This is a genomic window from Mesorhizobium silamurunense (assembly GCF_014843825.1).
GTDB classification, from domain to species: domain Bacteria; phylum Pseudomonadota; class Alphaproteobacteria; order Rhizobiales; family Rhizobiaceae; genus Mesorhizobium; species Mesorhizobium silamurunense.
The window spans coordinates 1-57,671 of the sequence record NZ_JHQR01000075.1 but is presented as its reverse complement, the minus strand read 5'-3'; the positions used below and the strand labels follow the sequence as shown (position 1 = coordinate 57,671).

The 57,671-nt window shown below is 63.5% G+C and carries 52 protein-coding genes and 1 riboswitch (1 of these 53 running past the window's edge); of the genes, 26 read left to right on the top strand and 26 right to left on the bottom strand.

The window, feature by feature from the left end:
• The 4 genes from glmS to DH10_RS09425 form a co-directional block, all read right to left on the bottom strand.
• On the bottom strand, window positions 1–114 hold the 5' end (the start) of the coding sequence (glmS, locus tag DH10_RS09440) for a glutamine--fructose-6-phosphate transaminase (isomerizing) (protein WP_192384627.1). 1,710 nt of this gene lie to the left of the window's left edge; only the first 114 of its 1,824 coding nucleotides appear in the window; its start codon is at window positions 112–114; its stop codon lies off the left edge, out of view.
• A 232-nt stretch (window positions 115–346) separates the two neighbouring features.
• On the bottom strand, window positions 347–1,714 hold the full coding sequence (gene glmU, locus DH10_RS09435) for a bifunctional UDP-N-acetylglucosamine diphosphorylase/glucosamine-1-phosphate N-acetyltransferase GlmU (protein ID WP_192243664.1): 1,368 nt from the start codon (window positions 1,712–1,714) through the stop codon (window positions 347–349).
• 145 nt (window positions 1,715–1,859) lie between these two features.
• Window positions 1,860–2,156, bottom strand: a complete 297-nt coding sequence (locus tag DH10_RS09430) for an SRPBCC family protein (protein ID WP_246505816.1) — start codon at window positions 2,154–2,156, stop codon at window positions 1,860–1,862.
• Between the two features lie 222 nt (window positions 2,157–2,378).
• Window positions 2,379–3,125 carry a cytochrome c biogenesis CcdA family protein gene (locus tag DH10_RS09425; RefSeq protein ID WP_192243667.1) on the bottom strand — a complete coding sequence of 249 codons (747 nt, stop codon included), beginning with the start codon at window positions 3,123–3,125 and terminating at the stop codon, window positions 2,379–2,381.
• Window positions 3,126–3,288: 163 nt separating this feature from the next.
• Here DH10_RS09425 and DH10_RS09420 point away from each other — a divergent pair, with 163 nt between their 5' ends.
• The 9 genes from DH10_RS09420 (at window position 3,289) to DH10_RS09380 (ending at window position 13,276) form a co-directional block, all read left to right on the top strand.
• The gene (locus DH10_RS09420; RefSeq protein WP_192243669.1) at window positions 3,289–3,666 is read left to right on the top strand and encodes a COG4315 family predicted lipoprotein; all 378 of its coding nucleotides are present in this window, start codon (window positions 3,289–3,291) and stop codon (window positions 3,664–3,666) included.
• 344 nt (window positions 3,667–4,010) lie between these two features.
• Entirely contained in the window at window positions 4,011–6,578 is a 2,568-nt protein-coding gene (gene topA / locus DH10_RS09415; protein WP_192243671.1) for a type I DNA topoisomerase, read from the top strand.
• A gap of 6 nt (window positions 6,579–6,584) precedes the next feature.
• On the top strand, window positions 6,585–8,891 hold the full coding sequence (gene rnr / locus DH10_RS09410; protein ID WP_192243673.1) for a ribonuclease R: 2,307 nt from the start codon (window positions 6,585–6,587) through the stop codon (window positions 8,889–8,891).
• A 17-nt stretch (window positions 8,892–8,908) separates the two neighbouring features.
• Window positions 8,909–9,355: a DUF983 domain-containing protein gene (locus tag DH10_RS09405; protein ID WP_192243842.1), complete on the top strand. Its 447-nt coding sequence runs from the start codon at window positions 8,909–8,911 to the stop codon at window positions 9,353–9,355.
• 192 nt (window positions 9,356–9,547) lie between these two features.
• Window positions 9,548–10,288 carry an NUDIX hydrolase gene (locus DH10_RS09400; RefSeq protein WP_192243675.1) on the top strand — a complete coding sequence of 247 codons (741 nt, stop codon included), beginning with the start codon at window positions 9,548–9,550 and terminating at the stop codon, window positions 10,286–10,288.
• Between the two features lie 20 nt (window positions 10,289–10,308).
• A complete protein-coding gene (locus tag DH10_RS09395; protein WP_192243677.1) occupies window positions 10,309–11,484 on the top strand; it encodes an MFS transporter in 1,176 nt (391 codons plus the stop codon).
• A 98-nt stretch (window positions 11,485–11,582) separates the two neighbouring features.
• The gene (locus tag DH10_RS09390; RefSeq protein WP_192243679.1) at window positions 11,583–12,041 is read left to right on the top strand and encodes a YqfO family protein; all 459 of its coding nucleotides are present in this window, start codon (window positions 11,583–11,585) and stop codon (window positions 12,039–12,041) included.
• A 153-nt stretch (window positions 12,042–12,194) separates the two neighbouring features.
• Window positions 12,195–12,362 (top strand): 50S ribosomal protein L33, encoded by a 168-nt coding sequence (rpmG, locus tag DH10_RS09385; RefSeq protein WP_006201775.1) that lies wholly within the window; start codon window positions 12,195–12,197, stop codon window positions 12,360–12,362.
• 263 nt (window positions 12,363–12,625) lie between these two features.
• The gene (locus DH10_RS09380) at window positions 12,626–13,276 is read left to right on the top strand and encodes an outer membrane protein (protein WP_192243681.1); all 651 of its coding nucleotides are present in this window, start codon (window positions 12,626–12,628) and stop codon (window positions 13,274–13,276) included.
• Window positions 13,277–13,797: 521 nt separating this feature from the next.
• On the opposite strand, the gene DH10_RS09375 is transcribed toward DH10_RS09380, so the two are convergent.
• Window positions 13,798–15,171 (bottom strand): PleD family two-component system response regulator, encoded by a 1,374-nt coding sequence (locus DH10_RS09375; RefSeq protein ID WP_192243683.1) that lies wholly within the window; start codon window positions 15,169–15,171, stop codon window positions 13,798–13,800.
• 21 nt (window positions 15,172–15,192) lie between these two features.
• Entirely contained in the window at window positions 15,193–15,549 is a 357-nt protein-coding gene (locus DH10_RS09370; protein WP_281396661.1) for a response regulator, read from the bottom strand.
• Window positions 15,550–15,801: 252 nt separating this feature from the next.
• Here DH10_RS09370 and DH10_RS09365 point away from each other — a divergent pair, with 252 nt between their 5' ends.
• Complete coding sequence (locus tag DH10_RS09365) at window positions 15,802–16,101, top strand: DUF3572 domain-containing protein (protein ID WP_192243687.1); 300 nt, start codon at window positions 15,802–15,804, stop codon at window positions 16,099–16,101.
• Window positions 16,098–16,751 (top strand): hypothetical protein, encoded by a 654-nt coding sequence (locus tag DH10_RS09360; protein ID WP_192243689.1) that lies wholly within the window; start codon window positions 16,098–16,100, stop codon window positions 16,749–16,751. Before DH10_RS09365 ends, DH10_RS09360 begins: the two co-directional genes overlap by 4 nt.
• Window positions 16,752–16,854: 103 nt before the next feature.
• Here DH10_RS09360 and DH10_RS09355 read toward each other — a convergent pair whose 3' ends face one another.
• The gene (locus DH10_RS09355; protein ID WP_210324963.1) at window positions 16,855–18,423 is read right to left on the bottom strand and encodes a hypothetical protein; all 1,569 of its coding nucleotides are present in this window, start codon (window positions 18,421–18,423) and stop codon (window positions 16,855–16,857) included.
• Window positions 18,424–18,442: 19 nt separating this feature from the next.
• Window positions 18,443–19,018 (bottom strand): GNAT family N-acetyltransferase, encoded by a 576-nt coding sequence (locus DH10_RS09350; RefSeq protein ID WP_192243691.1) that lies wholly within the window; start codon window positions 19,016–19,018, stop codon window positions 18,443–18,445.
• A gap of 65 nt (window positions 19,019–19,083) precedes the next feature.
• Between DH10_RS09350 and DH10_RS09345 the strand changes: the two genes are divergently transcribed.
• Window positions 19,084–20,412: a DNA polymerase IV gene (locus DH10_RS09345; protein WP_192243693.1), complete on the top strand. Its 1,329-nt coding sequence runs from the start codon at window positions 19,084–19,086 to the stop codon at window positions 20,410–20,412.
• A gap of 28 nt (window positions 20,413–20,440) precedes the next feature.
• Here DH10_RS09345 and DH10_RS09340 read toward each other — a convergent pair whose 3' ends face one another.
• Window positions 20,441–20,944, bottom strand: coding sequence for a hypothetical protein (locus DH10_RS09340; protein WP_192243695.1), 504 nt, complete (start codon window positions 20,942–20,944; stop codon window positions 20,441–20,443).
• Between the two features lie 181 nt (window positions 20,945–21,125).
• Between DH10_RS09340 and DH10_RS09335 the strand changes: the two genes are divergently transcribed.
• The gene (locus DH10_RS09335) at window positions 21,126–22,007 is read left to right on the top strand and encodes a DMT family transporter (RefSeq protein ID WP_192243697.1); all 882 of its coding nucleotides are present in this window, start codon (window positions 21,126–21,128) and stop codon (window positions 22,005–22,007) included.
• Window positions 22,008–22,085: 78 nt separating this feature from the next.
• Here DH10_RS09335 and DH10_RS09330 read toward each other — a convergent pair whose 3' ends face one another.
• From DH10_RS09330 to DH10_RS09300, 7 genes are all read right to left on the bottom strand, one after another.
• Entirely contained in the window at window positions 22,086–23,933 is a 1,848-nt protein-coding gene (locus DH10_RS09330; protein ID WP_192243699.1) for an ArnT family glycosyltransferase, read from the bottom strand.
• A 12-nt stretch (window positions 23,934–23,945) separates the two neighbouring features.
• A complete protein-coding gene (locus tag DH10_RS09325) occupies window positions 23,946–24,569 on the bottom strand; it encodes a class I SAM-dependent methyltransferase (protein ID WP_192243701.1) in 624 nt (207 codons plus the stop codon).
• 2 nt (window positions 24,570–24,571) lie between these two features.
• Entirely contained in the window at window positions 24,572–25,084 is a 513-nt protein-coding gene (locus tag DH10_RS09320) for a GtrA family protein (protein ID WP_192243703.1), read from the bottom strand.
• 5 nt (window positions 25,085–25,089) lie between these two features.
• The gene (locus tag DH10_RS09315; protein ID WP_312891179.1) at window positions 25,090–26,040 is read right to left on the bottom strand and encodes a glycosyltransferase; all 951 of its coding nucleotides are present in this window, start codon (window positions 26,038–26,040) and stop codon (window positions 25,090–25,092) included.
• A 36-nt stretch (window positions 26,041–26,076) separates the two neighbouring features.
• A complete protein-coding gene (locus DH10_RS09310) occupies window positions 26,077–27,297 on the bottom strand; it encodes a glycosyltransferase family 2 protein (RefSeq protein WP_192243705.1) in 1,221 nt (406 codons plus the stop codon).
• 317 nt (window positions 27,298–27,614) lie between these two features.
• Window positions 27,615–31,139 carry a DNA polymerase III subunit alpha gene (gene dnaE / locus DH10_RS09305; protein WP_192243707.1) on the bottom strand — a complete coding sequence of 1,175 codons (3,525 nt, stop codon included), beginning with the start codon at window positions 31,137–31,139 and terminating at the stop codon, window positions 27,615–27,617.
• A 117-nt stretch (window positions 31,140–31,256) separates the two neighbouring features.
• Window positions 31,257–33,269 (bottom strand): acetyl-CoA carboxylase biotin carboxylase subunit, encoded by a 2,013-nt coding sequence (locus tag DH10_RS09300; protein WP_192243709.1) that lies wholly within the window; start codon window positions 33,267–33,269, stop codon window positions 31,257–31,259.
• Between the two features lie 265 nt (window positions 33,270–33,534).
• Between DH10_RS09300 and DH10_RS09295 the strand changes: the two genes are divergently transcribed.
• From DH10_RS09295 to DH10_RS09265, 7 genes are all read left to right on the top strand, one after another.
• Window positions 33,535–34,662, top strand: coding sequence for an S-(hydroxymethyl)glutathione dehydrogenase/class III alcohol dehydrogenase (locus DH10_RS09295; RefSeq protein WP_192243711.1), 1,128 nt, complete (start codon window positions 33,535–33,537; stop codon window positions 34,660–34,662).
• A gap of 68 nt (window positions 34,663–34,730) precedes the next feature.
• Complete coding sequence (gene gfa / locus DH10_RS09290) at window positions 34,731–35,300, top strand: S-(hydroxymethyl)glutathione synthase (RefSeq protein WP_192384626.1); 570 nt, start codon at window positions 34,731–34,733, stop codon at window positions 35,298–35,300.
• A 65-nt stretch (window positions 35,301–35,365) separates the two neighbouring features.
• Entirely contained in the window at window positions 35,366–35,833 is a 468-nt protein-coding gene (locus DH10_RS09285) for a YaiI/YqxD family protein (protein ID WP_192243715.1), read from the top strand.
• Window positions 35,834–35,860: 27 nt separating this feature from the next.
• Complete coding sequence (locus tag DH10_RS09280; protein ID WP_192243717.1) at window positions 35,861–36,538, top strand: DUF1345 domain-containing protein; 678 nt, start codon at window positions 35,861–35,863, stop codon at window positions 36,536–36,538.
• A gap of 101 nt (window positions 36,539–36,639) precedes the next feature.
• Entirely contained in the window at window positions 36,640–37,509 is an 870-nt protein-coding gene (locus DH10_RS09275) for a cytochrome b/b6 domain-containing protein (RefSeq protein ID WP_192243719.1), read from the top strand.
• Between the two features lies 1 nt (window position 37,510).
• Window positions 37,511–38,320 (top strand): molybdopterin-binding protein, encoded by an 810-nt coding sequence (locus DH10_RS09270; RefSeq protein ID WP_192243721.1) that lies wholly within the window; start codon window positions 37,511–37,513, stop codon window positions 38,318–38,320.
• Complete coding sequence (locus DH10_RS09265; protein WP_192243723.1) at window positions 38,320–38,520, top strand: hypothetical protein; 201 nt, start codon at window positions 38,320–38,322, stop codon at window positions 38,518–38,520. The genes DH10_RS09270 and DH10_RS09265 overlap by 1 nt, the downstream gene beginning before the upstream one ends.
• A 259-nt stretch (window positions 38,521–38,779) precedes the next feature.
• On the opposite strand, the gene DH10_RS36265 is transcribed toward DH10_RS09265, so the two are convergent.
• Complete coding sequence (locus DH10_RS36265; RefSeq protein ID WP_210324964.1) at window positions 38,780–39,382, bottom strand: DUF3011 domain-containing protein; 603 nt, start codon at window positions 39,380–39,382, stop codon at window positions 38,780–38,782.
• 89 nt (window positions 39,383–39,471) lie between these two features.
• On the opposite strand from DH10_RS36265, the gene DH10_RS09250 reads away from it, so the two are divergent.
• From DH10_RS09250 to gcvP, 4 genes are all read left to right on the top strand, one after another.
• Window positions 39,472–40,302, top strand: a complete 831-nt coding sequence (locus DH10_RS09250) for a transporter substrate-binding domain-containing protein (protein ID WP_192243725.1) — start codon at window positions 39,472–39,474, stop codon at window positions 40,300–40,302.
• Between the two features lie 93 nt (window positions 40,303–40,395).
• A riboswitch (glycine riboswitch) is annotated at window positions 40,396–40,482 on the top strand.
• Window positions 40,483–40,632: 150 nt separating this feature from the next.
• The gene (gcvT, locus tag DH10_RS09245; RefSeq protein WP_192243727.1) at window positions 40,633–41,733 is read left to right on the top strand and encodes a glycine cleavage system aminomethyltransferase GcvT; all 1,101 of its coding nucleotides are present in this window, start codon (window positions 40,633–40,635) and stop codon (window positions 41,731–41,733) included.
• A gap of 7 nt (window positions 41,734–41,740) precedes the next feature.
• Window positions 41,741–42,109, top strand: coding sequence for a glycine cleavage system protein GcvH (gene gcvH, locus DH10_RS09240; protein ID WP_192243729.1), 369 nt, complete (start codon window positions 41,741–41,743; stop codon window positions 42,107–42,109).
• 16 nt (window positions 42,110–42,125) lie between these two features.
• The gene (gcvP, locus tag DH10_RS09235) at window positions 42,126–44,936 is read left to right on the top strand and encodes an aminomethyl-transferring glycine dehydrogenase (RefSeq protein WP_192243731.1); all 2,811 of its coding nucleotides are present in this window, start codon (window positions 42,126–42,128) and stop codon (window positions 44,934–44,936) included.
• Window positions 44,937–44,948: 12 nt separating this feature from the next.
• Here gcvP and DH10_RS09230 read toward each other — a convergent pair whose 3' ends face one another.
• From DH10_RS09230 to cpaB, 9 genes are all read right to left on the bottom strand, one after another.
• Window positions 44,949–46,121, bottom strand: a complete 1,173-nt coding sequence (locus DH10_RS09230) for a GGDEF domain-containing protein (protein ID WP_192243733.1) — start codon at window positions 46,119–46,121, stop codon at window positions 44,949–44,951.
• 342 nt (window positions 46,122–46,463) lie between these two features.
• The gene (locus tag DH10_RS09225; RefSeq protein WP_192243735.1) at window positions 46,464–46,937 is read right to left on the bottom strand and encodes a tetratricopeptide repeat protein; all 474 of its coding nucleotides are present in this window, start codon (window positions 46,935–46,937) and stop codon (window positions 46,464–46,466) included.
• A 261-nt stretch (window positions 46,938–47,198) separates the two neighbouring features.
• On the bottom strand, window positions 47,199–48,161 hold the full coding sequence (locus DH10_RS09220) for a type II secretion system F family protein (protein ID WP_192243737.1): 963 nt from the start codon (window positions 48,159–48,161) through the stop codon (window positions 47,199–47,201).
• Between the two features lies 1 nt (window position 48,162).
• The gene (locus DH10_RS37835; protein WP_192243739.1) at window positions 48,163–49,128 is read right to left on the bottom strand and encodes a type II secretion system F family protein; all 966 of its coding nucleotides are present in this window, start codon (window positions 49,126–49,128) and stop codon (window positions 48,163–48,165) included.
• 3 nt (window positions 49,129–49,131) lie between these two features.
• Window positions 49,132–50,553, bottom strand: a complete 1,422-nt coding sequence (locus DH10_RS09210; protein WP_192243741.1) for a TadA family conjugal transfer-associated ATPase — start codon at window positions 50,551–50,553, stop codon at window positions 49,132–49,134.
• Window positions 50,550–51,764 (bottom strand): CpaE/TadZ family protein, encoded by a 1,215-nt coding sequence (locus DH10_RS09205; RefSeq protein ID WP_192243743.1) that lies wholly within the window; start codon window positions 51,762–51,764, stop codon window positions 50,550–50,552. Before DH10_RS09205 ends, DH10_RS09210 begins: the two co-directional genes overlap by 4 nt.
• A 12-nt stretch (window positions 51,765–51,776) precedes the next feature.
• On the bottom strand, window positions 51,777–52,052 hold the full coding sequence (locus tag DH10_RS09200; protein ID WP_192243745.1) for a hypothetical protein: 276 nt from the start codon (window positions 52,050–52,052) through the stop codon (window positions 51,777–51,779).
• 4 nt (window positions 52,053–52,056) lie between these two features.
• Window positions 52,057–53,448 (bottom strand): type II and III secretion system protein family protein, encoded by a 1,392-nt coding sequence (locus DH10_RS09195; RefSeq protein ID WP_246505818.1) that lies wholly within the window; start codon window positions 53,446–53,448, stop codon window positions 52,057–52,059.
• 82 nt (window positions 53,449–53,530) lie between these two features.
• Window positions 53,531–54,469, bottom strand: coding sequence for a Flp pilus assembly protein CpaB (gene cpaB / locus DH10_RS09190; protein WP_192243749.1), 939 nt, complete (start codon window positions 54,467–54,469; stop codon window positions 53,531–53,533).
• Between the two features lie 253 nt (window positions 54,470–54,722).
• Here cpaB and parE point away from each other — a divergent pair, with 253 nt between their 5' ends.
• Window positions 54,723–56,777 carry a DNA topoisomerase IV subunit B gene (gene parE, locus DH10_RS09185; protein WP_192384625.1) on the top strand — a complete coding sequence of 685 codons (2,055 nt, stop codon included), beginning with the start codon at window positions 54,723–54,725 and terminating at the stop codon, window positions 56,775–56,777.
• Between the two features lie 42 nt (window positions 56,778–56,819).
• Window positions 56,820–57,671, top strand: an 852-nt coding sequence (locus tag DH10_RS09180; protein WP_192384624.1) for an FUSC family protein, incomplete at its 3' end; no start/stop codon positions are given.

The following is a 57,671-nucleotide window of genomic DNA, read 5'->3' as shown; positions in this document are numbered from 1 at the left end:
CTCAATGGTGGCGACGCCTGCCGAGTCGTAGCCGCGATACTCCAGCCGCTTCAGGGCATCGACGATAAGCGGCGCGACCTGCGAATGGCCGACAATTCCAACGATACCGCACATGCGCTGCCCCCGATTCCCTGCGGAAACCCAGCGCTATCTAGGGATTGCCGGCCTGCCGCGAAAGTCACTTTGCGTTTCGTTCCGTGTCAGCGGAACGGTGTTTGCACCGATGCACCATGACAGGCCGCGCTTGCAATCCGGTTACCGCAATTGGTTGGTTTTTTCGCGGCGCGGTCCTCGATTGTTCATCGTTGGCGCCAGTGGCGCCGGCACGGAAAACGCCCTTTGACGATCATTCCGCTGCATTTTTCTTCGCCGTCGCGGCCGAGGCGAAGCGTTGCCGCAGCTCCTTGCCCTTGCCGGGCAGCGTCTTCTGGCGGGCGCGGCCAAAGGCCAGCGCATCGTCGGGCACGTTTTCGGTGATGACGCTGCCTGAAGCGATGTAGCCGCCCTTGCCGATGGTGACAGGCGCCACCAGCGACGAGTTCGAGCCGACAAAGGCGCCCTCGCCGATGTCGGTGAAGAATTTCGAATAGCCGTCGTAATTGCAGGTGATGGTGCCGGCGCCGATATTGGCGCCGGCGCCGACGCGTGCGTCGCCGATATAGGTCAGGTGGTTGACCTTGGCGCCCTCCTCGATCGTCGCCTGCTTGACCTCGCAGAAATTACCGACCTTGGCCTTTTGCCTGAGATCGGCGCCCGGCCGCAGCCGCGCGAATGGCCCGACATCGCAATTGGAGGCGATGGTGGCGCCCTCAATATGGCTGAAGGCATGGATCTTGGCGCCCGAGGCGACCTTGACGCCCGGCCCGAACCAGACATTCGGCTCGACAATCGTATCGGCGCCGATTTCAGTGTCATGCGAGAAATAGACAGTCTCCGGCGCAATCAGCGTCACGCCCGCAAGCATCGCCTCGCGCCGCCGGCGCGCCTGCCAGATGGCTTCCGCCTCGGCGAGCTCGGCCCGGTTGTTGATGCCGAGCGCGCTCTCAAAGCTCGCCTCCGTGGCCACCACGTCGAGGCCCTCCGCGCCGGCGATCTCGACGATGTCGGTGAGGTAGAACTCGCCCTTGGCGTTGTTGTTGCCGACCTTGTCGAGCAGCCGAAGCGCATGCTTGCCGGCCACCGCCATCATCCCGGCATTGCAGAAGCCGATCTTCTTCTCCGCCTCGGAGCAGTCCTTCTCCTCGCGGATGGCGACCAACTGGCCGTCCTTCTCGATCAGCCGACCGTAGCCGGTCGGATTGGGTGGGCGGAAGCCGATGACCGCGACGGCGGCGCCTTGCGCCAGCTTCTGCCGCGCGGCCACCAGCGCTCCGGCATCGATCAGCGGCGTGTCGCCGAACATGACGAGAATATCGTCGTAACCCTTTGATATCGCTTCGCGCGCGGCAAGCACGGCATGCGCGGTGCCGAGCCGCTTCTCCTGCACGAAGGTCTCCGCTTTCGGCGCGAATTTCCGCGCCGCCTTCCTCATCTCCTCGGCGCCGTGACCGATGACCAGCGACAGGCCCGTCGCCCCGGCCGCCTCGGCGGCCTTCACGACATGAGCCACCATTGGCAGACCGGCGATCGCATGCAGCACCTTGGGCATCGCGCTTTTCATGCGCGTGCCTTCGCCGGCGGCGAGGATGACGGACAGGCAGGATCTCTGGCTCATAAGGGCGACCGTACGAAAAGCGTTTGAATCAATGCATGTTAGCAGTGCAGCTCATGCTGCACCAATGCGGTTAAATTCCGGTGAGATGGTTGAGCCGCCGACTCTTAATCTGCGGTCCATTGGAGGAGAATCCGGCAATCATCCCCTACAACAGGCCGTGCCTCTTGAATTCCGCCTGCTCATCGCCGGCGATCCAGCCAAATACCTTCAAGCGGCCGTCGCGCCGTTCGACGAGATAATCGACCTCGAAATCGATCGTCAGGCGTTCCTTGTTCTTGCGTTCGTATTCGCCCGACCATTGCACCTTGGCTACGCAATGATCCTGATCGATGGGCGTTACCGAGACATCGGCGCATGTCATCGTCTTGCTGCCCATCGCCCGATAGGAGTCAAAACCCTTCTTCATCATGTCCCGCAACTGCTGGCCATTCTCGCCGACCATGACCCTGCCGGCGTCACGGAGACAAAGCCGGTCGAATACATGTTCCCGAGTCTTGCAGGTTGACGTCGCCGGCGATTGCGTCGTTGTAGACCTTCTCATAGCCCTTGAAGAATTTCTGAGCGTCAACCTTGGCTACCATCCTCACCTCGCCGCATTTTAAGGCCGTGCGCCTGCGCACAAACGCCAGGTCTCAGGCATCGTTCCGGATTGACGTCGAATGAGTCAGCCCAACCTTCCCAGCGCCGGAAAATTCTCCAGCAGCCAGTACGACGCGCTTTGCACGCCGCCGGTCAGGAAAAACACGCCGGCGACGACCAGCAACGCGCCGATGGCTTTTTCGACGCGGCCGAGATGGACGCGGAATTTTCCCAGGAAGCGCATGAAGGCGCCGGAAAACAGCGCCGCGATCAGGAACGGAATGCCGAGGCCGAGCGAGTAGGCGGCAAGCAGCAGCGCGCCCTCGCCCACCGTCTCGCGCCCGCCGGCCAGCGTCAGGATCGGTCCCAGCACCGGACCGATGCAGGGCGTCCAGCCGAAGGCGAAGGCCAGTCCCATGACATAGGCGGCGATCATGCTGGCCGGTTTGCCCTGCGACTGGAAGCGCGCCTCGCGCGACAAAAGCGGGATGCGCAGAATGCCGAGGAAATTCAGCCCCATGATGATGATCAGCGCGCCGGCCACCATCGCCAGTTGTTCCTGCCATACCCGCAGCAGGCGGCCAATGGTCGAGGCACCCGCGCCGAGCGCGACGAAGACGGTGGAGAAGCCGAGCACGAAGGCTAGCGAGGCATAGAGCAGTGCGCCGCGCGCGCCTTCGCGCGCCGTCACGCCATGATTTCCGCGGAAATCGTCGACCGAGACGCCTGCCATGTAGCAGAGATAGGGCGGCACCAGCGGCAGTACGCAAGGCGACAGGAACGAGATCGCCCCCGCCCCGACTGCGCTGACATAGCCGATGTCCAATGCCATTTCGACCCCGATTGTGCTGCCGCCGATATAGCGATGCGTGAGCCTCCGTGCCAATCACCATTGTGTGGCACGTGGTCGCCCGGCAGAGGAAGAAACGGCCTCCCTCACGCGTTGATTGCACAGCGCGCGATTGCGGCGTGCTTGTTCTCAGGGAGAGATTGTCATGAAATCGATTGCACTCGGGCTCGCGGCCCTGTTGCTCGGCACTGTTGCATCCCACGCCGCCGAGGCGTGGAAGGAGGCCGAAGTCGGCGGCAAGAAAATCTATACCGATGCCATGGGCATGACCCTTTACACCTATGACAAGGACGAGAAGGGCAAATCCAACTGCTACGACAAATGCGCCGCCAATTGGCCGCCGCTGAAGGCCGAGGCCGGCGCCAAGGCCGACGACGAATGGACGATCGTCGATCGCACCGACGGCACCAAGATGTGGGCCTATGACGGCAAGCCGGTCTACACCTTCGTCAAGGATAAGAAGGCCGGCGACATGGGCGGCGAAGGCGTCGCCGGCGCCTGGCACGTCGTCGCGGCCGACTGAGTTTCCCGGTCTGGCTGCCGGACATCTTTCCGCCGGCAGCCAACCCGGTTGCGTCCCCGGTTGCGTCGTTGACGGCGCTTGCCTCGATATCGGTTCTGTCGCTCAGTCGACTCGCGTCAGCAGTAGCCCGATCATCTTCCCGCGGTCCAAGACACGACCCGCCACGCTCCAAAAATGTGATCTTCGCCATACACTCTAAGAGTGTATCGCTGGCGGCGGGCCGGCAAATTGGGTTCTTCCCCTTGACCGATTGCAAAAGCACGGCCATGTGAGCGGCGAAAAGAGTGGGATTTCGTCGTGCGCCGCGGAGTTCTTCCGCCGCCTCACAGCTGATAAGAGACCTCATGGACGTCGTCGTCGTCGAATCGCCGGCCAAGGCGAAGACAATCAACAAATATCTGGGCAAGAACTATAAGGTCCTGGCCTCGTTCGGCCATGTCCGCGATCTGCCGGCCAAGGACGGCTCGGTGCGCCCGGACGAGGACTTCGCCATGTCCTGGTCGGTCGACACCGCCTCCGGCAAGCGGCTTGCCGACATCGCCAAGGCGGTCAAGGACGCCGACGGGCTCATCCTCGCCACCGACCCGGATCGCGAGGGCGAAGCGATCTCCTGGCATGTGCTGGAAGTGCTGAAGCAGAAGCGCGCGCTGAAGGACAAGCCGGTCAGCCGCGTCGTCTTCAACGCCATCACCAAGGCCTCGGTGCTCGAAGCAATGGCCAATCCGCGCCAGATCGATGCGCCGCTGGTCGATGCCTATCTCGCCCGCCGCGCGCTCGATTATCTCGTCGGCTTCACGCTCTCGCCTGTGCTGTGGCGCAAGCTGCCGGGCGCCCGTTCCGCGGGCCGCGTGCAGTCGGTGGCGCTGCGCCTGGTCAGCGACCGCGAATCCGAGATCGAGCGCTTCATTCGCGAGGAATACTGGCAGATCGCCGCCATCCTCGGCACGCCACGCAACGACAGCTTCGAGGCGCGGTTGACCGCCTATACCGGCAAGAAGCTGCAGAAGCTCGACATCGCCAACAAGGCGCAGGCCGACGACATCAAGGCGATGCTGGAGGGTGCGACCTTCAAGGCGCTGTCGGTCGAAGCCAAGCCCACCAAGCGCAACCCCGGTCCGCCCTTCACCACCTCGACGCTGCAGCAGGCCGCCTCCTCCGGGCTCGGCTTCTCGGCCAACCGCACCATGCAGGTGGCGCAAAAACTCTATGAAGGCATGGATGTCGGTGGCGAGACCGCCGGCCTCATCACCTATATGCGAACCGACGGCGTGCAGATGGCGCCCGAGGCGATCGACGCCGCTCGCGATGCGATCGTCAAGGAATTCGGCGCGAAATACCTGCCCGAAAAGCCGCGTTTCTACACGACCAAAGCCAAGAACGCCCAGGAAGCGCATGAGGCGATCCGCCCGACCGATTTCAAGCGCACGCCGGCCTCGGTGCGGCAATATCTCGATGCCGACCAGGCGCGGCTTTACGAGCTGATCTGGAAGCGCGCTATCGCCAGCCAGATGCAGCCGGCCGAGATCGAGCGCACCACGGTCGAGATCGAGGCGGTCAACGGCGCCCGCACCGCCGAACTGCGCGCGATCGGCTCGGTCATCCGCTTCGACGGCTTCATTGCCGCCTATACCGACCAGAAGGAGGAGGACGCGGAGGACGAAGAAAGCCGTCGCCTGCCCGAGATCCGCGCCGGCGAGCTGCTTGCCCGCCAGGCGATCAACGCCACCCAGCACACGACCGAGCCGCCGCCGCGCTACTCCGAGGCGTCGCTGATCAAGAAGCTGGAGGAGCTCGGTATCGGCCGGCCGTCGACCTACACGGCTATCCTGAAAACGCTTGAAGACCGCGACTACGTTACGATCGACCGGCGCAAGCTGGTGCCGCAGGCCAAGGGCCGGCTGCTGTCGGCGTTCCTCGAAAGCTTCTTCGAGCGCTATGTCGAGTATGACTTCACCGCCTCGCTCGAGGAGAAGCTCGACGAGATCTCCGACGGCAAGCTCGCCTGGAAGGACGTGCTGCGCGATTTCTGGAAGGATTTTTCCGGAGCTGTCGACGACATCAAGGAACTGCGCGTCACCGACGTTCTCGACGCGCTCAATGACGAGCTCGCGCCGCTGGTGTTCCCGGCACGGGAAGACGGCTCGAACCCGCGCATCTGCCCGAAATGCGGCTCAGGCAACCTGTCGCTGAAGCTCGGCAAGTTCGGCGCCTTCGTCGGCTGCTCCAACTATCCCGAATGCTCCTACACCCGCCAGCTCGGCGACGCCGCCAATCCCAATGGCGAGAACGGCAATGGCGAGGACGGCGTCAGGCTGCTCGGCAAGGATCCGTACACGGCCGAGGAAATCACGCTCAGGAGCGGCCGTTTCGGCCCCTATATCCAGCGCGGCGAAGGCAAGGACGCCAAGCGCTCGAGCCTGCCCAGGGGCTGGACCGCCGAGTCGATCGACCATGAAAAGGCGCTGGCCCTGCTGGCATTGCCGCGCGATGTCGGCAAGCACCCGGAGACCGGCAAGATGATCTCGGCCGGCCTCGGACGTTACGGGCCCTTCGTGCTGCATGACGGCACCTATGCCAATCTGGAAAGCATCGAGGACGTGTTCTCGATCGGGCTGAACCGCGCTGTCTCGGTGATCGCCGAGAAGCAGCAGAAGGGCAAGGGCGGCCGCAACGGCAGCACGCCGGCTGCGTTGAAGGAGCTTGGCGACCACCCCGATGGCGGCGGCAAGATCGTTGTGCGCGACGGCAAATACGGCCCCTATGTCAATTACGGCAAGGTCAATGCGACGCTGCCCAAGGGCAAAGACCCGCAATCGGTGACGATGGAGGAGGCGCTCGCTTTGATCGCCGAGAAGGAAGCCAAGGGCGGAGGCGGCAAGAAACCGTTCCGCAGGGCGGCGAAGAAAGGATAGTACGACGTGGCGCGCAGGATCTCCGGAAGAAGCCACGGCGATCCGCGCGGCGCCGACACCCGGGCCAAGGTCAAGGACGACTACCGGCCCTCGCGCGACGAAATCCTGCGCTACATCGCCGAGAATCCCGATCGCTCCGGAAAACGTGAGATCGCCAAGGCCTTCGCGTTGCGCGGCGAGGACCGCATCTGGCTGAAGGACCTGCTGCGCGACTTGCAGGACGAAGGCCTGCTGACAAGGGAGCGCAAACGCCTCACTCGCGCAGGTGCCTTGCCCCATGTCGCCGTGCTCGACATTGTCGGTCGTGACGCCGACGGCGTGCTGCAGGCCAACCCGAGCGAATATACCGGCCCCGGCTCGCCGCCTGTCATTGCCATCCGCATGTCGCGCGGCGCCAGCGGCCCCGTCCCTGGCATCGGCGACCGTGTGCTCGCCAAGACCTTCCCGACCGACGATCCTGCCGGCCCGGCCTATACCGGGCGGGTGATGAAGATCTTCGAGAAACGCAGCGAGGCGGTGCTCGGCGTCTTCCGCGTGCTGAAGGACGGCAGCTTCCGCATCGAGCCGGTGGAACGCCGCCAGCCCGAGCTGATCGTCGACAAGGAATTCCAGAACGGGGCCAAAAACGGCGATCTTGTCGAGGTCGAGCCGGCGCGCGCTTCGCGCTACGGGCTACCGCGCGCCAAGGTGCTGGCAGTGCTGGGCTCGCTGTCCAGCGAGAAGGCGGTCTCGATGATCGCCATCCACGCCCACGATATTCCGCACGTCTTTCCGGCCGATGTGATCGCCGAAGCCGATGCGATGAAACCGGCAACGCTTGCCGACCGCGAGGACTGGCGCGACCTGCCGCTGGTCACCATCGATCCGGCCGACGCCAAGGACCACGACGACGCGGTCTTCGCCATGCCCGATGCCGACGAGAAGAATCCCGGCGGCGTCATCGCCACAGTGGCGATCGCCGACGTCGCGGCCTATATCCGCTACGGCACGCCGCTCGATCGTGAAGCGCTGAAGCGCGGCAATTCGGTCTATTTCCCGGATCGCGTCGTGCCGATGCTGCCCGAGCGCATTTCCAACGATCTCTGTTCGCTGCGCGAAGGCGAGGACCGTCCGGCCATCGCCGTTCGCATGACCTTTTCCGCCGAAGGCCGCAAGCTCAGGCACTCCTTCCACCGCGTCATGATGAAGTCGGCGGCCAAGCTCGCCTATCCGCAGGCGCAGGCGGCGATCGACGGCGCGCCGGACGACAAGACGGGGCCGATCCTTGACACAGTTCTCAAGCCGCTATGGGACGCCTATGCGGTGCTGAAGCGCGGCCGCGACAGCCGCCAGCCGCTCGAACTGGAGCTGCCGGAACGCAAGATCCTGCTCAAGCCGGACGGCACCGTCGACCGTGTCGTCGTGCCGGAGCGCCTCGACGCCCATAAGCTTATCGAGGAGTTCATGATCCAGGCCAATGTCGCGGCCGCGGAGACGCTTGAAGGCAAGAAAGAGCCCCTGGTCTACCGCATCCACGATGCGCCTTCGCTCGCCAAGCAGGAATCGCTGCGCGAATTCCTGCACACACTTGGCCTGTCACTGGCGCGCGGCGCGCAGATGCGGCCGGGGCAGTTCAACGGCATTCTGGAGCGGGTGCGCGGCGCCGACAACGAGGCGCTGGTCAATGAAGTGGTGCTGCGCTCGCAGAGCCAGGCCGAATATTCGCCGAAGAACATCGGCCATTTCGGTCTCAACCTGAGACGCTATGCGCATTTCACCTCGCCGATCCGGCGCTATGCGGATCTCATCGTGCATCGCGGACTGATTGCCGCGCTCGGTCTCGGTGCCGGCGGCCTGACGCAGCAGGAGGCGGATCGGCTGGAAGAGGTCGGCGCGCTGATCTCGGCCACCGAGCGCCGGGCCATGGCCGCCGAACGCGATACGGTCGACCGGTTGATCGCAGCCTACCTTGCAGAGCGCATCAACGACACCTTCGACGCCCGCATCTCCGGCGTCACCAAGGCGGGACTCTTTGTCCAATTGCCGCAGTACGGCGCTGATGGCTTTATTCCGGTGTCAAGCCTCGGCGGCGACTACTATATCTACGACGAAACCGCTCGATCGCTGTTCGGAGAGCGCATCGGCAAGGGCTATCAGCTTGCCGATCGCGTCGAGGTTCGGTTGCTCGAGGTCGCGCCGATGGCCGGCGCGATGCGTTTCGAGATGCTGAGCGACCCGAAGCCGCTGCCCGGCTCGCGACGGTCGTTCCACAAGGCCAAGGGCCGCGCCCGCGCATCGCAGTCGCGTTTCGGGCCCCGCGGCAGGAGAAGATGATGCCAAAAGGACTTGGGGTGCCTAAAGGACTTGGGGTGGAAGAACAGGTTTTCGGCGGCGAGCATCATTCGGGCCGTGTCGCGCGTCCGCTGTGGACGGCGATCAAGCGCGGTCTGCTTGGCCGCTGCCCGCATTGCGGCGAAGGCAAGCTGTTCCACGCCTTCACCAAGCCTGTCGACAAATGCAGCGTCTGCGGCGAGGAGCTTCACCACCACCGCGCCGACGACCTTCCCGCCTATCTGGTGATCGTCATCGTCGGCCACATCGTGGTTGGCGCCTTTATGGGCGTGGAGGCGACCTCGACGCTTACGCTGTGGCAGCACGCGCTGATCTGGGTGCCGCTGACCCTCGTTCTGGCCATCGCGCTGCTGCAGCCGGTCAAAGGTGCCGTCATCGGCCTGCAATGGGCGCTCTATATGCACGGCTTCGGCGGCGAGAAGGACGAGTTTGAACCGCATCCCTAAGCCTGCAGCGGTTCTGCCTTTGATAGAGACAACGACCATCTCCAAGCCTCTGTTTTATGCAATTGCGGACCGAAAGCCGCTGCGCGCTTTTCCTGGAATTGCTCCAGCAGCGACTTTTCGTCCGAGGCTGGTGCAAAGGCCCGAACCCGCAAGCCACTTTCGCATTCGAGAAGTTTCCGCTAGGTCGAGCGCATGGAAGGAATGACCAGGGCGGATGTCGACAAGCTCGATAAAGGCTTGGCAGTGCACGGCGGCCGGCTGCTTCGCCCGCGCGATGCCGCAACCTTGATCCTGCTCGACCGGAGCGGCAGCGACGTTCTGGTGCTGATGGGCCGGCGCCATGCCGGGCATGCCTTCATGCCCGGGAAATTCGTCTTCCCCGGCGGCCGCACCGACCCCGCCGACAGCCGCATTCCAGTGGCCGCCCCGCTGCACGCCAAGGACGAGGCAAGGCTCGCCAGCGGTCCCGGCCGCGCGAGCGCCGCGAGGGCACGCGCCATCGCCTTGTCGGCAATCCGTGAGACTTACGAGGAAGCCGGCCTGCTGATCGGCCGCAAGGGCCCGTTCGCGACCGCCAAGCGCGATTGGCAGGGTTTCGTCGAACACGGCGTGACGCCGTCGCTGGACGCCCTGCGCTTCATCGCCCGCGCCATCACCCCGCCCAACCGCGTGCGCCGTTTCGACACGCGCTTCTTCAGCGCCTGGCGCGAGGATGTCGCCGTGGAATTGCCGGACGGCGGCCCGACCAACGAGCTGGAAGAACTCGTCTGGCTGCCGCTCGCCGAGGCGCGCAAGGCCGACATTCCCGACATTACCCGCATGATCCTGGAAGAACTGGAAAAGCGGCTCACGAACGATCCCTTGCTGAGTCCGGGCGGTGCCGTGCCGTTTTTCCGGCTGATCCGAAACCGCTTCGTCCGCGAAGTCCTTTAGAAGTAGAGCATCCATATTCCATGACGGTCGATACCCAGCAAAAGGGCGACGAACGCGTACACTGGTTGCCGATGATTGCGGCGATCTCCTCGATCAGCGTGGTCGGCATCGCCATCGGCCTCGGCATGCCGCTGCTCAGCGTCATCCTCGAAACGCGCGGCCATTCGGCCTCGATGATCGGCCTCAACACCGCGGTCGCCGGCCTTGCCTCGATCGCCGGAGCGCCGCTCGCCACGCCGCTTGCCATGCGGCTCGGCGTCGCCTGGACCATGCTTTTGATGATCGCCGTTGGCGCGCTTGCCTTTGTCGGCTTCCATTTCGCGCCGGATTTCTGGATGTGGTTTCCGCTGCGCGTCGCGCTGCATATCTCGCTGACGGTGCTCTTCATTCTGTCGGAATTCTGGATCAGCACCTCGGCGCCGCCGCATCGCCGCGGCCTTGTACTCGGCATCTACGCCACGGTGCTTTCCCTGGGCTTCGCCGCCGGGCCGTGGCTGTTCGCTCATCTCGGCTCAGGCGGCTTCCTGCCGTTTGGTGTCACCATTGCGCTGGTGACGCTCGCAGCCATTCCGGTGCTTGCAGCGCGCAACGAGAGTCCGACCATAGTCGCCGACAGTGAGACCAGCCACTTCCTGCGCTACATCTGGATGGTGCCGACCGCGACCTTCGCCGTTCTGGTGTTCGGCGCCGTCGAGACCGGCGGCTTCTCGCTGTTCCCGGTCTATGGCAACCGCTTAGGATACTCGGAGGCCGACGCAGCACTGCTCCTGACCATGATCGGCCTCGGCAACGTGCTCTTGCAGATACCGATCGGCATGATTAGCGACCGCGTCTCCGACCGCCGCTACCTGCTTCTGGCCTGCGCCACGGTCGGTCTCATCGGAACCGTTTTCATGCCGTTCTTCGCCCAAAACTGGCACCTGATGGCGGCCCTGCTGTTCGTCTGGGGCGGCGTGGTCGCCGCCATGTACACGATCGGCCTTGCCCATCTCGGCTCGCAACTCTCCGGCCACGAGCTCGCCTCCGCCAACGCCGCCTTCGTGCTGTGCTACGGCGTCGGCATGGTGATCGGCCCGCAGGCGATCGGCATCGGCATGGACGCCTTCGGCCCCTCTGGCTTCGGCTGGTCGCTCGCGCTGTTCTTCGCCGCCTATATGCTCCTGGTCTGCGCCAGGCTGGTGCGGAAAATTCTCTAGCGCGGAATGTCGCGAGGCTTGGGTATCCTGACATCACCGTGTCAGCAGCACCCCTGCTATACCCTCGCTCCAACGCAGGTATAGCGAGGAGAGATCGGATGATCGACAGCGGCTTTGAAACCAAGTCCCTCAGGATGGAACTGCTCCTGCTCGTCACCTTCCAGGCGCCGGCGGCCGATGTCGAGCGCATCATGGAGGCGGTCGTGGCGATCACGCCGCTGCGCATGGGCAAGTATGACGGCAACGCCTACCAGTCGGCGCAAGGCATCGAGCGCTACCGGACGCTCGAAGGGGCTGCCGCGGGCGCCGAGATCGAGCTGCGCAGGCGGCCGGGCACGGTCGAGGTGTCGTTCGAACTGCCCGACGACCAGGCGCTTGCCGCGCGCGTCGTTGAGGCCATATTCCAGGCTCACTCCTATGAGGAGCCGGTGATCCGCATCCAGCCGTTGCTGACCTGCCGTTCCAAGGGCCTCGATGACCGTGCCAATCCGAACCGCTGGTGGAATACGACCGGCGACTGGAAGAAGGCCGATCTGCAGGTCAGGGAGAACGCCTGACCGGCGGGTTCCGCTGGGTCAAAACGGGGCAGGAAGGCGCTTGGGCTTGACTTTCCGGGCGCGTTCTTTATGTGTCGCGCCAAGTTTCCCGCGTCCGGGTGTTTTCCCGTGTTCCAGCGGCCAAAACTCCACGAACATTAACGGACGAACATCATGGCCAAAGCCGCAAACATCAAGATCAAGCTTCTGTCGACCGCCGACACCGGTTTCTTCTACGTGACCAGCAAGAACAGCCGCACCAAGACGGACAAGCTGTCGTTCCGCAAGTACGATCCGGTCGCCAAGAAGCATGTCGAGTTCAAAGAAACCAAGATCAAGTAATCCGGTTTCCTCCGAGAATGCCAAAGCGCCGCCCTAAGGGCGGCGTTTTTCGTCGATGGGCTTACCCGATCAAAACGGACCCTGCGACGCCGGATCAGCTGGCCGCCGTAGGATCGCGCACCGAATTTTCGCACCAAGTGTGGCAGCGCCGTCACATCGAGCCGAGCGGGACCTGCTTACAGTACGATTCTGCAACACAGCGGGATCAGCGGAAGCGGGGGCTTCATGACGCATCGATGGTTCGCCGGACTGTTGTCGGCAACTTGGTCTTTTCCACGGTCGCGGCCAAGGCTGCCGATTTATCGCCGGTTGTCGCAGCGCCGACTTTCAACTGGACGGGCCTTTATGTCGGCATCCAGGGTGATTATCAATGGAGCAACGACCGCTCCACTGAGTTCCTTATGGCGACCGGAGCGCCGACCGGCTTCTTCCAGGATTTCCATCCGACCGGCGGACTGGGCGGCATCCACGTCGGCTACAACTACCAGATTGACCGGATCGTGCTCGGCATTGAGGGCGACGCTGAACTCGGCCGTGTGAGTGACAGCATCACTGCCTTCGGCAATAGGTTCGACGCCCGAAAGAACTGGGAGGCTTCTATCCGTGGGCGGCTCGGGCCGATGGACCGCCTCCTTCTCTATGTCACCGGCGGCGCCGCGTTCACCGAGTTGAAGTATTCCTATGTTTCGCTGGCCAATGCAGTACCGCCCGCCAATGCCACGATCTCCAAGACCGGATGGACCGTCGGCGGCGGCGGCGAAGTTGCGCTGACGGACTGGATGACCGCGCGCCTGGAATATCGCTATAGCGATTTCGGGACCACCCGCTTCGACTGGCCCCCGCCCGTCGGTGGTACGTACGAGCAGCATCCACGTTTCCATGAATTGCGCGCCGGCATCAGCCTCAAATTCTGAGGCGTCGGAGCGACCTTGCCTCGAAGTTGATCCCGTTTCGCCTACGACAAAACGCAATGGACTCCACCGTTTGGTGCGGAATCCTGATCTCTTTTCTGGAAAAGGGGGCCGGTCGGCGTTTGGCAGCGGTACGAGGAGGCCACTATGTGCCAGCGCCGGCCGGCCGACCCCACGGACCCAGGAGATGCGGCGGACCTGAGCATCATGGGGTATTTTTAGGATCGAGCCGGGCAGTCTACCCTCGTGCCGGCTTCGTTTTCGGTCTATGCGAAGCAGATTTGCGCAAGAACGTATGAAAATCAACCATTTCTTAACCACGGCTTCCGAATCGCTTGGGTTAAGGTAAATTCGTAACCCTGTCGGATGACTGGATATTAGCGACCTCTACAATGCGTGTCGCTCAAAAGTGTGCGGCGGTTTTGAGAAAACGACCTGCCCAAATCAAAAAGACCTAGCGCATGTCGCCCAAAAGTGCGCGGATGCTGAAGCGCGTCGCCGAAATCCGTTTCAACGAACGCGCTTTAGGCGGCCTTGGCGACAACCCGGTTGCGGCCGCCGCTCTTGGCCTCGTAGAGCGCAAGGTCGGCGCGCTTCATCAGCGCCGCGACCGTATCCGCTCCCTTCAGCACCGACGACACACCGAGGCTGACGGTCACTTCGATCGTCTTGCCGTCCGTCCCGATTGCAAAGGGCACCTGCGCGATCTCGGCGCGGATGCGTTCGGCCACCTTCTCGGCAATGGGCCCGTCGGTGTCAGGCATGACCACGACGAACTCCTCGCCGCCGAACCGGCAGGCGAGATCGATGCCGCGCACGTTCTTGCGCAGCCGCCTGGCGAATTCGCGCAGCACGTCGTCGCCGCCGTCATGGCCGTGAGCGTCGTTGATGGATTTGAAGCGGTCGAGATCGGTGATCATCACCGACAGCGGCCGCCGCCGCGCCACGGCGCGATCGAACAGCGTCTGCAGGTGGCTGTCGAGGTAGCGACGGTTATGCAGCCCGGTCAGCCCGTCGGTCACCGCCATCTCGATGGTTTGGGTGACGCTGGCCCGCAGCTGGTCGTTGTAGCGTTTGCGCCGCACCTGCGTGCGCAGGCGCGCCGTCAGTTCGTGCTGGTCGATCGGCCGCGTCAGATAGTCGTTGATGCCGAGTTCGAGGCCCCGGATGATACGCCCCCCCTCGCCCTCTTCGGCCAGAAGGATGATCGGTAGGAAGCGGGTGCGGTCGAGCGAGCGCAGTTGCGAGCAGAGTCTGAGCGCATCGAAGTCGGCAAAGGCCGTCGAGATCAGCACGCATTCATAGGGTGTTTCGGCGGCCTGAAAGAAGCCCGCGTTCGGATCGGTGGCGATATCGAGCTCGGCGCTGCCGCGCAGCATCTTTTGGACGCGCTCGATCGACGACTTGCGCTCGTCGATCAGAAGCACCTTGGGCTTGGTGTCTTCCGTCGCGAAGTTGCGGCTGAGCAGTTCCTCGATGCCGATGTTGCGCGTAGTCGAGGCGCGCAGCCGCAATTCGTCGGTCAGCGACTTCAGCCGAACCAGGCTTTTCACCCGCGTCATCAACTGCAGATCGTTGACCGGCTTGGTGAGAAAATCGTCGGCGCCGGCCTCGAGGCCGCGCACCCGGTCGGACACCTGGTCGAGCGCGGTGATCATGACCACCGGAATGTGAGAGGTCGCCGGGTCGCTCTTCAGCCGCTTGCAGACCTCGAACCCGTCCATGCCCGGCATCATCACGTCGAGCAGCACGACATCGACCTTGCCGTTCTCGCAGGTCTCGATCGCGTCCGGGCCGTTGCCGGCCGTCAGCACCTCGAAATACTCGGCGAGCAGCCGGACCTCCAGCAGCCGCACATTGGCGGGGATGTCATCGACGACGAGGATCCGCGCGGTCATCTCAAAGGCTCCGGCTCGGCATCAGGCATCGCCCAGATAGGATTTGATCGTCTCGATGAAGCGCGGCACCGAGATAGGCTTGGAAATATAAGCCTCGCACCCCCCCTGGCGGATGCGCTCCTCGTCGCCCTTCATCGCGAAGGCGGTGACGGCGATGACCGGGATCGAATGCAATTCGTCGTCTTCCTTCAGCCATTTGGTCACTTCCAGGCCCGACACCTCGGGCAGCTGGATGTCCATCAGGATGAGGTCCGGCCGGTGCCGGCGCGCCAGGTCCAGCGCTTCCAGGCCGTTGCGCGTGCGGACCGTCTCGTAACCGCTGGCTTCGATGAGGTCCCGAAAGAGCTTCATGTTGAGCTCATTGTCCTCGACGATCATGACCTTCTTAGCCATCGTTTTCCCGTCCCGACGGTCCCCGGAGCCGAAGACCGTCGTCATGCGTCCTTGCCGGATCGCACCCAACCCGCATGTACCCTACGTCAATATGATTGACGAAACGCAAACCGGCCGTTGGAAAAGCACACCGATTCCACTTGCGGGTGCAGGGCTTAAGCGGCTGAGACTTGCCGCAAGCGACGCTTGCCATTACTGCGGAAGAAAGACTCACATCCACACCGGCAAAAGGTAACGATGGCGAACGCAGCGTCAATGCGCGAAGAAGCGGAAACTCTTGCCGTCAGGGCGCTTGGCTTCGTCGCCGGCGATCCCGAACTCTTGCCCCGTTTCCTGGCGATTACCGGCATCGATGCGCAGTCGATCCGCAAGGCAGCCGCGGAGCCGGGCTTCCTTGCCGGCGTGCTGCAGTTCATCCTCGCCCACGAGCCGACGCTTTTGCGCTTTGCCGAGGAGACCGGCACGCCGCCGGCCGCCATCGGCAAGGCCTTGCGCCTGCTGCCGCTCGGCAACGACGACCACGAGCGCTCGGCATGAGCGACGACCCCGAGACCGCGCGTCAGATCGAGGAGCTTGCCGCCGACGACCGGCCGCTGCTGGTGCTCGACGTCGACGATGTCGTGCTCGAATTCGTTCGGCCCTTCCCGCATTTCCTGAAATCGCGCGGCTTCCAACTGACGCTCGCCTCCTTCCGCCTCACCGGGAACATCGCCGAGACGGCATCCGGCAGGCTGATCGAGCAGCCCGAAGTCACGGCCCTTCTCGGCGATTTCTTCGACGCGCAGGCCGATTGGCAGAGCATCACCGACGGCGCCGCGGAGGCGCTGGCGACGCTCGGGCAGCGTGCCGAGATCGTGCTCCTGACCGCCATGCCGCATAAGCACCGCGCCGTGCGCCGCGCGCATCTCGACGCGCTCGGCCTGAACTACCCGCTGCTGACCACGGAAATGGCGAAAGGACCGGCCATCGCCAAGCTGCGCGGCGCCAAGGGCAGGCCCGTCGCCTTCGTCGACGACCAGCCCGCCAATCTGATGTCGGCGCGCAATTCGGTTGCCGACGCGTACCTCTTCCACCTGATGGCTGACAACGCCCTGCGCGCCTTCCTGCCGCCGACACCGGACGACATCATCTCGGTCGAGAACTGGCGCGAGGCGGCGCCGAAGATTGCGAGCGCGCTTGAACTCTAGGGTAATACTAGGCTCGCTTTAAAGCCTGTCTCCCGAAAGTGGGAACCGGTTTCGGGACAAAGACATGAGCGCAGTGGACGAATCTGAAAGATCGCGACGCGCTTTAGGGCTGCAGCTTCGCTCCGGCGCCACCATTATCGTCCTGGTCCGAGCCGTCATCTTGACCCGAGCCGCCGTCCTGAATGGCATCCGCCGGTTTCAGCATGGCGCCGTTGACCGTGACCGAACCGTCGGCCTTGGCATTGATCACCCATTCCAGCCGGCCATCGGGCAGCGTCTTGGCAAAGCCCTTGACGCCAAGCGCGAAGGGGAAAGCCTGTGCCGCTTCTTCGTCGCTCTTGGCCCCCTCTTGCAGGGCCGCCACGATCTTATCGTAGCCCGCGACATCGACGGTCAAGGTCGCATCCGGCTTCTTGCCCGGAAACGTCATCTCGCCTTCCATCGCGACCTCGATGTCGCCGGCTTTCAGCATGCTGTGCCCCAGAACGCCTTTGGGATTCTTGGCCATAAATTCCGCGACCAAGGTATCTCCAAATTCTTCCGATAGCGGTGGATTCTTGTTGAGATCAAAGGCTTCGATTGCCTTCTTAGCCATGGAGTCGAGGTCGAGATTGGCGCCGCCGAAGTTGAGGTCAATGTCGGTAGGCAGTAATGGGGCGGTCCACGCGGGAAAGGTCTGAGGTAAGGTCAAGCCCGACGCCTTGATTGCATAATCGAGCTTGCCGTTATTCGCGATCCCATCAGAGCCGAACGTGGTGCTCAATTGAGCCGCACCGAAATTGCCGGCGTATGTTTCAAAGGCGAAGTTCTTGAATGTGTAGGTTCCATCGATCCGGTCCCACAGCGGCAGCGCGGCGAGCAGAAGCGATTTGAGCTCTGCCTGATCGGCTTTCAGCCGAACCTCGTCTTCATGAGCCACAGCGAATGCCAAGAGGTCCAGAAACGGTCTTGTCCGTAAGGCTTTAGCGGTCACATCCACTGCTAGATCCGGCGTCCTGATCGCCCCGACGTTCCGCTCGTCAATCTTGACCGTTTCGACGAAATCGGCCATCGCCTGCGTCAAGTTAAGGTCGACACCACCTTTTGCTGACTTGCTGGCTTTGAACTTTGCTGAGCCTGGGCCAACGCTCAAATCCGTGACTTGCCTCGGCATATGCGACGTCATCGTCATGCTCGCTACCGAGCTCGCGCCGCTGGTAAATGCTGCCAGTTCCGGATCATAGACGCCCGTGAACTTACCGTCCTTGATAGCGATCTCCGCCGTTCTCTGGCCGTCCGGATCGTTGATCGCGACTGACCCCTCGGTCGAAAAATCCGAAGACACATCCCATCCGCCGTCGCCGCGCGGTTTGACCAGCAGCGCGTAAGGCGGGAAGTCGAGTTTCGCTAGTGCCTGGTCCGGCAGTGCCGCTACAAGCGCCTTCAAATCGAAGGTGATTCTGTAAGCGTCTCCTTCCGTCGCGATTTTCAAGATGCCCTTGTCGATCGCTTGTTTGCCGACATAGCGGGACAGGTTGTCGGACAGTTGCTTAGCACCCTGACTATCGACGGCTTGCCCGAGAGCAGGTGCGCTGAACGCAAGAACTAAAACAAGTGGTAGAACACGTCTCACTCTGGACCCCCATTCGATTGCAAATTGCAAAACCACTTTCCATCGGTAGAAGGATACCATCACAGCCGCAAGACGACAGCTAAAGCACAAGCCGCATCAGCGGCCGACCGGGCTTGCGCTCCAGAAGCCTCTCGAATCCGGCCTTCTCGAACACCCGTGATGAGCCCACGAACAGGCCGATCGAGCGCGAGTCGCGCGACAGGTCGATCGGGCAGGCTTCCAGCAGCCTGGCGCCGTTTTCGCGGGCGAACGCGACGCCGCCGTCGACGAGGCGATGGGTGATGCCCCTGCCCCGCGCGTTGGCGCGGATGAAGAAGCAGGAGATCGCCCAGACGTTCGGATCGCCGGCATCCGCCGGATCGACCGGCGCCGAACCCCTACCCCGATTGTTCCATTCGGGCACGTCGGCGCGCGGGCCGATCTGCATCCAGCCGACGGCCCTGTCCTCCTCGAAAGCCAGAAGCCCCGGCGGCGGTCCGGCTTCGATGCGCGCCTTGATTTGATCCTTATTGCGCTCGCGGTCGCTGGCCCTGCGCTCCGCCGGTGTCAGCCGGAAATGCGTGCACCAGCAGCCGTAACAGGCGCCTTGCTTGCCGAAGAGGTCCTCGAAGTCGGTCCAGTGTTCAGGGGTCAGCGGTACTATGGTCGTGCTCATGCGTTTTCCCCAGGCCAAGCTTGTTGCCGGCCCAGCACTGTCGTACCATTGCGTTTGTTCTCTTTATGTTCGCAGCGATGGCGGCTCCTGTCAACAATCCCGAACACGGTTTTTGTCGCGACTGCCTGGCTTTTCAGCGCGGCGAGACGCGCCGCTGCGAGCGCTGCGGCAGCCCGAGGCTTGCCCGCCATCCTGAACTCTACCGGCTGCACATCGCCCATATCGACTGCGACGCCTTCTACGCCGCGATCGAAAAGCGCGACAATCCGGCGCTGAAGGACAAGCCGGTGATCGTCGGCGGCGGCCGGCGCGGCGTCGTCTCCACCGCCTGCTACATCGCCCGCATCCAGGGCGTGCGCTCGGCAATGCCGATGTTCAAGGCGCTCGAAGCCTGCCCGGACGCCGTGGTCATTCCGCCCAATATGGAAAAATACGTCCAGGTCGGCCGCGAGGTGCGCGCGCTGACGCAGGCGCTGACGCCGCTGGTCGAGCCACTGTCGATCGACGAGGCATTTCTCGACCTTGCCGGCACCGAGCGGCTGCATGGCATGCCGCCGGCGCTTGTGCTGGCCCGCTTCGCGCAGACTGTCGAAAAGGAGCTCGGCATCACCGTTTCGGCCGGCCTTTCCTACTGCAAGTTCCTGGCCAAGATCGCGTCGGACTTCCGCAAGCCGCGCGGCTTCTCCGTCATCGGCGAGGCGGAGGCGCCGACATTCCTCGCCGGACAGCCGGTGACGTTGATCTGGGGCGTCGGCAAGGCCTTGGCCGCGACGCTGGAGCGCGACGGCATCCGCACCATCGCCCAGCTGCAGCGCATGGAGCGCGGCGAGCTGATGCGCCGTTACGGCGTCATGGGCGACCGACTCTACCGGCTTTCGCGCGGCGAGGACGACCGCCGCGTCGACCCCGACGGCGATGCCAAGAGCGTGTCGGCCGAAACCACTTTCGACACCGATATCGCCTCGCTGGCGGAACTGGTGCCGGTGCTGCGCGGCCTGTCGGAAAAAGTCTCGATGCGGCTGAAGAAATCCGGCATTGCCGGGCGCACCGTGGTGCTGAAGCTCAAGACGCAGGATTTCAAGATCCGCACCCGCAACCGCCAGCTTGGCGATCCGACACGGCTGGCCGACCGCATTTTCCAGACCGGGCTCGACCTGCTGCGTCGCGAGGCCGACGGCACGAAGTTCCGTTTGCTCGGCATCGGCGTCAGCGATCTCTCCGACGACGGGAAGGCCGATCCGCCCGACCTGGTCGACGTCCAGTCGCGCAAGCGCGCGCTTGCCGAAACCGCGATCGACGAACTGCGCGACAAGTTCGGCAGGAAGGCCGTCGAGACCGGCTACACTTTCGGCAAGGGGCGCAGCGCCAATCCGCCCGAGCCGCTCGAGGATTGAGGCTGGCCGGCATTCATTGCGGATTCGATCAACTGCGCCGCAGGTCGATCCGGCTCGTCACCATGGTCCTGCCGGTTTTCGGATCGGTGTCGGTCACCGTCAGCCGCATGCCGTCGCTGCCGGTCTTTTCGACGGTCAACTGCGCTTTGCGGTCGCCGTTGACCTCCTTTGCCCAACGGATGCCGAGATTGAGCGCGTTGCCCGAGCGGCTTCCGTTTAGCCGCGCCGGTCCCGTGCGCGAGCCGATATAGACGCCGGTATAGCCGGCGCCGCTGGCCTTGAGATCGGCGCTGATCTCCCGCGTCATCAGGATGAGGCCGCGGCATTTGCCGTCGAGCGACAGCGAGGTCGAGGTGGCGCCGGATTTGAAGGTGCAGGAGATATTCACCGTCGGCGCGCTGGCGCTCACCTTGAGGGTACCGCTGCCGGCGAAGCTGCCCTGGAACGAGCGCAGGAAATCGGCATCGTCGGCACGGGCCTCCACCGCTGCCGTCAAGCAGCCGCCGAGCAGAAACAGCATCATCGATTTCATCGGAAGTCTCCCCCAGCATCGAAAGCTGCGACTATGACGACTCGAACGCCTGCGACGGCTGCAGGTTCCGCCTTCAACGTGACCGTTTTTTAACGCCGCTTTCCAACGCCGCCGGTGCTGGCCCAGTCGAATGCATGGACTAGCGGTTGCGGTCGAAGGTCTGGCTTGCGAAATAGCGCCCATGGCACCCGCTCCCTCGATCACCAAGGCCGCGCTCTGGATGGCGCTGTCGATCGCCTCGTTCCTGGCGATGTCGGTCGCCGGCCGCACCGCGACCGCCGCGCTCAATGTCTTTCAGGTACTGGAGCTGCGATCGGTAATCGGCTTCTTTATCCTGCTGCCGCTGGTGATGACGGGCGGCGGCTTCAACGCGATGCGCACCGAGCGCCCCCTCGCCCATGTCGCTCGCAACGTCGTCCACTATGCCGGCCAGGCCGCCTGGCTCTATGCCCTGACCTTGATTCCGCTGGCCGTGCTGATCTCGATCGAGTTCACGACCCCGATCTGGACCGCGATCCTGGCGGTGAGCTTTCTTGGCGAAAGGCTGTCGCGGCCCAGGTTAACAGCGATCGTGCTGGGGTTGATCGGAGTGGTGATCATCGTGCGTCCCGGCGTCGGCTCGGTCGATCCCGGCCATCTCGTCGTGCTGGGAGCCGCTATCTGCTTCGGCGTCTCGGTGGTCATGGTCAAGTCGCTGACGCGAACCGACAGCGTCGTGCGCATCATCTTCTGGATGCTGATCATCCAGTCCGTGGTCGGCCTCGTCCCGGCGCTCTATGTCTGGCGCAACCCGGCGGTAGAACTGTGGCCGTCGATATTCGTGGTCGCCTTTACCGGCATGTCTTCGCATTTCTGCATGGCCCGCGCGCTCAGCCACGCCGATGCGACCGTCATTTCGCCGATGGACTTCCTGCGCGTGCCGCTGTCGGCGCTGATCGGCTGGCTGCTTTACAGCGAGCAGATCGATGTCTTCACCGCCGGCGGCGCCTTGCTGATCCTGACCGGCAATCTGCTCAACCTGCAGCGGAAAGCGCCGCAGCCGGCCGAAGTCGCCACCTCGTAGCTACAAGGTCATTTGCCCGGTCCGGTCGCTTGCGATCCGACAGGCTGGCTGACGTCGACCTCGTCGATCGAGCGGCACTCAGTCATAGACACCATCGAATAGAAAATCGTTGTCACCGCCGGCCTTGAAATGGCCGGCGTACGAACCCGTCGGCAGCAGCAATGCTTCCCCTGAACTGTCGCGCAATGTCACGGTCTTTGGCCCGGTCGTAAGGTGAAATGGTGGATCAACCACGCTGCCGTCGATTTCGACCTGGCCTCGCAAAGGCGTTCCATCAGCGCTGTAGAGCGCATAGCTTCCGGCAATCGGAACCTCGAAAATCTTCCGCTCACCGGGATGAAGGCGAGAACCGGCGATCCTGAGGTTCGGCGCGACACGGACGTAGCTGTTCAAAATCAGGGGCGCGACCACCGGATAGATATAGTCCATCCGGTAGGACCACAGGATCAGCTTTGGCGGAGACTTGCCAAGGACGTTGTAGGCCGCGGAGTTCTTGCCTTCCCGCAAGGTCGCGAGCACGTAGTGTTTGTCGAGCCATAAGGTTGTCGGCTCCATCCGATTGGGTAGCATTCCTACGCCGTCAAAATACCGCTCGTCCGGTGCAAGCAGTGACTCTGCGCGCGCCACCAGTTCAAGTTGTGCCGCATTGTCGAAGCGAAGGTAGAGTAAATTGACAACGAAGCTTATGGCCATCGCCGTGGCGAGCGCTACCCATGCAAAGCGCAGGTAAGGCACGCGGGTTGCGAGGCCGTCGAGCATTGTCAATGACCATAGCGACATGAACGGCAACGCCATGATGAACACGTAGGGCCATGGCTGGTCGTGCGCGAAGACCAGCACCGTGACGACGGCCGAGAAGATCAGCGCAATTCGCCGTCGCTCGTCGAGCTTCATGATCTGCATCAGAGACAGAGCCATGCCGGAGAAGCAGAAGACATAGAGAACATAGTTGCGCGCGAGCGTCTGCAACACGAAGCGCCTCAGCCCCCCGTAGTCACCGCCGCCGCGCATCGCGATCTCAAGCGGACCGAATACGAGGCTCTTGGCGACAGGAACGGGGTCGGCGCCGCCGAAGATGAAGCAATAGGCGATTATGGGAACAGTCCATCCCAGCACGAGCCACGCGCCGCGGGCGATGCCCGCCGCGTAGCGTCTCATCAAAACCGCGTCGGCGACCAGACCAAGCCCGAGCGCAAGATTGAAGTAGATTGATTTCTGCGTCGCGAGAAAGGACAGGCCGCTCAAGGCGCCGGCAGCGACGAGCTGCCATCCCCTCAATTCACGCGCCCGCAGGACGACCAGCAGCGCCGCCACGGCGAAGAACACCGCCAGCGGTTCGGCGATGGTGCGAAAGATGCGCTCCATGAAATTCGAGAAGCAGAGGAGCAGGAGGACGATGACCAAGGCACGGATCCGATCCTCCCCCAGCGCGCGAGCGCAAGCGTAGACGAAAGCAATGGTCGCGCATGCCAGCAGCGCTGTCTGCATACGGCCAGCAAGCAGAATTGACGTGGCATCCCAACCGATCAGGTGTGCGATCTCGTAGAAGATCGCATAGCCGACCGCCTTGGCGTGCCAGACCGTGCCGAACAGGCCATTGGAGAAATATTTGGCCCATCCGAGTTGGACGAATTCGTCCATGACGAAGCGGGCGTTCCAAGCCAAGATGAAGAGTAAAATGATCTTAAGTGCGATCAGGACGCTCAGAAAAATCGTTGCCTGGCGCTGCCCGAGACCGAATAGCTGGCTTGATCTGCGTCCAAGTTCTTGCGTGTCCAAAATGCCCCCAAACCGGCTCAGGGTGAGCCACCCGCGCCCCTCGCGGCGCAGCGATTGCGCGCCCCTGTCGCTATTCGGGGCCGCCGCTCCACCCGCAAACAGCGAATTTGAGGACGCCAGCTCCCAGGAAGAGGTCCATGCCGGCATTCCCGTTCAGAGCTACCAACTCAACACTTCGCAATAGTTCGGCCAGTCCGGTACAGCCGATGCTCTCTGCGCCTTTGGGAAATACCGTCGCGCCATGGCCGCAAAGTCCGAGCGTGAAAACAGCACGACATGCTTGTCTCCGGTAATGTGCCAGTCCGAAAGAAGCGACAGCATGGCGCGTACGCCTCCCGGCTCAACGTCCTTCAGGATGATCTTCCGGCAGGCCCAATGTTCGCAGCTTTCGGCCAGCGATTTGAAGAACGCGTCGCGCTGATCGACCGGCACATGATGGATGACGTCGCAAATCGTGACGGCATCATAGAGCCCGATCACGTCGGTGAGATAAGTCGCGGGCAGAAGTTCGACCCTTGCTCGATTTGCATTGCTCAGGAATGTGCCGACCGAGGGAGCTGGATCGCACATCGTAACCGCGAGGTCAGGGCGCCGATTTAAAAGCCGCTCGACAAGGGCGCCGTCACCGCCGCCGATGTCCAGGACCTTCGCGCCGTTCGGCAATTCGCCGTCGAGAAAATCCGCGATTCTGTCGAGGTTGACGAACACACGGCGATAGACATTGCCGACCGGCTTGAAATGGCGGCCGAGAACCCTGCGCGCGACCTGACCTGGTGCTGACATTCTTATTCCTCGTTTCCTATTGAATGCTGTTTCGCCGGGCGGGAGGGTGCCGTTGGCACAGGTGCGAGCCGCAGATAGAACCGCGGAAGGATGGCCCAGTGCGCGGCGACAAAGTTCCACGCGAATAGAGCGACGGTGGCAATCGGAGTCGCAATTGCAACACTAAGACCGAGGCCGGAACACAGAACGATCATTATGGCTGTCGAGATCGGATAGGCTGCGGCCATGCCTCCTACGAAACGCGCGAATGCCTTCAAACGAAGAGGCTCGGCAAAGGTGAACCAGCTGTGCAGTGCGTATCCGAGGGGCGACACGGCCATGAATGAAACCACGGTGCCCAGCAGGTAATGCCCTCCCACTCTATCGACCGCAATCATGATGGCGTTGTGCGTGATGGCGCACACCAACCCCACCAGCATGTACCGCCACCCCCGTTCCAAAAGCGGTCGTTCGGGGGCAGCCGCATAGCGCTTCTGCTCCACCTGCTCGCCGGAGTTCATGGCAGGGCTGGGCATTGGCGTCAGAAAGCTCCTGTCAGTTTCGCGCGAAGCCGGCACACGACACGCTCACGCAACCGCGAGTCGCGCAAATAGCGCCTCATTCCGATCGGCCCGAGCGACAGCACGACACCAGCCGCACGAACCAAGCCCTTCAAGTTGCCGGCCGACGCGGCGGCCAGCGACACGTTGACGCTGATCGACGCCCTGGCGGCAGGCCCTATCCTGCGACGGCTCCTCGCTGGAAGCCGGGGCAGATGGCGCTCCAGCACAGTCTGCATTTGTGATCGGAACTCGCTCGCATCACGGGATCCGGTTACAGTCAGCGAACTGCCGTGAACCCGAAAGGCCGTCGTGATCTCGTCGTGATAGGTTACCGGTCCAGTACTGGCGAGCTTGGCCCATATGTCCCAATCCGCCGTGTACCAGAGTTTCTCATCCACCCCGCCGCACGCCAGCCATGCGCTTCGGCGGAATATCGGAGCGGGCACCGAGACAAAATTTTGCACCAGCAGCCGTTCCAGCAGGAATTCAGCTTCGAGCACCTCGTCAGCCGGCAAGGGACAGTTCCAACGCCCCATTCGACGGCCGTAGCGGTCGACGATAGCGGTCGGGGCCAGATGAAGCGCGGCTTCGGGCGCATCCGTGAGCCAGCGGCGAACGGCCTCGACGCGCCCTGGCAGCCACAAATCGTCGGATGGAAGTATGCAAACATGATCGGCGGCCGCCAGCTCGACGCCTAAGTTGGTCTTCGTCTGCCACTGTCCAAGGTCCCTTCGCTGAAGCAGCCGCAGGGGCAATCGGTGGACAAATCGCTCGACAACGGCCGCGGTGGCGCTCGTCGGACTGCTGTCGATAACGATTATCTCCAGGCCACCGGTCGGCTCGGCGACCAGCGAGTCAAGTGTCGCGCCAATCCATGCCGCTCCTTCGTGGACCGGTATGACGACGGACAGAAATGGCTTTTCGATCACGCAGCTACCTCTTCCGCTCGGAAGCCAGTCGAACAGTCAGAACGCACGCCTGCCGTCCAGGTTATCAAGCAGCAACTTGAGCACAAAGCCGGCCAGCACCATGGACATGCCGGCCACACAGGCGGTGGTGATCACAAAGGTCAGGTGCACCGACTGCTCCATCGGACCGCCGACAAAAATCCAATGCAGCGCCAGCAGCACGTCCGCGACAAAGCCGGCCAGCGCGAGCGCGCCACCGGAAAAGACCAGCCATTCCAACGGGCGGCCGCGCATCAGCCACGGCACGATTCGGCCCCCGTGGACCGGGTGATAGATAGCGATCGCCACCTTGGCCAGCATGCCGAAAAGGATCGCCGAAAGACCTATCAACGTCGCCATTGCCGAGAGCGCGACGAAGTGGATTCCGAAATACCACCCGCCGATCCGGACCGGTCCCGCGGCGAGTATCGCGAGGCCGGCGATGCCGGCCACCAGCAAGGTCACCCCCGGTATGAGATACATGGTGTTGGGCGCATGGGCCACGATCAGGCGCAGGTGTCGCCAACCGTCGCGGAACGAGCGCAGATGAGGCGGGCGGCCGCGCTTGTCCGGATAGAGCTTGATCGGCACCTCGCGGATCACCAGCCCGGCGCGGTGCGCATTGATGACCATCTCCGAAGCGAATTCCATGCCGGGCGAGCGCGCGCCCATCCTGCGGAACGCATCGCGGGTGAACCCGCGCATGCCGCAATGAAAATCGTGTATCGGAGAATGGTGGAGCCAGCGGGCAATCGTTGAAAGCACCGGATTGCCGAGATACCGATGCAGCGCAGGCATGGCGCCGGGCTCGATACCGCCCGCGAAGCGATCACCCATCACCAGTTCGGCACCGTCCTCCAGCGCGTCGATGAAATCGCCGAGGCTGCTCCAGTCGTAGGAATCGTCCGCATCCGCCATGATGAGGTACTTGCCCCGCGCAGCTTCAGCCGCCGCGCTGATCGCCGCGCCATATCCCTTGACCCGTTGGTGCACGACGCGCGCGCCGAGGGACTCGGCAATCTCGACTGACCGGTCGCTTGACCCATTGTCTCCGACGACGACCTCGCCCTTGATGCCCCGCTTTGCAAAGACGTCGAGTGCCTTGCGGATGCAGATGCCGAGCGTGCGCTCTTCGTTAAGGCAAGGGATAATGGCCGACACGAGCGGTGCCCCCGCATCATCGGCGTGTTGCCCATCGAGATCAGTCTGGACTATCGCGAAATTCGACTTGTCGACCATAGTGCCCCGTTCCTGCCCAATCGTCGCCTTGCTGACGACCTAGGCACACGCCCCCAACACTTCCGCAGCCTAGCTGCGACATTAGCAAGAACAAGTTAGTCAAAGATATACAGAACCATACGCCGTTGAGCGAATGACGTGGTTTGGCGAGTATTGGGCGGGCGTTATTATGCTCTCGTCGTAAGCCCAGCGCATCCGGATTTGCCGACGTGGCTAGTCGCTGGCGTCACACTACGGCGGCGCTTCAAAAAATCCATCCGGGTCGTTGCTCAAGCCTAGATGAATTTCGGTGGCTTTTAGCACTTCGGAGATCATACCTATACCAGTTCCACTTCCACAACGCCCTGCACCGCGCGCATGGCAGATGCGATTTGCGGCGAGACGCGGTAACGACCCAGATCGATCTCGACCTCGCCCTGCGCCTCTCCCTTAAGCACGATAATGCTAACCTGACTGTCGCCACGCTGTTTAAGCTGTGATTGAATGGTAGAAGATGGGCGATCATCTCTGACAAAGATGCGCAGTGCCTTCTGAATGCGACTGGCTTCATCATCCAGCGATTGCACCGAGTTAATACGCAGATTGACGCCCTCGGGTCGGTCCTCAGCCGCAACGGTGATCACCACCGAGTTGCCAGGCTCCAGCATATCGCGAAATTGCGCCAAGCCTTCGGAAAACAGAACCGCCTCATACTGTCCTGTCGTATCGGAAAACTGAACTACACCCATCTTGTTGCCCGTCCGGGTCTTGCGTTCCTGTTTGGAAGTAACCGTTCCCGCAAGCCGCCCATTGGTCGCGCCGCGCTTAACGCCTGCGGCGAATTCCGCCCAGCTCTGCACTCGCATCTTCTGGAGTGCTGCCTTGTATTCGTCGAGCGGATGCGCCGAGAGATAGAAGCCAACCACCTGGAATTCGCGGTGCAGCCGGTCGGCGGCAAGCCAGGGATCGGTTGCCGGCAGGTTGAGCGCCTGTGATTGCGCGCCGAGCGATGCACCAAAGATGTCGGCCTGGCCGGAGATCGCGTTTTGCTGCGCTAGCGAGGCCAGCCCCATCATCCGCTCGACGCCGGCCATCATCACGGCGCGGTCATGCCCGAAGCAGTCCAGCGCGCCGGCCATGATCAGGCTTTCGAAGACGCGCTTGCCGACGATCTTCGGATCGACCCGCTCGCAAAAATCGGCAAGGTTTTTGAACGGCTTCTCGCCGCGCTTCTCGACGATATGCTCGACCGCCGCGTCGCCGACGCCTTTGAGCGCCGCAAGCGAATAGAAGATCTTGTTCTCGCCGACCTCGAAGGGGCGGAAGCTGGACATCACCGAGGGCGCCAGCACCTCGATGCCGAGGCGGAGCGCGTCCTGGCGGAAATCGGCAAGCTTATCGGTATTGCTCATGTCGAGCGTCATCGACGCCGCCAGGAACTCGACCGGGTAGTGCGCCTTGAGATAGGCCGTCTGGTAAGAAACGACGGCGTAGGCGGCGGCGTGCGACTTGTTGAAGCCGTAGTCGGCGAATTTGGCCAAAAGGTCGAAGATGAAATCGGCCTGCGGCTTGCCGACGCCGCGCTCCACCGCGCCCGAGACGAAGCGCTCGCGCTGCTTGTCCATCTCGGCGCGGATTTTCTTGCCCATGGCGCGGCGCAGGAGATCGGCTTCGCCGAGCGAATAGCCGGCAAGCTCCTGCGCGATCTGCATCACCTGTTCCTGGTAGACGATGACGCCTTGCGTCTCCTTCACCAGATGATCGATCTTGGGATGGATCGAGGCCATCTCCTCCTCGCCATGCTTTCTGGCGTTGTAGGTCGGGATGTTCTCCATCGGGCCGGGGCGGTAGAGGGCGACCAGCGCGATGATGTCCTCGATGCAGTCCGGCCGCATGCCGATCAGCGCCTTGCGCATGCCGGCACTTTCAACCTGGAACACGCCGACCACCTCGCCGCGCGACAGCATGGAGTAGGTATCGGGATCGTCGAGCGGTATGCGGGCAAGATCGATGTCGACACCCCGCCGCCGGATCAGCTTCACCGCCGTTTCCAGCACCGTCAGCGTCTTCAGGCCGAGGAAGTCGAATTTTACGAGCCCCGCCTGCTCGACATATTTCATGTTGAACTGGGTGACCTGCATGTCCGAGCGCGGATCGCGGTACATCGGCACCAGTTCCGACAGCGGCCGGTCGCCGATGACGATGCCGGCGGCATGCGTCGAGGCGTGGCGATAGAGGCCTTCGAGCTTCTGCGCCGTGTCGAGCAGCGTCTGCACGATCGGCTCCTTTTCCGCCTCCTCGGCGAAGCGCGGCTCGTTGGCGATCGCATCCGCCAGCTTGACCGGATTGGCCGGGTTCTGCGGCACCATCTTGGAGAGCTTGTCGACCTGGCCGTAAGGCATCTGCAGCACGCGGCCGACGTCGCGCAACACGGCGCGCGCCTGCAGCGTACCGAAGGTGATGATCTGCCCCACCTGGTCGCGGCCGTATTTCTGCTGGACGTAGCGGATGACCTCCTCGCGCCGGTCCTGGCAGAAGTCGATGTCGAAGTCGGGCATCGAGACGCGGTCCGGATTGAGGAAGCGTTCGAACAGCAGCGAGAAGCGCAGCGGGTCGATGTCGGTGATGGTTGTCGAGTAGGCGACCAGCGAGCCGGCGCCCGAACCGCGTCCCGGCCCGACCGGGATGCCTTGCGCCTTTGCCCATTTGATGAAGTCGGCAACGATCAGGAAGTAGCCGGGGAACTTCATCTTCTCGATGATGCCGAGCTCGAATTCGAGCCGCTCGCGATACTGCTCGATCGTATAGCCGGGCGTCGGCCCGTGCTTGGCAAGTCGCGCCTCCAGGCCTTCGCGTGCCTGGCGCGCGAGTTCCGCGGCTTCCGCCTTCTCGGCCGCATCCTTGTCGGCGGCGTCGGCTCCGGTGAAGCGCGGCAGGATCGGGCTGCGGTTCTTGGGATAGTAGGAGCAGCGCATCGCGATCTCGACAGTGTTGTCGATCGCTTCCGGCAGGTCCGAGTACAGCCGCGCCATCTCCGCTTGGCTGCGCAGGAAATTGTCCGGCGAAAGCCGCCGGCGGTTGTCGGCGGCCACCACCGAGCCTTCGGCAATCGCAATCAGCGCGTCATGCGCCTCGTAATCTTCGCGCTTGGAGAAGAAGGCCTCGTTGGTGGCGACCAGCGGCAGTTCGTGGCTGTAGGCAAGGTCGACCGTCGACTTTTCGACCATGCGGTCATAGCCGGCGATCCGTTCCAGTTCGACGTAGAGACGGTCTCCGAACAGGCCTTTGAGGAAGAGCAGCCGCTGCTCGGCGAGGTCGCGGCGATCCGCCTTAAGCGCGCTGCCGATCGGGCCGCGCGGTCCGCCGGTCAGGCAGATCAAGCCATCGCAACGGCCTTCAAGCATCGCGCTGGTCAGATGCACCGGATCGCCGGGCGGCGTCTCCAGATAGACCTTGCTGATCAGCCGGACCAGATTGGCATAACCCGCCTCGCTGGCGGCGATCAGCACGATCGGCGACATCTCGGGACCGTGCCGGCGGCGGTCGCGCTGGGCATCGCTGGCTTCGCCGGAAAAGGCGAGATCGACCTGACAGCCGATGATCGGCTGGATACCGTCCTTCACCGCCTTCTGGGCGAATTCGAGCGCGCCGAACAGATTGTTGGTGTCGGTCACCGCGATCGCCGGCGCTTCGTCCTTGACCGCGTGCCCGACGATCGCGCCGAGCTGCAGAGCGCCCTCGAGCAGCGAATAGGCCGAATGCACGCGCAGATGGATAAACGTCCGCGCCGACGCTTCCGGCCGCGCGGCCTTCACGGCTGCTTCGCGCTGCAACGGGTCGCGTGGAAGTCGTTCATCCGCCATGTTTTTTCGCGCTATCCCAAGGACTCATCTGTGCTGATGTATTGTCCCGGACGGAGCGATGCCAGTCCAGCACAATCGGTCGCGGACCACAGGCTTTCGACCCCTTGCCGCCAATGCTCAGGCGAATTCCATGATCACCGCATCCACCGCCAGGCTGTCGCCCGGTTTGGCGTTGAGCTTCGCCACGGTGAGGTCGCGCTCGGCGCGAAGCACGTTTTCCATCTTCATCGCCTCGACCACGGCCAGCGTCTCGCCGGCCTTGACCTCCTGCCCTTCCGCGACGGCGATCGACACGACGAGGCCAGGCATCGGGCAGAGCAGCATTTTCGAAGTATCCGGCGGCAGCTTCTCCGGCATCAGCCTTTCAAGCTCCGCCGTACGCGGCAGCATGGCTTGAGCCGTCACCGACATGCCCTTCCAGGCGATACGAAAACCGTTCGGCACCGGCCGGACCTGCGCCGCGATCCGGCTGCCGCCGACCGTGCCGTGCCAGATCGCGTCGCCGGGTCGCCAGTCGGAGGCGACCGTCAGCGGCTTGCCGCCATCGATCGACAGATCGACCTCCATCGGGATCGAAACCATGCCGTCGACGATGCCGGTGGCAAGATAGTCCGTGCCGAGCTTCACCACCCAGTCGCGCTTGAGATGGCCGGAATGCGGCGCCAGCCGTCCGCTGAGGCGGTCGAGCCGGTCCCGGCGCAGCAGCTCGATCGCGGTGGCGATCGCGGCGAATACCGCCCTCTCCTCGCCATCCGGTTCTACCGGCGCGAAACCGTCCGGATATTCCTCCGCGATGAAGCCGGTCGAAAGCCGCCCCTCACGCCAGCGCGGATGCTGCATCAGCGCCGCCAGGAACGGGATGTTGTGCTCGATGCCGTCGACCACGAAGCTGTCCAGAGCTTCGGACATGGCATCGATCGCCTCCAGCCTCGTCGGCGCCCAGGTGCAGAGCTTTGCCACCATCGGATCGTAGAACATCGATATCTCGGAGCCTTCAGCGACGCCGGTGTCGTTGCGGATCACGATGTCGCCGAATGCGCCCTCTTGCGGCGGCCGGTAACGCGTCAGCCGGCCGATTGACGGCAGGAAGTTGCGGAAAGGGTCTTCGGCATAGAGGCGGCTTTCCACCGCCCAGCCGTTGAGCTTCACGTCGCTCTGCTTGATGCAGAGCTTTTCGCCAGCGGCAATGCGGATCATCTGCTCGACTAGGTCGATGCCGGTGACGAGCTCGGTCACCGGATGCTCGACCTGCAATCTCGTATTCATTTCAAGGAAATAGAAGTTCTTGTCCTTGTCGACGATGAACTCGACCGTGCCGGCGCTCTGGTAGTCGACGGCTTTTGCCAGCGCCACTGCCTGCTCGCCCATGGCCTTGCGCGTCTTGGCGTCGAGGAATGGCGACGGCGCCTCTTCGACCACCTTCTGGTTGCGGCGCTGGATCGAGCATTCGCGCTCGCCGAGATGGAGCGCATTGCCATGCGCGTCGGCCAGCACCTGGATCTCGATATGGCGCGGATCGACGACGAATTTCTCGATGAAGACCCGGTCGTCGCCGAACGAGCTTTTCGCTTCCGAACGCGCGCGCTCGAAGCCGTCGCGCACTTCCGTCTTGCTCCAGGCGATGCGCATGCCCTTGCCGCCGCCGCCGGCCGAGGCCTTGATCATGACCGGGTAGCCGATCTCGCCGGCGATCCTTTCGGCATGGTCGGCGTTCTCGATGACGCCGAGCCAGCCGGGCACGGTCGAGACCTTGGCCTGGTTGGCGAATTTCTTCGATTCGATTTTGTCGCCCATCGCGCGGATGGCCTTGGGCTTCGGCCCGATGAAGACGATGCCTTCCTTTTCCAGCGCCTCGCAGAAGGAGGCGCGCTCGGACAGGAAGCCATAGCCTGGATGCACCGCCTCGGCGCCGGTCTCCTTGCAGGCGGCGATGATCTTCTTTGCGACGAGATAGCTCTGCGCGGCGGGCGACGGGCCGATATGCACGGCTTCGGCGGCCATTTCGACATGCATGGCATCGCGATCGGCGTCGGAATAGACCGCGACCGTGGCGATCCCCATCTTGCGCGCGGTCTTGATCACGCGACAGGCGATCTCGCCGCGATTGGCGATCAGGATCTTCTTGAACATTCGGATGTTGTCCTCCGGCGAAGCCGCCCAGTTCTATGGACAATTCCGGCGCGTCTCAAGTGTCTGGGCCCCCCTGCTCTCGGCGCCTGACACCGATTGCAGAAACCGCGCCGAAAAACGTCGCAACAGACGTTGGCCCCTACCTCGGAACCCGATAAGGTATTCGCGGGCGCATGATAAACGGCAGGCTGGTGCTAGCCTCGCCGGGCAGGCTTGGCAGCCCGCCAAAGCTGAAACTTGAAGATTGCCATGGGAGGAATGCCTCATGAAAACGCGTGCCGCAGTCGCTGTTGGCGCCGGAAAGCCGCTGGAGATCATGGAGGTGGACCTCGAAGGCCCGCGCGAGGGCGAGGTCCTGGTCGAAGTGAAGGCGACCGGCATCTGCCACACCGACGAGTTCACGCTCTCGGGCGCCGACCCGGAAGGCATCTTTCCGGCCATCCTCGGCCATGAGGGCGCCGGCATCGTCATCGATGTCGGCAAGGGCGTCACCTCGGTCAGGAAGGGCGACCACGTCATCCCGCTCTACACGCCCGAGTGCCGGCAGTGCCCGTCGTGTCTGTCGAGGAAGACCAATCTGTGCACCGCCATCCGCGCCACCCAGGGGCAAGGCCTGATGCCCGACGGCACCTCGCGCTTCTCGGTCGGCGGCGAAAAGCTATTCCACTATATGGGCTGCTCGACCTTCTCCAACTTCACCGTGCTGCCCGAGATCGCGGTCGCCAAGGTCAATCCCGACGCCCCCTTCGACAAGATCTGCTACATCGGCTGCGGCGTGACCACCGGCATCGGCGCGGTCATCAACACGGCCAAGGTCGAGCAAGGTGCGACGGCGGTCGTCTTCGGCCTCGGCGGCATCGGCCTCAACGTCATCCAGGGTCTTCGCCTTGCCGGCGCCGACATGATCATCGGCGTCGACTTGAACAACGACAAGAAGGCCTGGGGCGAGAAGTTCGGCATGACGCATTTCGTCAATCCGAAGGAGATCGACGGCGACATCGTGCCGTACCTGGTCAACATGACCAAGCGCGGCGCCGACCAGATCGGCGGCGCCGACTACACCTTCGACTGCACCGGCAACACCAAGGTGATGCGCCAGGCGCTGGAAGCCTCGCATCGCGGCTGGGGCAAGTCGGTCATCATCGGGGTTGCCGGCGCCGGCCAGGAGATTGCGACCAGACCGTTCCAGCTGGTCACCGGCCGCACCTGGATGGGCACCGCCTTCGGCGGCGCGCGCGGCCGCACCGACGTGCCCAGGATCGTCGACTGGTACATGGAGAAGAAGATCCAGATCGACCCGATGATCACCCATACGCTGAAGCTCGAAGACATCAACAAGGGCTTCGACCTCATGCATGAGGGCAAGTCGATCCGGAGCGTCGTGGTTTACTGAAGCAATGCCGCAAAGGCCGCAGGCCGGAAGGCCTGCGACCTCTGTGGTCAACATGGGAGGAAGGACGAATGGCGGAAAAACTGCATCCGAAGATCGATAACGGCCTGCCGAAGGAAAGCGCGAGCTTCTCGGGCGGCACGCTGGTCTGTGCCTGCACCAGCAACCCGGTGAAGGTGAAGGTCAAGGGCCAGATCGCCCACAACCACGCCTGCGGCTGCACCAAATGCTGGAAGCCAGAAGGCGCTATCTTCTCGGTGGTTGCCGTTGCCGGCACAAGCGACGTCACCGTCACCGAGAATGGCGACAAGCTGAAGGTGGTCGACCCGGCAGCGCTGATCCTGCGCCACGCCTGCACCGGCTGCGGCGTGCACATGTATGGCCCAGTCGAGCGCGACCATCCCTTCAAGGGCCTGTCCTTCATCCATCCCGAGCGCTTCGAGGAGGATGGCTGGTCGCCGCCGGGCTTCGCCGCGTTTGTGTCGTCGATCATCGAATCCGGCGTCGATCCGAGCCGCATGGCCGGCATCCGCGGCCAGTTGAAGTCGATCGGGCTCGAACCCTATGACTGCCTCAACCCCGGCCTGATGGACTACATCGCCACCTGGACGGCGAAGAAGTCGGGAGCCCTGGCGGCCTGACAAATCCTGCGATTTCTGCCATGGGGCTGGCCGACACGCCGGCCCCATGTTCGTTTGGAGAGACGATGCCCGCACCCGTCATCTACGTCGATGCCGACGCCTGCCCGGTCAAGGCCGAGGTCGAGAAAGTGGCGGAACGTCACGGCATTGTCGTCACCTATGTCTCCAATGGCGGGCTGCGGCCGTCGCGCGATCCTATGATCCGCAATGTCGTCGTCTCCAAGGGCGCGGATGCGGCGGACGACTGGATCGTCGAGAACGCGAGGGCGAACGACGTCGTGGTGACGGCCGATATCCCGCTCGCCGCGCGCACGGTGGCGCTCGGCGCGCATGTGCTGGGACCCACAGGCCGTCCCTTCACGCGAGAGACCATCGGCATGGCAGTCGCGATGCGCGATCTCAAGCAACATCTGCGCGAGACCGGCGAGAGCCGCGGCTTCAACGCGGCCTTCACGCAGAAGGACAGGTCGAACTTCCTCGGCGAGCTCGACCGCATCTTGCGGCGGGCGTTGAAATCCGTCACACCGGACTGATCCGAACGCCCTTTTCGAGGCCGGGCCATGGGTGACGATACATCCGTCGACACGCCGATGCATCGGCACATGCAGTTCGCTTTGGCCGCAGCCTTCGGCATCGTCGCGCTGCTTCTTGCACTGCTTTTGCGAGCGCCGCTTCCCTACTCGATCGGCGCCAACGTGTTCTTTGCGACTTTCATCATTCTGGTCCTTGCCCTGATGCCGAGGCTTACCGGCCGCTACCTCAGCAAGAACGCGCGCGCCACCGACCTTCCGGTGCTGCTGATCTTCGCCGTCACGCTCTTTGTCGTGGGCATCGCCATCGGCTCGCTGTTTCAGCTCATCAACCAAAAGGATGCCACGCATCCGCTGGAGATCCTGTTCGCGATGCTGTCGATCCCGCTCGGCTGGTTCACCATCCACGCCATGGCGGCGCTGCATTATGCGCATGTCTATTGGATGGATGGCGTCGAGGTCGACGAGAAAGCCAACAGGAAGATGCCGGTCGGCGGCCTTGATTTCCCCGGCGACAAAAGGCCGGAAGGCTGGGATTTCCTCTATTTCTCGACGGTCATCGGCATGACCGCGCAGACGTCCGACACTGCGGTCACCACCTCGCACATGCGCCAGGTCGTGCTCATCCATTCGATCCTGACCTTCTTCTTCAACACGGTGATCGTTGCCGCGGCGGTCAACCTCGCGGTCAGCCTGGGTGCCCCGTAATAAATCCGTGATCGCATGAAACATTGCCTTGCGCAGCGACGTATTGGGGGAAAGACAATGATCTGAAAGAGCCGTGCCGGGTGGCGCGGCTGGAGGACGGAATGGATTCTGCTGCCACAAGCCAAACCGCCGAAGCGGACACGAAGAACGCAACGCTGATCTACCGGCAGTCGCGCTGGACGCGCCTGACCCACTGGATCTGGGCCTTCTCGCTGTTCTTCATGCTGCTTTCGGGCCTGCAGATCTTCAACGCGCGTCCCCAACTCTATATCGGCAAGCAGTCCGGCTTCGGGTTCAACAATACGATCCTCCAAATCGGCGCGGAGAACACCGACAACGGACCGCGCGGCTTCACCGAAATCTTCGGCTATCGCTTCGACACCACCGGCGTGCTCGGCTGGTCCGGCCCTCCTGGTCAGGAGACGCCGCGCGCCTTCCCGGCCTGGGCGACGATCCCCTCCTATTACGACCTCGGCACAGCGCGCGTCGTGCACTTCTTCTTCGCGTGGGTGCTCTCGGCCACCTTGCTGGTCTGGCTGATCGCCGGCCTCGTCAACGGCCATATCCGTCGCGATCTGGCGCCGCGCGTCGAGGATCTGCGCAAGCTGCCGCGTGACATCGTCGACCATGCGAAGCTGAAATTCCACCACACGCGCGAATACAACACGCTGCAGAAAATGGCCTATGGCGGCGTACTCTTCGTGCTGTTGCCGCTGATGATCATCACCGGGCTTGCGATGTCGCCGAGCATGAATTCGGTGCTTCCCTGGCTTAATGAAATCCTGGGCGGCCGGCAGACGGCGCGCACCATCCACTTCACCGTCATGGTGCTGCTCGTCCTCTTTTTCATCATCCACATGCTGATGATCGTGGCAGCGGGTCCGATCAACGAGTTGCGCTCGATCATCACCGGTTGGTACCGCACCGACCCGCCCGCGAAGCACGACCAGGCAACCGAGAGGAGCGCCTGACATGGCAAAATTCCAGATCAGCCCCAAGTTTCAGATGAGCCGAAGAAAGTTCCTCACCTCGGCCAGCCTCGGCCTGTCCGGCATCGCGCTGTCGGGCTGCGACGCCTTCGACAGCGGCCTTGGCATCGGCGGCGGATTGCGCAGCTTTCTCGAAAACGCCAACGGCCTGACCTGGCGCGCGCAGCGCCTGCTTGCCGGCCGCGATGCGCTGGCGCCGGAATTCACCGAGGCCGACATCCGCCAGCCGCAGCGGCCGAACGGCGTCACCGCGCCCGACGACGACACCTACAAGGGTCTTCTCACCAACAATTTCGCCGACTGGCGCCTGGAGGTTACCGGCCTCGTCGAAAAACCGCTGTCGCTCACTCGCGAACAGCTCCAGAACATGCCGAGCCGAACCCAGATCACCCGCCACGACTGCGTCGAAGGCTGGAGCTGCATCGCCAAATGGACCGGCACGCCGCTGGCGCTGGTGCTCGACCAGGCGGTCGTCAAGCCTGAGGCGCGTTATGTCATGTTCCACTGCCTCGACACGATCGAGCAAAGCCTGTCGGGCGACATCAAATATTACGGCAGCATAGACCTCATCGATGCCCGCCACCCGCAGACGATCCTGGCCTATGGCGTGAACGGCAAGCCGCTGCCAGTCGAGAACGGCGCGCCGCTGCGGGTGCGGGTCGAGCGCCAGCTCGGCTACAAGATGCCGAAATATCTCTACAAAATAGAGCTGATCGACAGCTTCACCGCTATCGGGGGCGGCCGCGGCGGCTATTGGGAGGACAATGGCTACGACTGGTACGGCGGGATTTGATGCCCCCTCGCCTGCTGGCCGAGCATGATCTGGCGCCGACCGAACTCGATGCCATTGAGGAGCGCTTAAACGGGGACAACCGGCGCCTTGTCGGCCGCAACGACGACCGGAACCTGGTCTTTGCGTTGCGAGACGGAAATGGATGCGCCGTCGGCATCGCGCTGGTTATTCCTGGGCGGGGATCGCCGAGCTTAAGCTGATGTGGGTCGAGGAAACCTGCCGAGGTGTCGGCCACGGCAGGAAGCTGCTTGATGCTTTTGTCTCCGAGGCGGCCGCTCGTGGCGCGTGGCGCGTGTGGGTCTCGACCTGGCCTCTACGAAAAGGCCGGCTTCCAGCGCATGGCCGAACTCGCCGGGTGGCCCGAAGGCCATTCCAACATCATCCTTTGCAAGACGACGGCTCCCAATAGGCAACGGCCGGACGCGTCCGGCGTTCAGCATGCAGGCCTTGGCGACGCGATCATTCGTCCGAACTATCGAAAGTGGTTTGACCGGGCTCAGGTGGGGCGTCCTGCGTGTCGTCCGGATTATCCACCATACAGCCGACGCCGTGGCATCCCTGATAGTTGCCGTGGGTATCGAAATTGGGATTGCCGTCCTTGTCGAATTGCGGCGTCGGATCGATCCACCGATCGTCGCGCCGCGGCTTGGGCCTCGGATAGTAATTGTCCGAATGGTGGCCGTGCTGGTTGTTGTTGTCGAGGATCGCGCCGACAATGCCCCCGACAATGATCGCCGCCGCCGCATCGCCGGGAGACGGCCTGCGGCCGGAGCCGGCGACCAGGAATTCCGCCGAGCAGCCATTGTCGACCCAGATGCCGCCGCCGTCATAGCCCCAGCTTCTGCCGTACTGGCAACGCGACTTCGACAGCCGGTTGGTCAATTGCACGCCGCCGCGCGTGTCGACCCCGCAATAGGAGTAGCGATAATCCGCGCTGGAGCAGACCACGCGTTTGGGGCCTGCCGCCTGCGCGGCATCGGGCAGAAGCGATAGTTTTGCCGGATTGCCGAAAGCGCAGGCCAGAAACATGATCGAACCGGTAACCGCCATCCGCGTCGACATTTGCAAGTCTCCATCAGGCTCCGCTATCGACAGAATGGCACCTCTGTGTAAATCTGACAACCAGAGGGGCCAGCAGCGAGGTTATATTCATGCGCGCTAAGATAATTGCCGCGATTATACTTGCTCTTTCTGCCTGGTTTACCCTCTTGCCGGCCCGCGCTGACGACAGTCTCAAACGCGTCATTGATCAGAAGACGCTGACGGTCGGGGTCGCAATCAATCCGCCCTGGATCCTCAAAAAGGCCGATGGCAAATTCGCGGGCTACGACGTCGATCTCACCAATGCGCTTGCCTCGGATCTCGGCGTTGAGCTGAAGCTGATCGAGGTGCCGTGGAACGACCTCAAACAGCGGCTGCTCAAGGGCGACTTCGACCTGATCGCGGCCGGCTATGCCAACACGCCAGAGCGTGCCCGCGAGGTCGTGTTCTCCAACCCCACGGGCGCCGCCGACATTCGCATGGTTGCCTCCATCGCCAGCCTCGGCAAACGGCCGGGCAAGGCGCTGACGGCGCCCGGTTATAAGATCGCCGTGCTTTCCAATTCCACCGACGAGGCGGCGACGAAGGAGGCGTTGCCGAAGGCGAACATCGTTTCGTTCGACAACACCGCCGACGTCCTTGCCGCTCTCATCGGCGGCAATGCGCAAGCCATGGTGGCTACATCGCCGACGCCGCAAATGGCAGCCAGGCTTTATGACGCGAAATTCAAGCTGGTAGGCGGCCCGTTGCTGCGCACGCCGGAAGCCTTTGCCCTGCGCCCCGACGATGTCCGCCTCGTCCAGTACGTCAACAATTGGATCGGCGCGCGCACCGCCGACGGCACAATCGCGGGCGTGCGCCGCTACTGGTTTGGCGGCTTCAAGTGGATGTCGCGCTTCGACACCGGCGCCAAGCCGGAACATGCCAAGCCGAAGCAGTAGCCTCAAGCCACCTTGTTTGGATGTCGCGGGGAGGTGACAAGGTGTCGCCGACGGGCTATGGATGGCGCGTCGAGGATTCAGGTGACTGAGTCCTACCTGTTTGCGGGAGAGAACAGCAAAAGCTGTCGCCGAAGGGGAAATCGCCCGAAATCTCTCAGGCAAAAGAACCGTGGACGGGAAAGACAACTCTGGAAAGTCGGGAATCTTCCCGCGCCGAAGGTGTAAGCGCTGCCGACAGAGTTACGGGGCGCGAGTCTCTCAGGCTTCAGACAGAGGGGCACGGACTGGACCGCCAATGGCGGTCGAATCGCGTGCGACTCTGGAGAAGACATGACGGGCGAAGACACCAAACACCTACCCCTCGAGGGTTTGCACCACGCCGCTGGCGCGCGTTTCGGCGCGTTCGCCGGCTGGTCGATGCCGCTGACCTATCCGGCGGGCGTGATGAAGGAGCACCTTCACACGCGCGAGCATGCCGGCCTCTTCGACATCTCGCATATGAAGCTGTTCGAGGTCAGCGGTCCGGATGCTGCGGCGCTGCTGAACCGCGCCTGCCCGCTTGACGCCGGCGCGCTGGAAATCTCTCAGTCCAAATACACCCTCTTCCTCAACGAGGCGGCAGGCATCATCGACGACCTGATCGTCACCCGGCTCGGCGACAACCGCTTCATGGTGGTGGCCAATGCCGGCAACGCTGTCGAGGACGAAAAGCATCTTCACGCGCTGGCCGCGGATTTCGACGCAAGGGTGGAACCGCTTGATCGGGTTTTCCTGGCGATCCAGGGACCGGATGCCTGGGCGGCCCTTGCGCGGGCTGGCATCGAAACCGGCTCGCTGCTGTTCATGCATGGTATCGAGCCCCGGCAAAATTGGTTCATGAGCCGCTCCGGCTATACTGGCGAGGACGGTTTCGAGATCGGGCTGCCCGAGGCGGACGCCCGCGATCTCGTCGCGAAGCTGCTGCAGGACGAGCGCGTGCAATGGATCGGCCTCGCCGCCCGCGATAGCCTGCGCCTCGAGGCCGGGCTTTGCCTTCACGGCCATGATCTGACACCCGAGATCGACCCGGCGAGCGCCGGTTTGATGTGGGCGATCCCCAAGGAGGTCCGCGCCTCCGGTCATTTCATCGGCGCCGACGCGTTGCGCTCGATCCTCGAGCGCGGTCCGTCGCAGAAGCGCGTCGGCCTGAAGCCCGATGGTCGCCAGCCGGTGCGCGCAGACGCGGCGCTGATCGACACCGACGGCAATCCGGCCGGCCACGTCACCTCGGGCGGCTTCGGCCCCTCGACGGGCCACCCGGTGGCCATGGGCTACGTCAACACCGCGCTGGCCAAACCCGGCACCAGACTGTTCGCCGATGTCCGCGGGACCAAAATCCCCGTCGACGTCACATCGCTCCCCTTCACGCCACATCGCTACCGCAAAGGATGAATTTCCGATGGCAAATACCTATTTCACCGAGGACCATGAATGGCTGCGCGTCGAAGGCGGCGTCGCCACTGTCGGTATCACCGACTACGCGCAGGAGCAGCTTGGCGATCTCGTCTTTGTCGAACTGCCGGAAATCGGCCGCAAGCTCGCCAAGGGCGACACTGCCGTGGTCGTGGAATCCGTCAAGGCGGCCTCGGATGTCTACGCGCCGGTCGACGGCGAGATCATCGAAGCCAATACCTCGCTGTCGTCCGACCCTTCGCTGGTCAATTCGGCGGCGTCCGGCGACGGCTGGCTTTGGAAGATGAAGCTTTCCAACACAGGCCAGCTCGACAGCCTTATGGATGAGGCCGCCTACAAAGCCCATATCGGCTGATACCAGGATTTTAGAAATGACCGCAGCACCCATTCCTTTCTCGGCCCGCCACATCGGCCCCAACGTCAACGATGTCAGGGCCATGCTCGCCACCATCGGCGTTCCATCCGTCGAGACGCTGATCAGCCAGGCTGTGCCGAGATCGATCCGCCTCGATCAGCCGCTCGCCTTGCCAGCTGCGGCCAGCGAAGCGGAAGCGCTGGCCGAATTGTCGGCGATGATGGCGAAGAACACGGTGCTGAAGAGCTTCATCGGCGCCGGCTACCACGGCGTCTTTGTGCCGCCGGTCATCCAGCGCAACATGTTCGAGAACCCGGCCTGGTACACGGCCTACACGCCCTACCAGGCCGAGATCAGCCAGGGCCGGCTGGAAATGCTGTTCAATTTCCAGACCCTGGTCGCCGAGCTGACCGGCCTGCCGGTGGCGTCGGCATCGCTGCTCGATGAAGCGACCGCCGTTGCCGAAGCGGTCGGCATCGCGCTGCGCCATCACCGCGACAAGCGCACCAAGGTGGCGCTTGCCGGCACGCCGCACCCGCAGACGCTCGATGTCGTGCGCACCCGCGCCGAGCCCCTCGGCACCGAGGTCGACGGCGAGACGATCGACGACAACACCGCGGCCTTGCTGGTCTCCTGGCCGGACACCTTCGGCGTCTATGGCGACCACAAGGCCGCGATCGAAAAGGCCCGCGCCGCCGGCGCGCTGGTGGTCTTCATCGCCGATCCGCTCGGCCTGACCTTGACCGATACGCCGGCAAAGCTCGGCGCCGACATCGCCGTCGGTCCGATGCAGCGCTTCGGCGTGCCGATGGGCTTTGGCGGCCCGCATGCCGCCTATTGCGCCGTCTCCGACAAACTGACCCGCCTGATGCCCGGCCGCCTCGTCGGCCAGTCGACCGATACCAAGGGCCGCCCCGGCTATCGTCTCGCCCTGCAGACGCGCGAGCAGCACATCCGCCGCGACAAGGCCACTTCCAACATCTGCACCGCGCAGGCGCTGCTCGCCAACATGGCGACGGCCTATGCGATCTGGCACGGCCCCGCCGGCCTGCAGGCGATCGCCGAGCGCGTCCACACCCTTGCCAACCGCCTTGCGGCGGGGCTCAAGGCAGCGGGCGTAGCCGTCCTCGGCACACACCGCTTTGACACGGTAACGGCGGAAGTGAAAGGCAAGGCCGCGGCAATAGCCGGCGCCGCCGAAAAGACCGGCCGGCTGCTGCGCGTCATCGATGCCGACAAGATCAGCATCGCCTTCGATGAGACGTCGACGGAAGCCGACCTCGAGGCGATCGCGGCCTTGTTCGGCGCCAAAACCGGCGCGGTGGAAACCGGCTCCATGCCGGGCAAGCCGCGCGGCAAGGAGTTTCTTACCCAGCCGGTCTTCCACGAAAACCATTCCGAGACCGACATGATGCGCTTCCTGCGTCGGCTGGCCGACAAGGACCTCGCGCTCGACCGCGCTATGATCCCGCTCGGCTCCTGCACCATGAAGCTCAACGCCGCCGCCGAGATGATGCCGGTAACCTGGCCGAGCGTCGCCAACCTGCACCCCTTCGCGCCGGCCAGCCATTCGGCCGGCTATCGCGCCATGGCCGGCGACCTCGAGGCCTGGCTGTCGGAGATCACCGGTTTCGACGCGGTCAGCCTGCAGCCCAATGCCGGCAGCCAGGGTGAATATGCCGGCCTGCTCGCCATCCGCGCCTATCACCGCGCGCGTGGCGAAGGCCATCGCACCATCTGCCTGATCCCGTCTTCCGCGCACGGCACCAATCCGGCCAGCGCGGCGATGGCGGGGATGAGCGTCGTCGTCGTGCGCTGCACCGACGACGGCAATATCGACATGGACGACCTGAGGGCCAAGGCCAACGAGCATTCCAAGAACCTTGCGGCGCTGATGTTCACCTATCCCTCGACGCATGGCGTCTATGAGGAAGGCGCGCGCCATCTCTGTGCCCTCATCCACGAGCATGGCGGCCAGGTCTATTTCGACGGCGCCAACCTCAACGCCCTGGTTGGTCTCGCCCGCCCCGGCGACATCGGTGCCGACGTCTGCCACATGAACCTGCACAAGACCTTCTGCATCCCGCATGGCGGCGGCGGCCCGGGCGTCGGCCCGATCGGCGTCAGGGCGCATCTGAAGCCCTATCTGCCGGGTCATGTCACCGAAGGCTCGGCGCATGCCGTGGCGGCCGCGCCTTTCGGCAGCGCATCCATCCTGCCGATCACCTGGATGTATATCCGCATGATGGGCGGGTCCGGGCTGAAGCAGGCGACCGAGACGGCGATCGTTTCCGCCAACTACGTGGCGACGCGGCTCGCGCCGCATTTCCCCCTCCTCTACAAGGGCCGGGGCGATCGCATCGCCCATGAGTGCATCCTCGACACACGCGTGCTGAAGGAAAGCGCCGGCATCAGCGTCGACGACATCGCCAAGCGCCTGATCGACTACGGCTTCCATGCGCCGACCATGTCGTTCCCGGTTGCCGGCACGCTGATGGTCGAGCCGACCGAGTCGGAGCCCAAGCGCGAGCTCGACCGTTTCTGCGAGGCGATGATTGCGATCGCCGGCGAGGCGGCAAAGGTGGCGAAGGGCGAATGGCCGCTCAACGACAACCCGCTGGTCAACGCTCCGCACACCGCGGCCGAGGCGCTGGCCGGCGCATGGACGCATCCCTACTCGCGGCTCGATGCAGCCTATCCGGCCGGTGACGCCGATCTGTCAGCGAAATACTGGCCGCCGGTATCGCGTATCGACAATGTTGCAGGCGACCGCAACCTGGTCTGCTCCTGCCCGCCGCTGTCGGAATATCTCGGCGCCGCCGAGTAGCGGACAAGAAGTTCAGGCCGAGCGCAGGGCCGGCCCGGCATCGGGCTGGCCCGCCTTGCGATCGGCGATCACGCGGTTTCGCCCGGCGCGCTTGGCGGCGTAGAGCGCGGCATCGGCCTCAGCCAGCACCTCGTCCAGGGTCCGGCCGTCGGCGGCGCCAAATCCCATGCCGCCGCTGACGCTGCTGCGCAATGGGCCGCGATGGGTCGAAACAATTTCGGTGCCGAAGGCGACGCCGATCCTGCTTGCCATGTCATGCGCCTTTTCGGGCGTCATGCGCGACATGACGAGCGCAAACTCCTCGCCACCCAGCCGGAAGGCGTCGATGCCTGTCTTGCCATATTTCTTGATCACTGCCGCGAAGCGGCAAAGGACCTGATCGCCGACAGGATGGCCGAAGACGTCGTTGGTCGTCTTGAAATGGTCGAGATCGAACATCGCGATCGCCATGAACGGACCGAAGCTGCGATCGCCATAAAGGTCGTTGAGCGCCCTGCGGTTCATCAGGCCGGTCAGCGGATCGGTCATGGTCTCGGCCTTGAGCTCGATCTGCGCCTGCAGATGATGCAGCGAAAGCGTCAGCGCGCCGAGGCCGGTCATGCAGGCGACGGCGACGACGGAATTCAGCCGCTCAGCCCAGTTGTCGGGCGCGGCGCCGAGAACCCATTGCCCCCGCACCAGCAGCACCAGGCCGCACAGCGCGAAGGACAAGCCACAGGCGCCGCTGAGGAACGAGACGACCAGCAGGATCCGGCGGTCGTGGTCGCCCTTCATCCAAAACATCGCACCGATCGCGGCGAGCAGCGCCGTCACCGTCGAATAGGTGATGAGGAAGCCGACGCCGTCGAAGCCGAAATAGGTGACGAGGGCGCAGGCGGCCATGGCTGCAAGCGTCGGCAGAACAACGCTGCCATGGTTGCCGACGCCCAGATATTGCATCGCCGACATGCAGATGATGAGGAACCCCAGGCTGAGCAGCACCAGCACTGCCTGGCAGAGCCAGGGGTTGGGTTCCTTGGTGTATTGCCAGAACAGAACGACATGCGCGACAAGCACAAGGATGCCGCACGCCACCGTCAGCACGAAGCGCGCCCGCGGAGCGGTGAACCAGATCGCCAGCATGGTGATGCTGAGGCACGTGCCCGACAGCGCCGCCGCGAGCAGGAGCGAACTAAAATCCAACATTGTTGAGCCGCAGCCTCTTGGGAGTCGTCGGTTACGCTGCATTCTAGGTTAACGGCGGCCCGCTGATACCGTTTTCAGCTAACCTTTCGACCCAACCTTCCGACAAGGTTTACAAAGCATACACTACTACGTGTGGCAGATGCGAAGACTAGAAATTTTTGGCTTATATTGAAACAGTTCTTTTCCACGAGCGCGAGGCGATCCGCGCGAAAAACGGCATTTGCCTGATGTTGTACACTTGGTAAGCCGGCTGACAAGCGGGCTTCCGCCAGCCGGAAATTCCGCCCTGTCGCTTTGATTTCGCCATTCGGGCGGAGCGGTTCAATCCAAGCCCGATAGGCTCTAGCTCTTGTTCAGCAGTGCCAGATTGGCGTCGACCACGGTCTGGTCGGCCATGCCGGCCTTAGCTTCGAGCAGCAGCGCCCTTGCCTTCTTCTTGTTGCCGCGCAGGAGTTGCGAATAGCCCATATTGTTGACGATCTGCGGCTGGCGCCCGGCGACCCTCAGCAATTGGGCATAGGCGCGATCGGCAAAGTCGAAGCGGCCGAGCTCGTCATAGGAAGCGGCAAGCCCCAACCAGGCTTCGGCATTGTCGGCCTTGAGTTCCACCGCCTTGCGAAAATGCTGCTCGGCAAGGCCGAAATTCGCCTCGCGGAACTGCGCCTTGCCCTCCGCCAGGTCGGTGGCGCTGACGTCCTTGGCCGTCGGCTGGATCGCGGTGGTCTTGGTCGTGTCGACGTTGTTGTTGGTCGTGCAGCCGGTGATCATCAAGACGGCCGCCAACGCCGCCGCTGCCGTGGGAAGTCTGTGACGCATGCCCTGCCCCATCGCCCGATTTGCCGGGTCGTTCTTCAGCAGGGACCATAAAGCACAGCGATTAAGCTTCGGTGCCGAAATGCGCCTAAATTTCAGTTGCGTGCAAAGGATGCGTTAACCAGCGCCGCTTGGCTAGATCTGCGCGCCTGGATTCAGGTCAGGCCGAGTCGAAAATGGTGGATTTCGAGAACCGGAGCGGAGCGTACTTAAAGTACGTGAGCACCGGAAGCCGCCATTTGCAGGCCGGCCTCACCTGAATCCTCAGTGTGAGGTCAGCTTCACGACGATCGGGATAATGGCGACCATCAGCACCACCGGCAGGATGCACACCGTCACCGGCACCGACATCTTGGCCGGCAAGGCATGCGCCTTCTCCTCGGCAAGCGACATGCGCTTGTGGCGCATTTCGTCGGAAAAGACGCGCAGCGCACCCGACAGGCTGGTGCCGAGCTCCTTGGACTGCTGCAGGAGCGTCGCGAAGGATCGGACCTCGTCGAGGCTGAGGCGATCGGCGAGCGCCTTCAACGCATCGTCGAGGCTGCGGCCGGCCCTGAGTTCCAGCGACACCAGTTGCAGGTTCTGGCTGAGCGACGGATAGGTCTTGGCGAGTTCCTTCGAGACGCGCTCGATGCCGGCCTCCATGCTCATGCCGGCGTCGGAGCAGACGATCATCAGATCCATGAAGTCGGGAAAGCCGTTGCGGTATTCGCGCATCTTTTCCCGTACCTTCTGGGTCAGCACCAAGCCCGGCAGGAAATAACCGGCCGCTCCCGACAGGATGACGAAGGTCCAGCGGCTGGTCACGGTCGACTCGGCGCTGGCCGCCCAATGGTTGACCAGGAACGCGCCAAGCGCCATTCCGACCAGCGTGGCAAAACGGATCAGGAAGAACATGCCGACGGCGCGCGGCTCCATATAGCCGGCCTGGATGAGCTTCATGCGCAACCGCGCGACATTCTCCGGATCGCTCTTGGCATAGAATTCCTGCGCCCGCCTCACCGCCTTCTCGCGCACGGCGTTCGCGTTTTTTCTGGGCGCCGGCTCCGCCTGCTCGACCGGCTGGGTCACCTCAACCTTCAACCGGCGCTTGACCTCGTTGCGGTCGCCCTTGGCGACGACCAGCGGCCAGGCCATCGCGCCGCCGCCCACCACCAGCAGCAGCGCCGCCACCGGCATCAACGAGGTCGGCGCGAGCGAGGCGAGGAAGCGGATGATGTCTTCCATCTCAGAACCTGAAATTCGACATCTTGAACATGATGGCGTTGCCGAGCAGAAGCCACAGGATGGAGCCGCCCAGCATGTACCAGGTCTTCGGTATTCCCCAGACGTCCCGGTAGAACTGCGGCATGAGCACCATGATGGCAGTGAACAGAAGCACCGGAACGGCGGTCAGGATATAGGCCGACATGCGGCCCTCGGTCGAAATCGCGCGCACCTTGCGCCGCAGCTTGCCGCGCTCGCGGATCGTCGACGACAGCCCGTCCAGGATCTCTCGCAGATTGCCGCCGGAGCTGCTCTGGATCGACACGGCGGTGACGAACAGCGGCAGGTCTTCGTGGCCGACCCGCTCGAACAGGTTGTTGAGTGCCGAAACCAGATCGGAGCCGTAGGTCACCTCGTCGGCCACGACGCCGAACTCGGTGCCGATCGGATCGGCCATCTCACGCGCCACCATTGCGATCGCCACCGGCACCGGGTGGCCGGCTTTGAGGCCGCGCGTGATCAGCTCCAGCGCTTCCGGCAACTGCAGGCCGAAGCGCTTATGCCGGCGCTTGCGCAGAAAACGCATCGCCATCACCGGCAGGACCGGCAGCAGCACGAGAAGCAGGATCAGGCCGAAGAGCAGCGGCAGGCCGTACCAGATGGCGACAAGCGCCAACGCGAAAGCCACACCCGACGTGATCATGAGGAATTTGGGCAGCGGCATGATCATGCCGGACTGCGTGCGCAAGGCGCGAAAGCGATCGAAGGAAAAGAGGGGCGTGCCGGCTTCCACGCCGCGCTCCTTGCGCAACTGGATCAGCACCTGCTCCTGGCTGATCTTGTTCTCCGCCAGCTTCATGCGGCGGTTGATCGCCGTGCGCTTGTCGCTGCGGCCGGCATAGAGCAGGTAGCAGCCTTCGGCGATCATGATGCCGGTGAGCGCCGCCGCGGCGTAGACGGCGTAGATCGGGCCGAACCCCTCGAGCACCGGCTACTCCTGCGGCCGGCCGGGTTCGAAATACTTGCCCGGAAATTCGATGCCCATGTTGCGCAGGTCCTCGAGGAAGCGCGGGCGGATGCCCGTTGCTTCGAAATGACCGACGATCTTGCCGTCCGCCTCCATCCCGGTGCGCACGAAGCGGAATATCTCCTGCATCTGGATGACGTCGCCTTCCATGCCCGTCACCTCGGCGACGCTGGTCACCTTGCGCTTGCCGTCGGACAGGCGCGTCAGCTGCACGATAATGTCGATGGCGCTGGCGATCTGGCTGCGGATCGACTGCACCGTCATCGGCATGCCGGTCATGCCGAGCATCTGCTCGAGGCGCGAGATGGCGTCGCGCGGCGTGTTGGCGTGGATGGTCGCCATCGAGCCTTCATGGCCGGTGTTCATCGCCTGCAGCATGTCGAAGGCCTCCTCGCCGCGGCACTCGCCGAGGATGACGCGGTCGGGCCGCATGCGCAGCGCGTTCTTGACCAGGTCGCGCTGCTTCAGCTCGCCATGGCCCTCGATGTTGGCCGGGCGCGTTTCCATGCGCGCGACATGCGGCTGCTGCAGTTGCAGCTCGGCGGCGTCCTCTATGGTGATCAGCCGCTCGTCCTCGGGAATGAAGGCCGACAGCGCGTTGAGCATCGTCGTCTTGCCCGTGCCGGTGCCGCCGGAGATAATCGTGGTCTTGCGGGCATGCACGGCCGCTGCCAGCACCTCGGCCATGTTCTGGGTGATGGCGCCGAACTCGACCAGCTTGTGCAGGCCGAGCTTGTTCTTGGAGAATTTGCGGATCGACACCAGCGGCCCGTCGACGCCGACCGGGCGGATGGCGGCGTTGAAGCGCGAACCGTCGAGCATGCGGGCGTCGACCATCGGCTGCGATTCATCGACGCGGCGACCAACCGCGGCGACGATTTTGTTAATGATTCGAAGCAGATGCGCCTCGTCCTTGAACGGGATGTGGACTTGCTGCAGCTTGCCGCGCTTTTCGACGAAGCAGTTCTGATGGCCATTGATCAGGATATCGTTGATCTCGGGATCCTTGAGCAGCGGCTCCAGCGGGCCGAGGCCGACCATCTCGTCGACGATGTCGTCGACAAGCGCGTCGAGCTCGGCGGTATTGATCGCCATCCGCTCCTGGCGGGTCTTTTCCGAGACGAACTCATGCACCTGGCGGCGCATTTCGTCCTTGGGCAGCCGCTCCAGCGCCACAAGATTGATCTCCTCGAGCAGCATGCGGTGGATGCGCACGCGCGCGTCGAGCACCTTGTTGGCGCTCTTTGCGGGTGCCGCCTCCGGCTTCGGCGGCACCGGCTTCCGGGTCGTCGGGATGATCACGGCATGGTGCGCAACGGGCGCGGGTTCGGGCGACCGCAGCGGACGGACATCGCGATTCTGCAGGTTGGAGAATCGGCTGCTCATCCCACTTTCCTCTTCAAGAGGCCCTTGCCGAGGCCGAACAGCGACTTCGATTTTGCCGTCGTCGTCACCGCCTCCTCCGGCAGGATGATTTTCTTCAGGTCGTTGACGACATTGGCGTTGGGATCGATGTCGTGCAGCGGCACGCCACGGTCGACGGCCTCGCGCACCAGCCGATAATTGTTGGAGATGCCACCGACGAAATGCTCGCCGAGGATATCCTGGACGTCGGCCTGCTTGATGCCGCTGTCGAACATCTTCTGCTCGAAGCGGTTGACGATGACGTTGGGCCTCACTTCCTTGCCCGCCGTCTCGTAGATGGCCTGGATGAGACGCTGCGTATGACGCAGGCAAGGCACCGTCATCTCGGCCACGATATAGAGCTTGTTGGAGCCGAGCAGCACCGTCTCGGTCCACGGGAACCAGGTGCGCGGCATGTCGATGACGACATTGTCGAAATAGGCCGAGACGAGGTCGAGCATGCGCACCACGACATCGGTCTTGAACGAGCGCATTTCCGAGGGGCGCGTGGGCGCTGCCAGCACGCAAAGCCCGCTCGCATGCTTGGAAAGCATGACATCCAGCAGCTGCCGGTCGAGGCGTTCGGGCTGGTTCTCGATTTCGGTGATGTCGAAGCGCGGCTCGAGGTCGAGATATTCGGCGCAGGCGCCCTGCTGGAAATTGAGATCGACCACGCAGGTCGAGGCGCCGCGCGTCACCGAATGATGCAGCTGGAAGGCAGTCTGCAGCGCAAGCGTGGTGGTGCCGACGCCGCCGGCGGCCGGCATGAAGGTGTAGATCTGCGACTCGGTGTTTTCCTCCCGCCCCGGCCCCTGCAGCGCGCGGATGACGGAACGCACCAGGTCTGCGGTCGTGATCGGCTTCACCAGGAAGTCGGCGACCTTGAGCTGCACCAGTATGCGCACGGCCGCCGCATTGAATTCCTGGGTGACGACGACCACCGGAACGCGGCCTTCCAGCCGGCGCATGATCCGCTGCAGCGACTCGATCTCCTCGAGCTTGGCCGCATCCATGTCAAAGATGACCGTGCCGAGATCGGCTTCCAGGGCCTCGCCGCGGAGCTCGTTGACGCTCTTCTCGACTGTCGAGATCTCGATGATCTCGGAGGCTGCGAAGGCAGTCCGCGTGTCCTGCAAAAACGCCCTGTCGGTTGAAACGAGCAGGATCTTCTTGCTCTTGGTGCCGGATGCCATGTCGTCAGCCCGTCAGTTTGATGTCGTTGATGCTGGCGTCGTTGATTCCGACGCCGAACCGGCTTTCGCGCCGACGGCAGTGGCCGTGGAACTCGTGCTTTGAGCCGGCACCAGAAGCCTGGTGTTCTGGACGCCGTACTGCCAGGGGTCGACCATCTGCATGACCGTGTTGGACGCCTGAGCATTGCCGGCCGCCGGCGTCACGCCCTCGGTGCGCACATAGTCGTCGCTGGTGCAACCGGCGAGGACGCCAGCGAGCAGCAGAGCGATGCAAGGGGCCAGACGCATAAGCTCAGTCCTTCGGCAGATCGAGGAAGTGGCCGGAGGTCGTGGCGGCCACGGGACGCGCCGCGCTGCCGTCGGCCAAGGCCAGCGGGCGCTTGGGCGACGAGGCGCTCACTTCCTCGGTGTTGTTCAGGAAGTAGTCGGCGCTGCTTGCCGGCCGCGTTCCGTCGCTGGGCTCAACCATCTTCTTCGACGGGTCGACCGGCTTGACCAGGTAAGGCGTGACGATGATCACCAGGTCGGTCTCGCGCCGCTGATAGGACTTCGAGGAGAACAGCGAACCCAGCACCGGCAGCTTGCCGAGCCCCGGCAGTCGCGAGGTCGTGATGTCGTTCTGCGACTGCAAAAGGCCTGCGATCATGAAGCTCTGGCCGTTCTTCAGGTCGACCGATGTCTTGGCGCGACGCACGATGAAGGCCGGAATGGAAATGCCGCTGCTGACTTCGATGGAGGCGGAGGTGTCGATCGAGGACACTTCCGGCGCGATATCCAGGCTGACCAGCCCGTCCTTGAGCACGGTCGGCGTGAAATCGAGGCCAACGCCGTATTTCTTGTAGGTGACGCTGATTTTGCCGTTGTCCTCGGAAACCGGGATCGGGAACTCGCCGCCGGCAAGGAAGCTCGCGGTCTGGCCGGAACGAGCGATCAGGTTCGGCTCGGCCAGCCGCCGGGCGAGGCCGCGCTCTTCCAGCGCCTTGATCGCGATGTCGATCGAAACACCGTTGGAGAGCAAGCGGCCGATGATCTCGCCGGTGCCGGCCGTCGGCACGGTGCCTGGATCGATGACGACGTCGCGGCCGCCGATGCCGAAGGCAAAATTGGCCCCGTATTTGGCGCCGAGATCCTGTCCCGCCTGGCGGTTGATCTCGACGAAACGGACATTGAGCTGGACCTGCTGCGAGGACGAGATGTTGACCGAGTTGATCACTTCCTCGTTGCCGGAAAAGCGCGACGCGATCTTGCTCGCCTTGTCGGCCGCAACCGCGTCATCGGCCTGGCCCGACAGCACCACGCGGCCGTTGGCCGATCCGACCTTGATGTCGGCATCCGGCACGCTGGCGCGGATGGTGTTGGCCAACTGGTCGGTATCCAGCGTCACCTCGACGTCGATGGTGCCGACGAGCTGCTTGTTCTGGTCGAACAGCGCGATGCCGGTGGTGCCGAGATTGTTGCCCAGCACATAGAAGGACTTGTCGGTCAGCGGGTTGACGTTGGCGATCTCCGGATCGCCGATGACGATCTGGTAGAAGGCGGCGCTCGTCATGATCGTCTTGGGCTTGCCCTTGGCGACTTTGATCGAGGCATTCCTGGTCGCCGAGACGTAGACGACGTCGTTATTTGCCTGGGCCGGTGCCCCAAAGGCAAGTATTCCGGCGGCCAGGAAGGCGCCCGCCGCCATTGCACGCAGAAGGCGCAGCCCTCTCGTTGTCCGATATTTATTCAACACAGGCATTGTCCCGTCCCCGGCCGATCCCCACCGGCTATTGTTCTTGTTCCTTGGCAGGAACGACGCCTCCCTCGGCTTGCTTGGAAGGAACCTTGTATTCCTCGACCTTTTCGCCGCGCGACACGATCACCGTCTTGAACTTTGGCTCTTCCGGCTCCTTCGCCACCGCATTGACCAGCGACGCGGCGCTTGCGTCTGCGTTCGCGGCAACCGAACCGCCAAAGGAGGAAATGGTGGTGAGCCCATTGCTGCTGGCGCTGGCGTCGGCGGCGGAACGCAAAGACAGCGACAAGGTGCCGACGGTGCGGGCGAGCGCGACTTTCTGCGCCCCTTCGTTCGTCACCTCGAGGGTCACGGAATTGGCGATCTGCGGCTCGGTCTTGCGTTCGTCCGCGCCCTGCCCGACCGAAAGCACCTTGGCGTCGGAAACGACGATTTCGGACGTGACCGTCGAGCCGGCTGCCCCTTGGGCGTTCTTGGACACTTCCTGGATTTCGCCGGCGTCGCGCGTCAGCACGACGTCGACCCGGTCGCCCGGCGTGATGAAGCCGCCGACGCCCGCGATCTCGTCGGTGCGGATGGTGACGGCCCGCATGCCTGGCGACAGCATGTTGGAAAGCGTCGCGCGGCCGTTCGGCCCCGACAGCTTGGTGAGCAGCACCGGCTCGTTGACCTCAATCGGCGACAACACGACGCGGCTGCCTTCGGCAAGCAGCTTGTCGATGGTCGGGAAGGCGCCTTGCGGCAGGGAATCCTGCGGCCACGGGATTTCGGTGAGTTGCGAGCGGTCGAGCTGCACGCCGTAGCGCAGCGGCGCGCTCGCCACCACGATGGTCTTGAACTCGACCTTGGGCTCTTGCGGCGCAACGATCGACGCCACTTTCTGCTCGGATTCGGCTTTCGCCTGGCTTTTAACCCAGAAATCCGCGGCAAAGATCGAGATCGCGCCGAAAACGGCGGCGATGCCGATCATGGTTATGGCCCTGCCCCTCACAACGAAACCCCTGACGCCCCGTGGTCTTTTGTCGTTGAGCTCACGCTAGGCGTTAATGTTAAAGAATCAGGAATCCAAAGGTATGGAGACCGCCCTATTTCCGGCGGCTTGGTTATCGAATGGTTTTAGAATAAGAGAGACTTTGATCCCTGAACGGAACAGGAACTCGTTCGCCCGCCAAAAGCGTGGCAGTATCGAGGAGTGATTCGCAGTACCGGACTTAATGGCCAGCATGGACGACACCAGCGATCTTTTCGGCAACCCGGAAAAGCAGCCCCAGCAAGTGCGCGCGCCCTCGCGCCCGGCTGATCCGCTGGTTCAGGCGGCGAAGCGCTCGGCCGCCGCCCGTGACGGCAGCGAGAGCTACAGCGCCGCCGACATCGAGGTGCTGGAGGGGCTGGAACCGGTGCGGCGCCGTCCGGGCATGTATATCGGCGGCACCGACGACAAGGCGATGCATCACCTGTTCGCCGAGGTCATCGACAACTCGATGGACGAGGCGGTCGCCGGCCATGCGACCTTCATCGACGTCGAGCTTTCGGCCGACGGCTTCCTGACGGTCACCGACAATGGCCGGGGCATCCCGGTCGATCCGCATCCGAAATTCAAGAAACCTGCGCTCGAAGTCATCATGACGACGCTGCATTCCGGCGGCAAGTTCGACTCCAAGGTCTACGAGACCTCCGGCGGTCTGCACGGCGTCGGCGTTTCGGTCGTCAATGCGCTGTCCGACCACCTCGAGGTCGAGGTCGCGCGCGGCCGGCAGCTTTATCGGCAGAGATTCTCGCGTGGCATTCCGGTAAGCGGTCTGGAGCACCTCGGCGAGGTGCACAACCGCCGCGGCACCAGGACCCGCTTCCATCCCGACGAGCAGATCTTCGGCAAGGGCGCCGCCTTCGAGCCGGCGCGGCTCTACCGCATGACACGCTCGAAAGCCTATCTGTTCGGGGGCGTCCAGATCCGCTGGACCTGCGATCCGTCGCTGATCAAGGAAAAGGACCAGACGCCGGCCAAGGCCGAGTTCCATTTCCCGGGCGGTTTGAAGGACTATCTCAAGGCAACGCTCGGCGACGAGTTCCAGGTCACGCGCGAGGTCTTTGCGGGGAAAAGCGACAAGCAAGGCGGCCACGGCTCGCTGGAATGGGCCGTGACCTGGTTCGGCGGCGACGGCTTCCTCAACTCCTACTGCAACACGATTCCCACCGCCGAGGGCGGCACGCATGAGGCTGGCTTCCGCAATGTGCTGACGCGCGGGCTGCGCAGCTATGCCGATCTCATCGGCAACAAGCGTGCCTCGATCATCACCACCGAGGACGTGATGATTTCCGCCGCCGGCATGCTGTCGGTGTTCATCCGCGAGCCGGAATTCGTCGGCCAGACCAAGGACAGGCTGGCGACCATCGAGGCGATGCGCATCGTTGAAACCGCCATCCGCGATCCGTTCGACCACTGGCTGGCCGACAATCCGCAGGAAGCCTCGAAGCTCCTGGAGTGGGTCATAGCGCGCGCAGACGAACGCGTGCGGCGCCGCCAGGAGAAGGAAGTCTCGCGCAAGAGCGCGGTGCGCAAGCTGCGCCTTCCGGGCAAGCTCGCCGACTGCACCCAGAACGCCGCCGCCGGCGCCGAGCTCTTCATCGTCGAAGGCGACTCGGCCGGCGGCTCGGCCAAGCAAGCGCGCGACCGCGCCAGCCAGGCGGTGCTGCCGCTGCGCGGCAAGATCCTCAACGTCGCCAGCGCCGGCAACGACAAGCTCGCCGCCAACCAGCAGATCTCCGACCTGATCCAGGCGCTCGGCTGCGGCACGCGTTCGAAATACCGCGACGAGGACCTGCGCTACGACCGCGTGATCATCATGACCGACGCCGACGTCGACGGCGCGCACATTGCTTCGCTCTTGATCACCTTCTTCTATCAGGAGATGCCGAACCTGATCCGCGGCGGCCATCTCTACATGGCCGTGCCGCCGCTGTACTCGATCCGGCAGGGCGGCAAGGTTGCCTATGCGCGCGACGACGCTCACAAGGACGAATTGCTGCGCACCGAATTCACTGGGCGCGGCAAGGTCGAGATCGGCCGCTTCAAGGGCCTTGGCGAGATGATGGCCTCGCAGCTCAAGGAAACCACGATGGACCCGAGGAAGCGCACGCTGCTCAGGGTCGACGTGATCGACGCCGAGCAGGCGACCAAGGATGCCGTCGACGCGCTGATGGGCACCAAGCCCGAGGCGCGCTTCCGCTTCATCCAGGAACGCGCCGAATTCGCTGAGGCCGACGTGCTGGATATCTGAACGCGGACTGCTCCATAACAACTCCGGTATGGAGACTTGTATGTGACCTGGACGCGGCTGAGAGAGCTTGTCGAGATACCGTTGGATGGACTGACGCAGCCGACGCGCTCGGACTGGATATTTGCCCTGCGCACCGTTTCGGCCGGGCTCATCGCGCTGCTTGCCGCATACGCCCTGAAACTCGACCATCCGCAATGGGCGATGATGACGGTGTTCATCGTCGGGCAGCCGGTCGCCGGCATGGTGCTGGCGAAGGGCTTCTACCGGCTGCTCGGCACGCTGGCCGGCGGCCTGGCGGCGATCGGCATCACATCGCTCTTCGGCACCAATCCCTGGTTGCTGCTGACGGTGCTGGCGCTATGGATCGGCGTCTGCACGCTCGTCTCCTCGCTGCTGCGCAATCCGGAGGCCTATGGTGCGGCTCTTGCCGGCTACACCGCGATGATCATCAGCCTGCCGGCGTTCGGGCAGCCGCATCTCGTCGTCGATCTCGCCATCGCGCGCTGCGCCGAAATCGTGCTTGGCATCGTCTGCGCCGGCGTCACCAGCCGGCTGATCCTGCCGAGGCTGGCTGCGGACGCCATCATTTCGAGATTGAAGCGCAGCATTCTCGATCTCGCCGACTATGCCTCAGGCGCCTTTTCCGGCGGCGATCCGGCTGGCCTTGCAGCCCTGCAGCGCAAGCTGATCAGCGACGCCCAGACGCTTGCCGAGATGCGCACCTATGCGCGGCTGGAGGCGCCGAGCTTCGCCACGCGCGCCCATCCGGTCCGGCGCACGATCGGGCAGCTCCTATGGGCGCTCTCGGCGGCCCGCGCGCTGCACACCCATGCCGCGCCCAAGAACGCGGCTCTCATCCCCGTGCGCAGCGAGTTGAAGACTTTGGTCGGCGAA

Coding starts and splice junctions, on each gene's coding strand:
- DH10_RS09265 (WP_192243723.1), top strand. CDS start 38,320: ATGCCCCCTCGCCTGCTGGCCGAGCATGATCTGGCGCCGACCGAACTC.
- DH10_RS09300 (WP_192243709.1), bottom strand. CDS start 33,269: ATGTTCAAGAAGATCCTGATCGCCAATCGCGGCGAGATCGCCTGTCGC.
- DH10_RS09365 (WP_192243687.1), top strand. CDS start 15,802: ATGGCGAACGCAGCGTCAATGCGCGAAGAAGCGGAAACTCTTGCCGTC.
- DH10_RS09430 (WP_246505816.1), bottom strand. CDS start 2,156: ATGGTCGGCGAGAATGGCCAGCAGTTGCGGGACATGATGAAGAAGGGT.
- DH10_RS09285 (WP_192243715.1), top strand. CDS start 35,366: ATGCCCGCACCCGTCATCTACGTCGATGCCGACGCCTGCCCGGTCAAG.
- DH10_RS09355 (WP_210324963.1), bottom strand. CDS start 18,423: ATGGTATCCTTCTACCGATGGAAAGTGGTTTTGCAATTTGCAATCGAA.
- DH10_RS09340 (WP_192243695.1), bottom strand. CDS start 20,944: ATGAAATCGATGATGCTGTTTCTGCTCGGCGGCTGCTTGACGGCAGCG.
- DH10_RS09395 (WP_192243677.1), top strand. CDS start 10,309: ATGACGGTCGATACCCAGCAAAAGGGCGACGAACGCGTACACTGGTTG.
- DH10_RS09275 (WP_192243719.1), top strand. CDS start 36,640: ATGGATTCTGCTGCCACAAGCCAAACCGCCGAAGCGGACACGAAGAAC.
- DH10_RS09375 (WP_192243683.1), bottom strand. CDS start 15,171: ATGACCGCGCGGATCCTCGTCGTCGATGACATCCCCGCCAATGTGCGG.
- DH10_RS09325 (WP_192243701.1), bottom strand. CDS start 24,569: ATGTCAGCACCAGGTCAGGTCGCGCGCAGGGTTCTCGGCCGCCATTTC.
- parE (WP_192384625.1), top strand. CDS start 54,723: ATGGACGACACCAGCGATCTTTTCGGCAACCCGGAAAAGCAGCCCCAG.
- gcvP (WP_192243731.1), top strand. CDS start 42,126: ATGACCGCAGCACCCATTCCTTTCTCGGCCCGCCACATCGGCCCCAAC.
- dnaE (WP_192243707.1), bottom strand. CDS start 31,139: ATGGCGGATGAACGACTTCCACGCGACCCGTTGCAGCGCGAAGCAGCC.
- DH10_RS09420 (WP_192243669.1), top strand. CDS start 3,289: ATGAAATCGATTGCACTCGGGCTCGCGGCCCTGTTGCTCGGCACTGTT.
- DH10_RS09335 (WP_192243697.1), top strand. CDS start 21,126: ATGGCACCCGCTCCCTCGATCACCAAGGCCGCGCTCTGGATGGCGCTG.
- cpaB (WP_192243749.1), bottom strand. CDS start 54,469: ATGATCGGCATCGCCGCCGTTTTCGGCGCGATCTCGATCTTTGCCGCG.
- gcvH (WP_192243729.1), top strand. CDS start 41,741: ATGGCAAATACCTATTTCACCGAGGACCATGAATGGCTGCGCGTCGAA.
- gfa (WP_192384626.1), top strand. CDS start 34,731: ATGGCGGAAAAACTGCATCCGAAGATCGATAACGGCCTGCCGAAGGAA.
- DH10_RS09425 (WP_192243667.1), bottom strand. CDS start 3,125: ATGGCATTGGACATCGGCTATGTCAGCGCAGTCGGGGCGGGGGCGATC.
- DH10_RS09205 (WP_192243743.1), bottom strand. CDS start 51,764: ATGGCATCCGGCACCAAGAGCAAGAAGATCCTGCTCGTTTCAACCGAC.
- DH10_RS09390 (WP_192243679.1), top strand. CDS start 11,583: ATGATCGACAGCGGCTTTGAAACCAAGTCCCTCAGGATGGAACTGCTC.
- DH10_RS09280 (WP_192243717.1), top strand. CDS start 35,861: ATGGGTGACGATACATCCGTCGACACGCCGATGCATCGGCACATGCAG.
- DH10_RS09360 (WP_192243689.1), top strand. CDS start 16,098: ATGAGCGACGACCCCGAGACCGCGCGTCAGATCGAGGAGCTTGCCGCC.
- DH10_RS09400 (WP_192243675.1), top strand. CDS start 9,548: ATGGAAGGAATGACCAGGGCGGATGTCGACAAGCTCGATAAAGGCTTG.
- DH10_RS09330 (WP_192243699.1), bottom strand. CDS start 23,933: ATGCCGGCATGGACCTCTTCCTGGGAGCTGGCGTCCTCAAATTCGCTG.
- DH10_RS09195 (WP_246505818.1), bottom strand. CDS start 53,448: ATGGCGGCGGGCGCCTTCCTGGCCGCCGGAATACTTGCCTTTGGGGCA.
- DH10_RS09310 (WP_192243705.1), bottom strand. CDS start 27,297: ATGGTCGACAAGTCGAATTTCGCGATAGTCCAGACTGATCTCGATGGG.
- DH10_RS09200 (WP_192243745.1), bottom strand. CDS start 52,052: ATGCGTCTGGCCCCTTGCATCGCTCTGCTGCTCGCTGGCGTCCTCGCC.
- DH10_RS09295 (WP_192243711.1), top strand. CDS start 33,535: ATGAAAACGCGTGCCGCAGTCGCTGTTGGCGCCGGAAAGCCGCTGGAG.
- DH10_RS09370 (WP_281396661.1), bottom strand. CDS start 15,549: ATGATCGTCGAGGACAATGAGCTCAACATGAAGCTCTTTCGGGACCTC.
- DH10_RS09270 (WP_192243721.1), top strand. CDS start 37,511: ATGGCAAAATTCCAGATCAGCCCCAAGTTTCAGATGAGCCGAAGAAAG.
- DH10_RS09230 (WP_192243733.1), bottom strand. CDS start 46,121: ATGTTGGATTTTAGTTCGCTCCTGCTCGCGGCGGCGCTGTCGGGCACG.
- gcvT (WP_192243727.1), top strand. CDS start 40,633: ATGACGGGCGAAGACACCAAACACCTACCCCTCGAGGGTTTGCACCAC.
- DH10_RS09210 (WP_192243741.1), bottom strand. CDS start 50,553: ATGAGCAGCCGATTCTCCAACCTGCAGAATCGCGATGTCCGTCCGCTG.
- DH10_RS09320 (WP_192243703.1), bottom strand. CDS start 25,084: ATGCCCAGCCCTGCCATGAACTCCGGCGAGCAGGTGGAGCAGAAGCGC.
- glmU (WP_192243664.1), bottom strand. CDS start 1,714: ATGAGCCAGAGATCCTGCCTGTCCGTCATCCTCGCCGCCGGCGAAGGC.
- DH10_RS09220 (WP_192243737.1), bottom strand. CDS start 48,161: ATGGAAGACATCATCCGCTTCCTCGCCTCGCTCGCGCCGACCTCGTTG.
- DH10_RS09350 (WP_192243691.1), bottom strand. CDS start 19,018: ATGAGCACGACCATAGTACCGCTGACCCCTGAACACTGGACCGACTTC.
- rpmG (WP_006201775.1), top strand. CDS start 12,195: ATGGCCAAAGCCGCAAACATCAAGATCAAGCTTCTGTCGACCGCCGAC.
- DH10_RS09250 (WP_192243725.1), top strand. CDS start 39,472: ATGCGCGCTAAGATAATTGCCGCGATTATACTTGCTCTTTCTGCCTGG.
- topA (WP_192243671.1), top strand. CDS start 4,011: ATGGACGTCGTCGTCGTCGAATCGCCGGCCAAGGCGAAGACAATCAAC.
- DH10_RS09345 (WP_192243693.1), top strand. CDS start 19,084: ATGTTCGCAGCGATGGCGGCTCCTGTCAACAATCCCGAACACGGTTTT.
- DH10_RS09225 (WP_192243735.1), bottom strand. CDS start 46,937: ATGCGTCACAGACTTCCCACGGCAGCGGCGGCGTTGGCGGCCGTCTTG.
- DH10_RS36265 (WP_210324964.1), bottom strand. CDS start 39,382: ATGTCGACGCGGATGGCGGTTACCGGTTCGATCATGTTTCTGGCCTGC.